The sequence below is a fragment of the Hyphococcus sp. genome (genome assembly GCF_041986965.1).
Lineage (GTDB): Bacteria > Pseudomonadota > Alphaproteobacteria > Caulobacterales > Parvularculaceae > Hyphococcus.
The window spans coordinates 173,015-227,933 of record NZ_JBHIXB010000003.1; the positions used below are offsets into that span (position 1 = coordinate 173,015).

59 protein-coding genes (2 of these 59 cut by a window edge) are annotated in these 54,919 nt (G+C 60.7%); 24 read left to right on the forward strand and 35 right to left on the reverse strand.

Going from position 1 to position 54,919, the window contains the following annotated elements; all coding sequences use genetic code 11:
- From ACFC5L_RS14485 to ACFC5L_RS14510, 6 genes are all read right to left on the reverse strand, one after another.
- Positions 1–1,187: the 5' portion of a sensor histidine kinase gene (locus ACFC5L_RS14485; protein WP_375203660.1), read on the reverse strand. The gene continues 238 nt to the left of window position 1, outside the view; the window shows 1,187 of its 1,425 coding nt (coding positions 1–1,187); it begins with the start codon at positions 1,185–1,187; its stop codon lies beyond the left edge, outside the window.
- A 7-nt stretch (positions 1,188–1,194) separates the two neighbouring features.
- A complete protein-coding gene (locus ACFC5L_RS14490; protein WP_375203659.1) occupies positions 1,195–1,878 on the reverse strand; it encodes a response regulator transcription factor in 684 nt (227 codons plus the stop codon).
- Positions 1,879–1,964: 86 nt separating this feature from the next.
- Positions 1,965–3,476 carry a Do family serine endopeptidase gene (locus tag ACFC5L_RS14495; RefSeq protein WP_375203658.1) on the reverse strand — a complete coding sequence of 504 codons (1,512 nt, stop codon included), beginning with the start codon at positions 3,474–3,476 and terminating at the stop codon, positions 1,965–1,967.
- Positions 3,477–3,591: 115 nt separating this feature from the next.
- Entirely contained in the window at positions 3,592–4,791 is a 1,200-nt protein-coding gene (locus ACFC5L_RS14500; RefSeq protein ID WP_375203657.1) for a bifunctional alpha/beta hydrolase/OsmC family protein, read from the reverse strand.
- 182 nt (positions 4,792–4,973) lie between these two features.
- Positions 4,974–6,392, reverse strand: a complete 1,419-nt coding sequence (locus tag ACFC5L_RS14505) for a hypothetical protein (RefSeq protein ID WP_375203656.1) — start codon at positions 6,390–6,392, stop codon at positions 4,974–4,976.
- Between the two features lie 75 nt (positions 6,393–6,467).
- Positions 6,468–7,406, reverse strand: coding sequence for a DnaJ C-terminal domain-containing protein (locus ACFC5L_RS14510; protein ID WP_375203655.1), 939 nt, complete (start codon positions 7,404–7,406; stop codon positions 6,468–6,470).
- Positions 7,407–7,652: 246 nt separating this feature from the next.
- On the opposite strand from ACFC5L_RS14510, the gene ACFC5L_RS14515 reads away from it, so the two are divergent.
- The 3 genes from ACFC5L_RS14515 to ACFC5L_RS14525 all read left to right on the forward strand — a co-directional run bounded on the left by ACFC5L_RS14515 (position 7,653) and on the right by ACFC5L_RS14525 (position 10,081).
- Positions 7,653–9,407 carry a DUF885 domain-containing protein gene (locus ACFC5L_RS14515; RefSeq protein WP_375203654.1) on the forward strand — a complete coding sequence of 585 codons (1,755 nt, stop codon included), beginning with the start codon at positions 7,653–7,655 and terminating at the stop codon, positions 9,405–9,407.
- Between the two features lie 118 nt (positions 9,408–9,525).
- A complete protein-coding gene (locus ACFC5L_RS14520) occupies positions 9,526–9,855 on the forward strand; it encodes a hypothetical protein (protein ID WP_375203780.1) in 330 nt (109 codons plus the stop codon).
- A gap of 10 nt (positions 9,856–9,865) precedes the next feature.
- Positions 9,866–10,081, forward strand: a complete 216-nt coding sequence (locus ACFC5L_RS14525; protein WP_375203653.1) for a hypothetical protein — start codon at positions 9,866–9,868, stop codon at positions 10,079–10,081.
- Between the two features lie 8 nt (positions 10,082–10,089).
- On the opposite strand, the gene ACFC5L_RS14530 is transcribed toward ACFC5L_RS14525, so the two are convergent.
- Genes ACFC5L_RS14530 through ACFC5L_RS14540 form a run of 3 tightly spaced genes read right to left on the reverse strand, consistent with a single transcriptional unit; the run spans position 10,090 to position 14,970 of the window.
- Complete coding sequence (locus tag ACFC5L_RS14530) at positions 10,090–10,623, reverse strand: hypothetical protein (RefSeq protein WP_375203652.1); 534 nt, start codon at positions 10,621–10,623, stop codon at positions 10,090–10,092.
- Between the two features lie 28 nt (positions 10,624–10,651).
- Positions 10,652–14,515, reverse strand: a complete 3,864-nt coding sequence (locus tag ACFC5L_RS14535) for a baseplate multidomain protein megatron (RefSeq protein ID WP_375203651.1) — start codon at positions 14,513–14,515, stop codon at positions 10,652–10,654.
- Entirely contained in the window at positions 14,515–14,970 is a 456-nt protein-coding gene (locus ACFC5L_RS14540; RefSeq protein ID WP_375203650.1) for an NlpC/P60 family protein, read from the reverse strand. Before ACFC5L_RS14540 ends, ACFC5L_RS14535 begins: the two co-directional genes overlap by 1 nt.
- Before the next feature lie 137 nt (positions 14,971–15,107).
- On the opposite strand from ACFC5L_RS14540, the gene ACFC5L_RS14545 reads away from it, so the two are divergent.
- Positions 15,108–15,428, forward strand: coding sequence for a hypothetical protein (locus ACFC5L_RS14545; RefSeq protein WP_375210771.1), 321 nt, complete (start codon positions 15,108–15,110; stop codon positions 15,426–15,428).
- A gap of 20 nt (positions 15,429–15,448) precedes the next feature.
- Here the strand turns inward: ACFC5L_RS14545 and ACFC5L_RS14550 are convergent, their stop codons facing one another.
- The 15 genes from ACFC5L_RS14550 to ACFC5L_RS14620 all read right to left on the reverse strand — a co-directional run bounded on the left by ACFC5L_RS14550 (position 15,449) and on the right by ACFC5L_RS14620 (position 25,009).
- On the reverse strand, positions 15,449–16,327 hold the full coding sequence (locus tag ACFC5L_RS14550; protein ID WP_375203648.1) for a DUF2163 domain-containing protein: 879 nt from the start codon (positions 16,325–16,327) through the stop codon (positions 15,449–15,451).
- On the reverse strand, positions 16,327–16,959 hold the full coding sequence (locus ACFC5L_RS14555; protein ID WP_375203647.1) for a phage distal tail protein, Rcc01695 family: 633 nt from the start codon (positions 16,957–16,959) through the stop codon (positions 16,327–16,329). Before ACFC5L_RS14555 ends, ACFC5L_RS14550 begins: the two co-directional genes overlap by 1 nt.
- Positions 16,960–16,987: 28 nt before the next feature.
- Positions 16,988–17,536: a phage tail tape measure C-terminal domain-containing protein gene (locus tag ACFC5L_RS14560; RefSeq protein WP_375203646.1), complete on the reverse strand. Its 549-nt coding sequence runs from the start codon at positions 17,534–17,536 to the stop codon at positions 16,988–16,990.
- Positions 17,529–17,696: a phage tail assembly chaperone gene (locus ACFC5L_RS14565; protein ID WP_375203776.1), complete on the reverse strand. Its 168-nt coding sequence runs from the start codon at positions 17,694–17,696 to the stop codon at positions 17,529–17,531. The genes ACFC5L_RS14560 and ACFC5L_RS14565 overlap by 8 nt, the downstream gene beginning before the upstream one ends.
- Complete coding sequence (locus ACFC5L_RS14570) at positions 17,696–18,037, reverse strand: gene transfer agent family protein (RefSeq protein WP_375203645.1); 342 nt, start codon at positions 18,035–18,037, stop codon at positions 17,696–17,698. The genes ACFC5L_RS14565 and ACFC5L_RS14570 overlap by 1 nt, the downstream gene beginning before the upstream one ends.
- A gap of 2 nt (positions 18,038–18,039) precedes the next feature.
- Positions 18,040–18,459 (reverse strand): phage major tail protein, TP901-1 family, encoded by a 420-nt coding sequence (locus tag ACFC5L_RS14575; RefSeq protein ID WP_375203775.1) that lies wholly within the window; start codon positions 18,457–18,459, stop codon positions 18,040–18,042.
- Positions 18,460–18,600: 141 nt separating this feature from the next.
- Entirely contained in the window at positions 18,601–19,008 is a 408-nt protein-coding gene (locus ACFC5L_RS14580) for a DUF3168 domain-containing protein (RefSeq protein WP_375203644.1), read from the reverse strand.
- On the reverse strand, positions 19,005–19,322 hold the full coding sequence (locus ACFC5L_RS14585) for a head-tail adaptor protein (protein ID WP_375203643.1): 318 nt from the start codon (positions 19,320–19,322) through the stop codon (positions 19,005–19,007). The genes ACFC5L_RS14580 and ACFC5L_RS14585 overlap by 4 nt, the downstream gene beginning before the upstream one ends.
- Positions 19,319–19,879: a head-tail connector protein gene (locus ACFC5L_RS14590; RefSeq protein WP_375203642.1), complete on the reverse strand. Its 561-nt coding sequence runs from the start codon at positions 19,877–19,879 to the stop codon at positions 19,319–19,321. Before ACFC5L_RS14590 ends, ACFC5L_RS14585 begins: the two co-directional genes overlap by 4 nt.
- Before the next feature lie 174 nt (positions 19,880–20,053).
- A complete protein-coding gene (locus ACFC5L_RS14595; RefSeq protein ID WP_375203641.1) occupies positions 20,054–21,301 on the reverse strand; it encodes a phage major capsid protein in 1,248 nt (415 codons plus the stop codon).
- Between the two features lie 14 nt (positions 21,302–21,315).
- Positions 21,316–21,918 carry an HK97 family phage prohead protease gene (locus tag ACFC5L_RS14600; RefSeq protein WP_375203640.1) on the reverse strand — a complete coding sequence of 201 codons (603 nt, stop codon included), beginning with the start codon at positions 21,916–21,918 and terminating at the stop codon, positions 21,316–21,318.
- Complete coding sequence (locus ACFC5L_RS14605; RefSeq protein WP_375203639.1) at positions 21,918–22,190, reverse strand: hypothetical protein; 273 nt, start codon at positions 22,188–22,190, stop codon at positions 21,918–21,920. Before ACFC5L_RS14605 ends, ACFC5L_RS14600 begins: the two co-directional genes overlap by 1 nt.
- Positions 22,183–23,361, reverse strand: coding sequence for a phage portal protein (locus ACFC5L_RS14610; RefSeq protein ID WP_375203638.1), 1,179 nt, complete (start codon positions 23,359–23,361; stop codon positions 22,183–22,185). Before ACFC5L_RS14610 ends, ACFC5L_RS14605 begins: the two co-directional genes overlap by 8 nt.
- 12 nt (positions 23,362–23,373) lie before the next feature.
- Entirely contained in the window at positions 23,374–24,618 is a 1,245-nt protein-coding gene (locus ACFC5L_RS14615; RefSeq protein ID WP_375203637.1) for a DNA-packaging protein, read from the reverse strand.
- Positions 24,560–25,009, reverse strand: coding sequence for a hypothetical protein (locus tag ACFC5L_RS14620; protein WP_375203636.1), 450 nt, complete (start codon positions 25,007–25,009; stop codon positions 24,560–24,562). Before ACFC5L_RS14620 ends, ACFC5L_RS14615 begins: the two co-directional genes overlap by 59 nt.
- Before the next feature lie 289 nt (positions 25,010–25,298).
- Here ACFC5L_RS14620 and ACFC5L_RS14625 point away from each other — a divergent pair, with 289 nt between their 5' ends.
- On the forward strand, positions 25,299–26,042 hold the full coding sequence (locus tag ACFC5L_RS14625) for a hypothetical protein (RefSeq protein ID WP_375203635.1): 744 nt from the start codon (positions 25,299–25,301) through the stop codon (positions 26,040–26,042).
- 54 nt (positions 26,043–26,096) lie between these two features.
- On the opposite strand, the gene ACFC5L_RS14630 is transcribed toward ACFC5L_RS14625, so the two are convergent.
- Together ACFC5L_RS14630 and ACFC5L_RS14635 are read right to left on the reverse strand one after the other, a co-directional pair.
- Entirely contained in the window at positions 26,097–27,095 is a 999-nt protein-coding gene (locus ACFC5L_RS14630) for an IS1595 family transposase (protein WP_375203634.1), read from the reverse strand.
- 304 nt (positions 27,096–27,399) lie between these two features.
- Positions 27,400–27,849, reverse strand: coding sequence for a YcgN family cysteine cluster protein (locus ACFC5L_RS14635; RefSeq protein ID WP_375203633.1), 450 nt, complete (start codon positions 27,847–27,849; stop codon positions 27,400–27,402).
- Positions 27,850–27,942: 93 nt separating this feature from the next.
- On the opposite strand from ACFC5L_RS14635, the gene ACFC5L_RS14640 reads away from it, so the two are divergent.
- On the forward strand, positions 27,943–28,428 hold the full coding sequence (locus tag ACFC5L_RS14640) for a DUF2165 family protein (protein WP_375203632.1): 486 nt from the start codon (positions 27,943–27,945) through the stop codon (positions 28,426–28,428).
- On the opposite strand, the gene ACFC5L_RS14645 is transcribed toward ACFC5L_RS14640, so the two are convergent.
- Positions 28,425–29,138, reverse strand: a complete 714-nt coding sequence (locus ACFC5L_RS14645) for a helix-turn-helix transcriptional regulator (protein WP_375203631.1) — start codon at positions 29,136–29,138, stop codon at positions 28,425–28,427. The genes ACFC5L_RS14640 and ACFC5L_RS14645 overlap by 4 nt on opposite strands.
- Before the next feature lie 82 nt (positions 29,139–29,220).
- Here ACFC5L_RS14645 and ACFC5L_RS14650 point away from each other — a divergent pair, with 82 nt between their 5' ends.
- From ACFC5L_RS14650 to ACFC5L_RS14675, 6 genes are all read left to right on the forward strand, one after another.
- Positions 29,221–29,673 carry a VOC family protein gene (locus ACFC5L_RS14650; RefSeq protein WP_375203630.1) on the forward strand — a complete coding sequence of 151 codons (453 nt, stop codon included), beginning with the start codon at positions 29,221–29,223 and terminating at the stop codon, positions 29,671–29,673.
- 86 nt (positions 29,674–29,759) lie between these two features.
- Positions 29,760–30,293, forward strand: a complete 534-nt coding sequence (locus ACFC5L_RS14655; RefSeq protein ID WP_375203629.1) for a flavodoxin family protein — start codon at positions 29,760–29,762, stop codon at positions 30,291–30,293.
- 279 nt (positions 30,294–30,572) lie between these two features.
- Positions 30,573–31,049 carry a hypothetical protein gene (locus tag ACFC5L_RS14660; protein WP_375203628.1) on the forward strand — a complete coding sequence of 159 codons (477 nt, stop codon included), beginning with the start codon at positions 30,573–30,575 and terminating at the stop codon, positions 31,047–31,049.
- A 34-nt stretch (positions 31,050–31,083) separates the two neighbouring features.
- Positions 31,084–31,506 carry a hypothetical protein gene (locus ACFC5L_RS14665; protein WP_375203627.1) on the forward strand — a complete coding sequence of 141 codons (423 nt, stop codon included), beginning with the start codon at positions 31,084–31,086 and terminating at the stop codon, positions 31,504–31,506.
- Positions 31,507–31,823: 317 nt separating this feature from the next.
- Complete coding sequence (locus ACFC5L_RS14670) at positions 31,824–33,917, forward strand: transglycosylase domain-containing protein (protein ID WP_375203626.1); 2,094 nt, start codon at positions 31,824–31,826, stop codon at positions 33,915–33,917.
- Positions 33,918–34,009: 92 nt separating this feature from the next.
- Positions 34,010–35,176, forward strand: coding sequence for an alpha-hydroxy acid oxidase (locus tag ACFC5L_RS14675; protein ID WP_375203625.1), 1,167 nt, complete (start codon positions 34,010–34,012; stop codon positions 35,174–35,176).
- Positions 35,177–35,200: 24 nt separating this feature from the next.
- Here the strand turns inward: ACFC5L_RS14675 and ACFC5L_RS14680 are convergent, their stop codons facing one another.
- The 3 genes from ACFC5L_RS14680 to ACFC5L_RS14690 are packed head-to-tail and all read right to left on the reverse strand — an operon-like array spanning position 35,201 to position 38,102.
- Positions 35,201–35,701 carry a hypothetical protein gene (locus tag ACFC5L_RS14680; protein ID WP_375203624.1) on the reverse strand — a complete coding sequence of 167 codons (501 nt, stop codon included), beginning with the start codon at positions 35,699–35,701 and terminating at the stop codon, positions 35,201–35,203.
- Positions 35,698–35,889, reverse strand: a complete 192-nt coding sequence (locus ACFC5L_RS14685) for a hypothetical protein (RefSeq protein WP_375203623.1) — start codon at positions 35,887–35,889, stop codon at positions 35,698–35,700. The genes ACFC5L_RS14680 and ACFC5L_RS14685 overlap by 4 nt, the downstream gene beginning before the upstream one ends.
- A gap of 29 nt (positions 35,890–35,918) precedes the next feature.
- On the reverse strand, positions 35,919–38,102 hold the full coding sequence (locus ACFC5L_RS14690; protein ID WP_375203622.1) for a TonB-dependent receptor domain-containing protein: 2,184 nt from the start codon (positions 38,100–38,102) through the stop codon (positions 35,919–35,921).
- Positions 38,103–38,347: 245 nt separating this feature from the next.
- On the opposite strand from ACFC5L_RS14690, the gene ACFC5L_RS14695 reads away from it, so the two are divergent.
- From ACFC5L_RS14695 to ACFC5L_RS14710, 4 genes are all read left to right on the forward strand, one after another.
- Positions 38,348–39,385, forward strand: a complete 1,038-nt coding sequence (locus ACFC5L_RS14695) for a DUF6607 family protein (RefSeq protein WP_375203621.1) — start codon at positions 38,348–38,350, stop codon at positions 39,383–39,385.
- A 182-nt stretch (positions 39,386–39,567) separates the two neighbouring features.
- The gene (locus ACFC5L_RS14700) at positions 39,568–40,494 is read left to right on the forward strand and encodes an AraC family transcriptional regulator (protein ID WP_375203620.1); all 927 of its coding nucleotides are present in this window, start codon (positions 39,568–39,570) and stop codon (positions 40,492–40,494) included.
- 169 nt (positions 40,495–40,663) lie between these two features.
- Positions 40,664–41,143: a YHS domain-containing (seleno)protein gene (locus ACFC5L_RS14705; protein WP_375203619.1), complete on the forward strand. Its 480-nt coding sequence runs from the start codon at positions 40,664–40,666 to the stop codon at positions 41,141–41,143.
- A gap of 65 nt (positions 41,144–41,208) precedes the next feature.
- Positions 41,209–41,598, forward strand: a complete 390-nt coding sequence (locus ACFC5L_RS14710) for a VOC family protein (protein ID WP_375203618.1) — start codon at positions 41,209–41,211, stop codon at positions 41,596–41,598.
- A gap of 301 nt (positions 41,599–41,899) precedes the next feature.
- Here ACFC5L_RS14710 and ACFC5L_RS14715 read toward each other — a convergent pair whose 3' ends face one another.
- On the reverse strand, positions 41,900–42,841 hold the full coding sequence (locus ACFC5L_RS14715; protein WP_375203617.1) for a hydrogen peroxide-inducible genes activator: 942 nt from the start codon (positions 42,839–42,841) through the stop codon (positions 41,900–41,902).
- 92 nt (positions 42,842–42,933) lie between these two features.
- On the opposite strand from ACFC5L_RS14715, the gene ACFC5L_RS14720 reads away from it, so the two are divergent.
- The 3 genes from ACFC5L_RS14720 to ACFC5L_RS14730 all read left to right on the forward strand — a co-directional run bounded on the left by ACFC5L_RS14720 (position 42,934) and on the right by ACFC5L_RS14730 (position 44,912).
- Positions 42,934–43,290, forward strand: a complete 357-nt coding sequence (locus ACFC5L_RS14720) for a hypothetical protein (protein WP_375203616.1) — start codon at positions 42,934–42,936, stop codon at positions 43,288–43,290.
- Positions 43,287–44,534, forward strand: a complete 1,248-nt coding sequence (gene nhaA / locus ACFC5L_RS14725) for a Na+/H+ antiporter NhaA (RefSeq protein ID WP_375203615.1) — start codon at positions 43,287–43,289, stop codon at positions 44,532–44,534. The genes ACFC5L_RS14720 and nhaA overlap by 4 nt, the downstream gene beginning before the upstream one ends.
- Positions 44,535–44,702: 168 nt before the next feature.
- A complete protein-coding gene (locus ACFC5L_RS14730) occupies positions 44,703–44,912 on the forward strand; it encodes a hypothetical protein (protein ID WP_375203614.1) in 210 nt (69 codons plus the stop codon).
- Here the strand turns inward: ACFC5L_RS14730 and ACFC5L_RS14735 are convergent.
- On the reverse strand, positions 44,909–45,652 hold the full coding sequence (locus tag ACFC5L_RS14735) for an SH3 domain-containing protein (RefSeq protein WP_375203613.1): 744 nt from the start codon (positions 45,650–45,652) through the stop codon (positions 44,909–44,911). The genes ACFC5L_RS14730 and ACFC5L_RS14735 overlap by 4 nt on opposite strands.
- A gap of 81 nt (positions 45,653–45,733) precedes the next feature.
- Between ACFC5L_RS14735 and ACFC5L_RS14740 the strand changes: the two genes are divergently transcribed.
- Positions 45,734–46,885 carry a DUF2336 domain-containing protein gene (locus ACFC5L_RS14740; RefSeq protein WP_375203612.1) on the forward strand — a complete coding sequence of 384 codons (1,152 nt, stop codon included), beginning with the start codon at positions 45,734–45,736 and terminating at the stop codon, positions 46,883–46,885.
- On the opposite strand, the gene ACFC5L_RS14745 is transcribed toward ACFC5L_RS14740, so the two are convergent.
- The 3 genes from ACFC5L_RS14745 to ACFC5L_RS14755 all read right to left on the reverse strand — a co-directional run bounded on the left by ACFC5L_RS14745 (position 46,886) and on the right by ACFC5L_RS14755 (position 50,420).
- Complete coding sequence (locus ACFC5L_RS14745; RefSeq protein WP_375203611.1) at positions 46,886–47,254, reverse strand: DUF1491 family protein; 369 nt, start codon at positions 47,252–47,254, stop codon at positions 46,886–46,888.
- A gap of 16 nt (positions 47,255–47,270) precedes the next feature.
- A complete protein-coding gene (locus tag ACFC5L_RS14750) occupies positions 47,271–49,019 on the reverse strand; it encodes an ATP-binding protein (RefSeq protein ID WP_375203610.1) in 1,749 nt (582 codons plus the stop codon).
- 147 nt (positions 49,020–49,166) lie between these two features.
- Positions 49,167–50,420, reverse strand: coding sequence for a sensor histidine kinase (locus ACFC5L_RS14755; RefSeq protein WP_375203609.1), 1,254 nt, complete (start codon positions 50,418–50,420; stop codon positions 49,167–49,169).
- Positions 50,421–50,708: 288 nt separating this feature from the next.
- On the opposite strand from ACFC5L_RS14755, the gene ACFC5L_RS14760 reads away from it, so the two are divergent.
- The 4 genes from ACFC5L_RS14760 to ACFC5L_RS14775 form a co-directional block, all read left to right on the forward strand.
- Positions 50,709–51,731, forward strand: coding sequence for a hypothetical protein (locus tag ACFC5L_RS14760; protein ID WP_375203608.1), 1,023 nt, complete (start codon positions 50,709–50,711; stop codon positions 51,729–51,731).
- Between the two features lie 226 nt (positions 51,732–51,957).
- A complete protein-coding gene (locus ACFC5L_RS14765; RefSeq protein WP_375203607.1) occupies positions 51,958–53,334 on the forward strand; it encodes an alpha,alpha-trehalose-phosphate synthase (UDP-forming) in 1,377 nt (458 codons plus the stop codon).
- A gap of 46 nt (positions 53,335–53,380) precedes the next feature.
- Entirely contained in the window at positions 53,381–54,103 is a 723-nt protein-coding gene (gene otsB, locus ACFC5L_RS14770; RefSeq protein ID WP_375203606.1) for a trehalose-phosphatase, read from the forward strand.
- Positions 54,100–54,919 carry the beginning of a glycoside hydrolase family 15 protein gene (locus ACFC5L_RS14775; protein WP_375203605.1) on the forward strand. The gene runs 974 nt beyond the window's last position, so only the first 820 of its 1,794 coding nucleotides appear in the window; it begins with the start codon at positions 54,100–54,102; its stop codon lies beyond the right edge, outside the window. The genes otsB and ACFC5L_RS14775 overlap by 4 nt, the downstream gene beginning before the upstream one ends.

Here is a 54,919-nt window from a genome sequence, read left to right on the forward strand (position 1 = left end):
ATCGCGCCGCCATTTCTGGCGGGCCCCACTTTTAGCTCGATGCGCGTGCCGCCTTCTGCATATTTCAGCGCATTGTCGAGGAAATTCGCGATCGCCTGACTGACAAGCTCGCGTGAGCCTTTCACCGGCGGCGTTGGCGCGGTGATAAAGATAAATTCAAAACCGGCGTCTTGCGCCGCCGGCTCATAAAGCTCCGCCATCTCTTCGGCAATGGCGACAATGTCGATCGGCATCATGGCGCCGGCGCCCTCGCCTGATTGAATGCGCGCAATGGAAAGGAGCGCATTGAAGGTCGCCAGCACTTTTTCCGAATCGTCGATAGTCGCGCGCAAGGCTTCGTCTTTCGCCGAATCGTCGCCCTCAAGAGCATCGTTCAAGCGGTTGCGAATGCGCGTCAAAGGAGAGCGCAGATCATGGGCGATATTGTCTGAAACTTCGCGCATACCGGCCATAAGCCGTTCGATCTGGTCGAGCATGGAATTGAGGTTCGATCCGAGATCGTCAAGCTCGTCTCCTGAACCCGTGGTCGGCACACGCTGGGCGAGATCGCCCCCGCGGATCGCCCGCGCGGTTTTGTTGACAACTTCGACGCGCCTCAAAAGCGAACGCGAAAAGACAAGGCCAATGACGACGCCGAGCGCAACGGTCACCATCGCCGCGCGGGTGACGACGCTTTGCGAGCGCTCACGCAGGAACTCGCGGCTGGCGACATCGCGCGCAACCACCACAAGATAGGATTGCTCCGCGTCGGCCGAGGCGCGAAAACGCATCATCTTGCCGCGCGCTTCGCGCTGCTGGATGCCAACCTCCCGGCCCGCTGCGTCGACGAGCGGCTTTTCAAATTTGAAATTGAAAAAGTCGCCCTCGGCGGTGAGTGCTTCGGGCGGCAGCGCCGTGAGGTTGCCCGCCAGCACGGCGCCAGAAGGCGCGCCGATAAGCATGTAGATCGCGTCGTCGGACCAGGCCGTACGCTGGCGAATGACGCGGGTGAGCATGCCCGATCCGCTGGTTGAAAAAAGATCGGCGAGAACACTGATCTCGCTGTCGATCACATTATCGGTTTGTTTGGCCGCCTCGCCGAAGGTGGCGCTGTAAAGATAGGCGCCAAGCAGCGCCACCGCGCCCGCAAAAAGCACGACATAGATCAGCGTAAAGCGAAACGATGTCGTGCGAAGAATGCGGAGCATGAAAGTCCTAGTCTGTATCCGACAATCTGTATCCCGCGCCGCGGATCGTCTTCAGGAGCGGTTTGTCGAAGTCCTTATCGATCTTCGCGCGCAAACGCGAGATATGAACGTCGATAACATTGGTCTGCGGATCGAAATGATACTCCCAGACATTTTCAAGCAGCATCGTGCGCGTCACGACCTGGCCTGCATGACGCATCAGATATTCCAGCAGGCGGAACTCGCGCGGCTGAAGGTCGATCTTGCGCTCGGCCCGACGCACCGTGCGGGTCAGGACGTCGAGTTCAAGGTCGCCGACCTTGAAGCGCGTCGTCACTTCCGAAGGGCCTGAGGTCCTCCGCCGACCGAGCGCCTCTATGCGCGCAAGCAGCTCTGAAAACGCATAAGGCTTCACCAGATAGTCGTCGCCGCCGGCCTTGAGGCCGGAGACGCGGTCATCGACCTCACCCAGCGCGGACAGAAACAGCGCCGGAGTTTCGTCGCCCTCGCCGCGCCGGTTGGACAGAAGCGAAAGCCCGTCCATTTTCGGCAGCATCCGATCGATCACATAGGCGTCGTAACCGCCAGAGGTCGCCATATTGAGACCGCTCTCGCCGTCAAGGGCGTGGTCGACCACATGCCCCGCTTCGCGCAGCCCCTTGGCGACATAGGCCGCCGCCTCCGCATCGTCTTCAACCAGTAGAATTCGCATGTGGCCACCTTAGCCTGATTTCACTTGATACAAAACGGCGGCGCCGCCGAACCGCGGAGCGCCGCCGGAACTTCATTGGCCCGCCACTAGTCGTCGAGCGAGAGCGCGCCGAACTGACGGTTGGTCCCGAGCTGCATACGCAAGAGCACCGCGTCCTTGCCGGCTTTCTTGGCGTTCGAAATCTTCGAGCGCAGATCGTCGCCGGAAGACACCGCCTGTCCGTCGAGCTGAAGGATGACGACGCCGGGCTGAAGCCCCGCCTCTTCCGCGGGGCTGCCAGGACGGACGGCCGTGACGACCACACCGTCCACATCGTCCGGCACGCGGAACTGCTGGCGCAGCACGTCATTCAGCTCGGCGATGCGCACACCGACATCCGCCGCTAGACTGTCATTGTCATTGGACGGAACGTCATTGGCGGCGACTTCGCTGTCAGCGTCGCGCTGGCCAAGCGTCACCTTGATATTGCGAATCTTGCCGTTGCGCTGGATTTTGAGATCGACTTTCTCACCCGGCGCATAGGAGGCCACGCGGCGCGAAAGCTCATTCGCGCTCGCCACATCGGCGTCGGCGATTCCAAGAATGACATCGCCGTCTTCCAAACCGGCTTTTTGCGCGGGCGTACCGTCAATGACATCGGCGACAAGCACGCCGCCTTTTTTGTCGAGGCCGATGGCGGCGGCGATCTCCGTCGTCACTTCCTGAAGCTGGATGCCGAGCCAGCCGCGCGTAACCGATCCATTGGCGATCAGCTGCGCCACGGTTTCCTTGGCGACACGCGCCGGGATCGCGAAGCCGATGCCGACGCTGCCGCCATTAGGCGAAAAGATCGCCGTATTGACGCCGACGACGCGGCCCTTGAGGTCAAAGGTCGGCCCGCCGGAATTCCCGCGATTGATCGGCGCGTCGATCTGAATGAAATCGAGATACTGGTTCTCGCGGTTCTGCCCGCCAATCGCGGAGACAATGCCGCTCGTGACTGTGCCGCCAAGACCGAAGGGATTGCCCACCGCGACGACCCAGTCGCCAACGCGCAGATTCACGTCGTCCGCAAATTCCACGTAAGCCTGGTTCGGCTGCGGTTTGATTTTAAGAACAGCGAGATCAGTGAGGGGATCGGCGCCGACGACTTCGGCATCCACCTCATCGCCATTGGCGAGACGCACCTGAACCTTGTCGGCGTCTTCAACCACATGGTTGTTGGTGACGATATGCCCGTCATTATCAATGAAAAAACCCGACCCTTGCGCTTCCATGCGGCGCACGCCGCCATCAAAATCCTCCGGCGCGCCATTATCGTCAGGCGTGCCGAAACGGAAATTGAAAAACTCTTCGAGGCCGCCGGGCACATTGCGGCGCATATCCACTTCACGCTCCACGAGAACGCTCACCACGGAAGGGCTCACCCGCTCCACAAGATCGGCGAAAGAGAGCGTTCCATCGGCTGCGAGCGGCGGCGCCATCAAACGCGGCGCCTGCGCGTCTGCAGTTGAAAAGCCGAGACTGGCGGCTGTCAGGGCTGTTGCGGCAACGCCGGCTGCGAGAACGCCAGCGCGGCGGAGTTTTGACTTTCGGAAATACTGTGTCGTCAACGTCATGATCCTTTTTGCCTTTTCAACGGAAGCGCACCCCGCTTCATTTGACCATAATGTAATTAATGATGGCGGGGGCGCGGTGAAAGCGCCCACGGGACATTAAAAATTGTTAAAAATATCAAGCGATTCGGGAGTTTACGGTCACCCCGTCGGTCAGCATCCGGTGAACCGGGCACTTATCCGCGATTTCCAGGAGCCGGGTCCGCTGGGCTTCGTCGAGATCGCCCTCAAGCCGGAGCTCCTTTTCGAGAACCTTCGGCGCATGAGAATCGCCGCTCTCGCCCCGGCGGATCCGGATCTCGACAGATTTGACATCCCATTTCTTGCGCCGGGCATACATCTTGATGGTCATAACCCCGCAGGCGGCGAGCGCGCCCTCAACCGTGCGCGTCGGATTGGGACCGAGATCGTGGCCGCCATCGGCGGCGCTGGCGTCAATTATCATGGGGTGGCCGTCAATGGAGAGCTCGACGGCGAGCGGCTCGCCCTCCACCGTCCGCGCGAGCGCGCCGCCGGTGAATTGAGGCGCAGAGGAACGCGCAAGATCATGGGGCGCGGCGCCGATATAGCGTCCGGCCCAGGCAGCCAGCACAGAGGCGGCGTAACGCGCATCCGCAGGATCCGACAACAGGTGATCGGCGCTGTCGAGACTGACGAAACTTTTCGGATGTTTCGCCGCCACGAAAATCTTTGTGGCGTTGTCGACCCCGACAGTCTGGTCAAAAGGCGCATGCATGATGAGAAGCGGTTTTTTCAGTTTCTCCGCGCAGGCGAGCACGTCCTGTTTTTCAAGATCGTCGAGAAACTGTTTCTTGATTGTGAAGGGCCGGCCGGCGAGCTGCACCGTGGCCATGCCTTTTTGTTCAATTTCATCACGGTGCTCAGCGATCTGCATCGCCACATGATCGGCCTCCGCCGGGGCGCCGATGGTGGCGACGCCCTTCACTTCGGGAATGCGTGTCGCCGCGACAATCGCCGCCGCGCCGCCAAGGGAATGACCGATCAGAATCGACGGCGCTTCATAGGTCTCGCGCAGGAAATCCGCCGCCGCCACAAGGTCGTCCACATTGGAGGAGAAATTGGTGTTGGCGAATTCGCCTTCGGATGCGCCAAGCCCGGTGAAGTCGAACCGCATCACGGCAAAGCCTTCGGCGCGCAATGCGCGTGCAATTTCGCGGGCCGCCTTGATATCTTTGGAGCAAGAAAAACAATGCGCAAACAACGCATAGGCCCGCGGCTTCGCGGGAAGGTCGAGCGCCGCCGCGAGCGCCTCGCCGCCTGCGCCCTTGAACTCTGTTTTCGTGGTTTCGCCGGTCATGTTGTTCTCTACTGCCTTTTCTTTCTCCTCCCCCGCAAAGCGGGGGAGGTGTCGGACCGGATTTCAATCCGGGACGACGGAGGGGGTGATTCAGGAAACATCTTATAGCCCCCTCCGTCCGCTTCGCGGACACCTCCCCCATAAATGGGGGAGGAAATGCAAACTCTCAATAAGAGGTAATCCTAAACCGTCACCGCTGCAGCGGCCGCGCGATCACGGATGAGACCCGCCTCATCACTTTTCAGCAAGGGTTCGACGATCGAGAGCGACTGTTCGAGCAGATGTTTCGCCGCGGCCCGGTCGGCGCCTTCCGCTGCGCGGATTTCCGCCACGAGATCATTGGCGTAGGTGCGGGCATGGACGGACGCGTCTTCCAGCACCTTCTCGCTCAACCCCGGATCGGACCCAAGACGGCGCGCATCTGCGGGCGCTTCCACAAGAAGCGCGACCGCGCTCTTCGCTTCGTCGATGACGCCGGGCGGGACCGGAACCGAATAATCGGGCCGCGGGGCCGCCAGCCGGCTCGATCCGCGTGTCGCGCGCACAGGCAAGGCGGCGCGCATGGCGCTAAGCGCCTGCTCCACAAAGCGCGCATGGGCCTCACCGGCGATATCACGACAGGCTTCAATGCGGTTGAGAACGACATTATCTCCCGCTTTTTGCGCGTGCCGCGCCAGACCTTCCGCATAGTCAATAAACCAGCCGAGCCGGGCCCTGGCGCTCTGTACTTCAAGCGCGCCCCCGCCCGCCTTTTCAAGCATGCGCGCAATGCCTTCGAGATCCTCAAACAGGCTCTCCGGCAGCGCCATCACAGTTTCGCGGGCCGGCGTCAGCCTTTCGTCAGCGCTTCTTGCAAGATGATAGTAAACACCAAGGGCGCGCCACGGCGCCTCCAGCCTGCCTTTTAACGCCAGCAGAAGATAGCTCGCAATCGACGGAGACTGTTCGTAGACGGAAAGAAAAAGCTGCCGGAGATCGTAAATCTGTTCTTCGCTTAAGGACGGCGAATGAGACGGCACGACAATGCGCAGGGTGCGCAGCGCTTCCGCCGCTTCCATCAATTGACGGATCTCTTCAAAATCGGCGAGCGCCGCCTCACCGCCAACAGCCTCCTCAAGGCTCGCCCGCGCCGCTTCGTTTTCCTTTAGCCGGGCGAAAAGCCGCGCCAGGCCGGCCTCCGCCGCGAGAAAGAAAGAGCGCTCCAGCGACTTCGTATCGCCGCCGGCCTGATAGGCGTCGTCCAGCGCAGCCGCGGCCATCGCCGCCTCGGTCAGCGCCTGATCGGTCATCATCACCCGCCAGATGGGATCGAGCGATGTGCGCGCAATTTGCGCCCGTCGTTTCTTGCCGCTCCTTACACTGACGAAAAAGTCTTCAAATGGCGTGAAAAAAGCACGCTTGGCGGTCTGGCGGCGCACCGGGGCCGCGCCGCGCTCGCGCAGTTTGCGCCGGAGGTCGTCGAGCAGCGTGTTATGCGGCAGCCCTTCGCCGCCTGTATCGCGGTCAAGTTCGAGCGCGGCGAAAAGCTTAATCGCCGCGGCGACGGGAAGCTCACCCAGAAATGCGCTAAGGCGCTCACGCTTTCGTTGTGACAGTCCCATGAAGCTCGCTTGCCCTGCCGGATATCGTCCTTACTCGTACGATTGAAAAGGAATGAGGTCAAACGCCTCAAAGGCTTATGCGCCAGCGAAGTCCCGCCGGGCTTTCTGGTCAGCGCCCTTCCACTTCTTGACGAATTCCTCAAGCTCTTTGTCGCCGCCTTCCGGCAGGACAATCTTGAGCTTCACATACTGATCACCGGCGCCGCCGGATTTTTTCGGCGCGCCCCGGCCTTTCAGACGCAGCACTGTGCCGGAACTCGAATTTTTCGGCACATTGACGGAAACATCGCCGGCGATGGTCGGCGCAGTGATCTTGCCGCCCAGCACCGCTTCTTTCAGCGTCACCGGGGTTTCAATATAAATGTCGTCGCCCTTGCGCTCAAAAAGCGGATGCGGCTTGACGCGCACTTCTACATAAACGTCGCCGGCGCCGCCGGGCGCTTTTTCGCCTTGCCCTTTGAGACGCAATGTCTGGCCGTCTTCAAAGCCCGCCGGGATCGTCAGGTCGAGCGTCTTGCCGTCAGGCATGGTGACGCGTTTTTTCGCGCCGTTCACGGCGTCGAGGAAATCGACTTCAAGGCGATAGCGCACATCGCGCCCGCGTCCCTGTTGGGCGCTGTGGGCCCGCGCCTGACGCGCGCCGAAAATATCGGAGAAGATGTCGGACAGATCCTCGAACGATGCGCCTGCGCCCGGCCCGCCGCCGGGCCCTTGTGAATAGCCGCGAGGACCGCCCCCCGCGCCGGCGCCTTCGCGCTGGGTCCATTGGTGGAACGGGTTCGGCCGCTCGCGCCCGTCATCGTCGATTTCGCCGCGGTCGTATTTTTTGCGACGTTCCGAATCGCCGAGAATATCAAAGGCGGCGGAGACTTCCTTGAACTTGTCTTCGGCCTTTTTGTCGTCAGGATTGCGGTCGGGGTGATATTTTTTGGCGAGCTGACGGAAGGCGGAGCGGATTTCCGCATCCGTCGCTTTCGGGGAGAGCCCGAGCACTATGTAAGGGTTCCGCGCCACTGCCGGTTAAATCCTTGTTAATCCTTGCTCTATGGGCGGAGTCCGCCCCTGCGCATAGAGATAGGTGATTTTCCCCCGAAATGAAGAGTTTAGCGTTAATTTTGGCAAGGGATTTGTCGCCACCGCGGCCGCCGGACGCCCATTTCGTGAAAAACGGCGCAGGCCGCAGCGGGGCGCCGCCGCCCCTTTTTCAGCGCGGACGGTTTGCGCTATGCCGGACGCTGATAGATCAGCAAGGGGTCCTCCGTGAAAAGACAGCTTTCTCTGGCGCTCGCCGGCGCAGCGTTTCTCTCCGGTTGTGACGGCGGCAAGGAGACCGCCGCTGCGCCTTCGCCCTCCGATGAGGTCAACGCTATCGCCGACGGCTATATGGCGGCGATCAGGGACGTTTCGCCTTTCGCGTTTTTGTATTCCGGCCTTGGCGCCGATATCGACATTGCCAATGACGCCTTCGACGATATTTCGCCCGACGCCAATGCGGCGTTTGAGGAAACTGAAGACGCGCTCCTCGCCCGGCTTGAAAAGATCGACCCCGCCGATCTGACCGACCGCGCCGACTGGGTCGTCTATCAGTCGGTGAAGGAGTTCATGATTGCCAATAGCGGCGTGCGCGTCTGTCGCCAGTCCTGGACGAGCCTCAACCACATGTTTGGCTGGCAGAACGGTCTGCCGGTGATTGCATCCATGCAGCCGATGGAAACCGAAGAAGAGCGTAACGACGCGCTCGCCCGCTGGGAAAAGCTGCCCGCCTATATCGCGCAGGACAAAGCCAATCTCGAACGCGGCCTCGCCGAAGGCTACACCGTGCCGAAGCGCGTCGCGAACCGCGTTCTCGCCCAGCTCGATTCGCTGCTCGCCGCCGCGCCGGAAGAATCTCCGTTCATCGCCTTCGCCGCGAAAGGCGACGATGAGTTCAAGGCCGCCGCTACGGCGCTCGTCGCCGACAAGATCAATCCGGCGATCGCCGATTACCGCGCGTTTTTGAACGATGTCTATATTCCCGCCGCGCGCGATGCGCTCGCCATCACCGCGAACCCCAACGGCGCGGAATGTTACGAGGCGCTTTTGCGCGATTATCACGGCGCGTCTATCGGCGCGAAGAAAACCTTTGAGCGCGGACAGGAAGCCGTCGCCGCAAACACGCAAGCCGTGATTGAACGCGGGCGCGACCTCTTCGGCGTCGAGGACTTCGCCGACATTCTCGAGCGCACGAAAACGGCGCCCGGCAACCGCTTTGAAAGCGAGCAGGACGTTATCGATTACACCCGCGCGCTCGTGCCGGTGACGAAAGAAAAGTCGGCGCCGTTCTTTTCGAAACTGCCCGGACAGGAGATGATCGTCGAGCCTTACGCCGATTACCTCAAAGGCACCGGGCAATCTTCGCGGTATGAAACCACGCCGCCGTCGGAAGGCCCCGCCACCTACCGCATCAACACCGACGAGTGGGCGACGCAGACCAGGGGCGAAGCGCAGATCGTCGCCGTCCATGAAGGCTGGCCCGGACACCATTTGCAGATCGCCACCGCCTACGCCGTTGAAGGCCTGCACCCCATCATGCAGCTGTTGAGGTCAACAGCCTATGTCGAGGGCTGGGCGCGCTATTCCGAAGCGCTCGCCGAAGAGGCCGGCATTTACGACACGCGCTACGGCGAAATCTCGCGCCGCGCCTGGCCGGCGCGCGGCATGGTGATGGACCCGGGATTGCACGCCTATGGATGGACCGCCAACCAGGTGAAAGACTTCGCCATCGAAAGCGGACGCTTTGACGAGACGAGCGCCGAAGTCCTGCTCGACCGCATCGCCGTCATCCCGGGGCAATTGACGGCCTATGACACCGGCGGTCTCGAAATCTTCGCGCTGCGCGAAGAAGCGGAAGCCCGCCTCGGCGACAAATTCGACATCCGCGAATTCCACGACCGCATTCTCGAAAACGGCGCCGTTCCCCTTGGCGCTATGCGGGAACATGTGGAGGAGTGGATTGCGGAAATGGAACAGCAATAGCCGAAGCTTTCAAACTCCCGCCCATATCCTGTCGCCAATAACACCGGACTTGGTTTGACTAGCAGTACTATTTAAGCGATCCTTTCTTTTCCACTATACTTGGATTTGGGGGCGAGCCTTGCACGATCAGGATGACGACAAACCCGGGGTCTTAAGTAGAGCGCTCACCGTCTTGTCCCTTGCTTCTTTCGGCTACGTGCTTTTTGAAGTCGCCACCGATTCCTCACGCCCTTCGCCCCTGCTGGATGCCGTGGTTCACATTATCGTCGCCATAGCCGGTGTCGCCTTCATCGCGGTTCTTATGAGTTTGCTGGCCCAAAAGGAAATTGACAATGATGCCATAGAAGACCCGAACTGGCAGATACGCGCGAAGTTTGCATTCGCCGTTCTCATCGGGATCGCTGCGATGTTTGGGGTTCTCTATGCCTATCGATTCTGGCTGACGTAAGAAGGCGCATATGACCCATCTCTTTTCGGCAATATTCGCCATAACCGCTGCAATCATTATATTCCTAGTTTTATTCCGAATGATGCCATCGGCGATCATCAGCCGACGCAAACAGGGCGGTATGGCGAATGGTGCTCTTTTCTGGAGCGTCATCGCGGCGTTAATTATTATCTCAGCCTGGGCCGGCGACGCCATACGGGATATCATCGCCAGTTTGTTTTTATAGAAAAGCCTCTAGCTCACGCCTATCCGTGTCGGCTCACAATCATCGGCCTCCTTCAAAAGCGTAAACAAGTCATCACGGACATTTTCAGCGCTGCGGATGAGGGAGTCTGCCTGACTGGCCAGAATCCGGGCGTCACGAAAATCATCTAACGCCTCTAATGCATCTTTAGCCGCTACGACTGCAGCGATCGCAGGAATAAGTTTCCGAACGTCACCAGCGCTAAGACTGCCTTTTGATAGTAGGGCTATCGCTCGAGCGACACGTCCCAATACGCCCAGCGGGCCAGAAAATGCTATCAGAGCTTCGACAACGGCGTCGCGAACCTTGTCGCGAGCTTCTCTTTCGAGCGCTTCCGAACGTTGTTTTAGTCGTTCAGCCTGGTCTGCAATGTCGCTCAACTTGTTTTTCTTGAGTTCAATTTCAATCTCAACCAACTCGCAGCTGCGTTTGGTTTCCAATACTGACTCCCGGCGATACGCCGCCGTTGCATTTCTCACCGCTTCGGCGAGGGTTGCGCCGCTGAAATGGTTTTGTTTTGCCATGGGTGTACTCCTTACTGATAGAACTGAATTAACGTGCAATCGCGGGCGACGCGGCGGCCTCGGCACCCTCCCCCACCGCGTCGGAAATCTGCGCCACGGCGAAGGTCAGCGTTTCGCCGGGGTCGCTTGAGCCGAAATCGGCGAGGATGTCCGCAGCGGCGTAAGGATAGTCGCTCGCGGTCGTCTCGACCGTGCGCACCGGGCTCTCGCCGTCATAGATGGTGACGCGATACCGCTCGTCATATTCGCTCAACGGGACTTCGCCCTCCCATGAGTCCCCGCCCTCGCGCGTGCGCCGGATCCATGACAGGCGAATGTCGCTTCCCTCCCACGCGGCCCGCAGATGCACCGGCGACAGGGGAAGAAGCCCGCGCGCACACATGGCGAGATTTTGTGTCGTAAAGGTTTCCGTATCGGGAAGGTCGTTTTCCGGTCCCGCCTGCCAGTCGTAACTTAAGCCGCGCGCATTCACGGAGAAGTCGATTTGCGTCACCGCCGTGTTGAGCAAGACGAAGCGCGCATTGACCGACGCGCCCGCGAGCGCTTGCGGCTCGCTGCCCGCCTGTCCGCGCAGCAGCCCTGTCAAGCGCCAATCGCCGCCGGGCTGAAGCTCTGCGTTTTCAAACTGACAGATTTCCCAGCCGCCATTGTCGGCTTTCACGGCAAAGGCGTTGGCGCCGGCGAACACATCTTCCTCCGGTTTTGACGACAGCGTTCCGAAGTGAAGCGTCACCTCGACGTCGCGCCAGATGCGCCGGCCCGACCCGGCGGAAGGCAGCGCGGTTTTGAGCCGCCCCATGACCGCGCGCGACGAGGCCAGCCCCACCAATGTCGGGGCGCCCTCGCCGGCGCTGCGGTAAAGCGCGGCGCCGCCGGGCCACGGGTCTGAAAACCCCGCAAAGTGAGGGCTCGCCGGATCGTCGCCGCTGCGAAACAGCGGCAAATCCATCAGCTCCCACAGGGGCGCCGCGTAAACGATAATGTCGCCCGACGCCGCATAAGACGCCGTCGAGACCGGCGAGTCGTAAACCGCCGGCGCCACACGGACGAGCGACACCTCGCGCGCAAATCCGTCTTCGATGTCGGTGACGCGATAAAGCCGCTCGGCGCCAAGGTCAGTCAGGATAATCGCATCGCCGGGCTCCAGCGCCGCAGCCGATGGCGGCAAGGAAAAAGACAGCCCGTCGCGCATCACCCAGGCGTCAGCAAGGATGGAGCGCGCCCGCGCCTCCGCCTCCGATGCGGGAATGACCGCCGCAATATCGGCGCCCGCCTCGCGTTGCGGTCTTGCGCCGGGATCGCGCGCTTCGGCGATGGCGGGCGCGAACCCATCCTGTTCGTCGAAAAACCCGAGCCGGAACGCGGCGGGCAAATCGGTTTCCTGTTTTAGCGACAAGGTGAAGGCGCCTTCTCGTCGCGCCGCCAGCGCAGAGGCGGCGAAGGTCATCGCCGGGCCGGCGACACGCGGCTGGAACCGTAAGACGTCACCGGACTCGATCACATCGAACTGATAGACATCGGCGAGCGGGTCTATCATCTCCCGCGCCGACATGGGCCGGTCAACCACATAGCCGGTGACGACGCCGTCGAGCCCCGCCGCCGACACATTGGTGAAATTCGCCTCTTTCGCCAGCGCGGCGACAAGGAGATCCAGCGGCGCCCGGCCGATGCGGCCATTGAGCCAGTGGCCTTTCTCCCAATTCGCGGTGTCGCCCCAGACGTCAGACCGCGCGGGAAAATCCGGGAAAGGCCGCGCATCCCACGCCCAGAGATAGCGCCGGCCGGCGTCCACCATTTTCCCTCCGTAAACAGAGGATGTCGGATTGTTGGACGCGGTCAGCCAGAAACTCGCCTGCGCCTCCAGAAAGCGCCGCTGCGCCATGTCATCGCGATGACCGGAAGAAAAATGCGGTACATCGCTTTCCGAACTCTTCGGATCGACGAACACATTGGGTTCGTTCGCGCCCTTGTCGACCGCAGGACATCCTGTTTCGGTAAAATAAAACGGCTTTGATTCCGGAACCCAGGCCGTGGGCGAGGCGTCGCGCACGCCGCCGGGGCGGTTATGATGTTGATTGCCCCACCAGCTCCAAAAATCCTTGTAACGATAGACCCAGGGCTCGCCATAGGCGCCGTCGCTGATCGGCGTGCGCGTCTGACTCGCGCGGTCGGCGTCCGAGGCATAATACCAGTCATAGCCTTCGCCGCCATTGATGTTCGATTTCAGATAATCGAGATCATACTGGCTCTTGGCGCCGGCGAGCGCGTCCAGATGCGCAAAGCCGTCGCGCCAGTCGGCCATCGGCATGTAATTGTCGACGCCGATAAAATCGATATTCCCGTTGGCCCAGAAAGAATCGAGATGAAAGAAAACATCGCCCGAACCGTCGCCCGGCTGATGGCCGAAATATTCCGACCAGTCGGCGGCGTATGAAATCTTTGTCGAGGGACCGAGGATCGCGCGCACTTCCGCCGCCAGTGAACCCATATGCGCGACGGCGGGATAATTATCGGCGTTGTCGCGCGTCGTCGTGATCCCGCGCAATTCCGACCCCAACAAGAACGCATCGACCCCGCCCGCCAGCGCGCAGAGTTTCGCGTAATGCAAAATGAACCGGCGGAACGACCATTCGGCGGGACCGGAATAGACGACCTCGCCATTGACGATGGAAAAATCCGAGGCGCTCGCCGTTCCGAAAAAACTCGCAATGGCGCCCGTTGCGCCCGCCGTCTTGTCCGACGCCCCGGCGTCAATGCGCCCGCGCCAGGGATAGCCCGCGGCGTCCATCAGCACGAACGGATGAAACATGATCTTGAGGTTTCGCGCCTGAAGGCCCCAGATGGTCTCAATGATGTTCCTGTCGGCGGGCGTGCCGCCAAAAGCCGCCCCGCCCTCATGGGTGGAAATGAGATGGGCGCCGGCGCGGGAAACGCCGCCCGCTTTCCAGTCGTACGGCGCCGTCGTCTTGTCCATGGTTTCAACGCCGGGCCGGATGTCGCAGCTTGCTGCGTTGAGGGAGTTTCCGAACCACGCCGCCACCAGCGACACATGGTCGAGATTCGGCGCCGCGTCGCGCAGCGCGTCGATCGACGCCTTGAAGTCAGTGACCCCTTGCGAATTATGAATGTTCTCGCTCTCGGTAACGCCTTCCGAGATGATGCGGTTGACGCCGTTGATCCCGTAAACGAACTCGCCTGAACCGGGAATCAGCGACACGGCGGTGAGACGGTTTTCCAGCGCATTGGCGTCAGTCGTTTTCAGGCTTTTCTCGATTTCGAAAGAAAGCTGCGGGATGCGGTTGCCAAAATCCTTCAGCGGCAAATCCTCAAACACGATATAGGCGAGCCCGCGAAAACCCGGCGCCGCGCCTGAACCCTGCGTCGCTAAAATCAGCGCGTCGGGGCTCTGGCCCTCGGTCCCGCGATAGATCCGCACATTATGTTTGGAGATGTCGAAGGGTTTGCCGTCGGCCCAGACCCGCCCCACCCGGTCGATGACGCCTTCGCACAGCCCGACGGCGAAAGAGATGGAATAGAGATATTCCGTATAGGTTGTTTGCGCGGCGGGGCGCCCGCCCTTGCCCCCGGAGCTTTCGGTTGTCTCCGACGCGGTTTCCTTGAAATTCGCCGCCCAGATGAGCTGGCCCGCCACACGGGCGCGGCCGTAAACGCGCAAGACGCTCGCACCTTCCTGGCTCGCCTGCACCTGAAAACTGTCAAGGCGCGGCCCTTCCACTTTGCGTTTGCGCGGCCCGAAAATCAGGCGGTCGGCGTAACCGGCGGCGAAGGACGCAGCGGTTGTCGCAACCGTGCGCGCGAGAAAGGCGCCGATGCCGCTTTTCGCGACGGCGCCCGCCGCGCCTTGCGCAGCGGTGAGAAGCAACTGGGCCATTATTCAACTCCAGGGAATTTGAAAACGCCGGCGATACGCTGGCGCCACCAGCGGTTCATCCAGCTTTCCACCACCGCACGCCCCGCATAGGCGTGGATGAAGGCGTTGGGCGATGTCGCAATGCCGCAATGTTTGGCGGGACCGTCCGCGACGACGCGAAAGATAACGACATCGCCCGGTTCAATCTCGCCCGACTGTTTTTCGATGAGATTGCGGCGCGCGGCGGAGAGCAGCGGCTCGTCTTTTTTTCTCTCATTCCAATCGGGCGTATAGGGCGGCGGCGATTCCGGCTCCGCCCCATAAAGATCGCGCCACACACCCCGGATAAGACCGAGGCAATCGCAGCCCGCACCCTTGGCGCTCGCCTGATGCACATAGGGCGTGCCAAGCCAGCTTGCAGTTGCAGCGAGGATGTCCGTGCGGTTGATCGCGGCGCTTTTGGGTGTTGCGCTCATGCTCGCCCTCGCTTTCCGAATTGCAGATGGTTGTCCTTCTGCTCGTTGGAAGAATGGTGGACGAACTTCATGTTGCCAGTGCTTTCGCGAACGTTTACTCTGTACGCATATTGAATGACGTAGCAGGTTGGCGCTCTATGAAAGCCAAACAAATGATAACCGTCGTCGCGCCATTCATCGTGGCGATAGGGCTGCTTTTTTACGCGGGCCCGGATTTGATCCGGACGGCGGCGGACGGTCCTATTTTCAATTCCTTCTCGCTGAATCTCGCTTATGAGATTGTATGTATGGCGACGATTATTGGAATATGGGCTTTTGCGTATTGGTCGCCCAGATTCGCTGGAACCAATATTACAATAAAGATTCTGTTCAGCTTCCTCTTTCTCGGAGGAACAGCAGTTTTGAAGGCATTGTGGTTCGATGACTTTATGAGGCAGATGGTCGGAACGGCAGGCTGATACCTTTACTTTATGCTGCATCATTTTAACTTCCCCCCCGTGTTCTTCTCGCCTTTCAGCGGATAGGAGACCGCGAAGTCGTTTCCCGGCATGAAGGGAAAGCCACGGAAGTTCGATGCGTTGGAAAATTTCGCGCGGCAGGTGTCGAAGCGCTTGTCGCAACCCGCCGTCGCCGTGAACGTGTCGCCGATGTCAATGTCCGCGCCTGCCGGCAGCCAAAGCGAAACGGCGCCGGTCGCTGTCTGGGATTTGATATGCGCGAAAAGCCCGGCATTGGCGCCCGTCACCCAGGTGAGCAATCCATGGGCGAACCAGGCGTCATCGAAACTCGAAAACCCGCTGGCGGTGAAACTCTGCGCATCGCGAAGCGCGGTAACGGCGCCCGACATGGTGAAGGCCGCCTGATCGAGATCGACGCCGCATTTGATCGACCCCACATTGACGTCGCAAAGCCGCTGATAAACGCGCCCCGTGGGCTGGTCGAGCTTGTGCGACAGTCCGCGCAGCTCGGCGCGAAACGCCTCGCCTTCGCGCGTCACTTCGCCGATGACGCCTTTTTTGAGTAAAAGGCGCTGGTCCGTATCCGCCCAGTTCACGCGAAAAACCTCAATTTCGGCGCCGTCATATTTTCCGGCCGCCAGGTCTTCACCCGACAAGGCCGACGCCGACAAGGCGCCTTCGATCTCTGCGTTATCCGCGGCAAGATCGGCCGAGGACGACAGGGCCGACCCGACGGCGCCGGTATCGGGCAGGAACGCCGTTCCGTCGAAGACAAGCGACCGGTCGTGATCGGTGAAGCCGAGCACGAAACCGTCTCGCCGCGTCACGCGCCAGCATGTCGCCAGCGTTGTCGCGCCGCTATCGAGATGCGCCTGTAAGCCTGAATCGATCGCACGCATTAAACCAAGACCTCAATGAGGGGGATCGACGGAATGTCGCCGGCCTGAAACGCCGCCAGATTGATGCGGAGTTCATCACTGTCGAAGCGCACCGGCGTGTCGAACAAAAACCCGGCGGTGACGCCCGCCGCAGCGGCCGGCGGCGATGCAAAGCTGACAACGCCCGTTGTTTCATCGAGGGTGAAGTCGGCGCCTTCACTTTGTTCGACGCTGTCAATCGCAACGCGCACCGACCCCGCGACCGGTTTCCTGACCGGCCGCGCATAAGAGGCGACGCCGGACGCATAGCGTTTGACAAGCTGGAAATCCGTTTCGCTTGCATCGCCGGTTCCGAGCAGTTGATCGTCCGGCGCGGGGCTTTCAGCAATCCGGCATGACTTGAAATCGAACGGATCGCGAAAGCGGAAACCGTAAAGACGGCCCCTGCGCGCCTCGAAAAAGGCGATGATATCTTCAATGTCGGCGATGGATTTGACGCCGTAGCCCGCATTGAATGACCGCCGAGACCCGGCCCAGGGTGAGTTGCGCTCCTCATGGCCGGAAACAAGCGCGACAATATCGGTTTTGCGCGTCGGTCCGCCCTCGGAATTCAGCGCAATGTCAACGGGAAACAGGATTTCGTGAAAGGACATGGGTTGTTACTCAACTGATAGGGGCGCGTTACAAATTCCGCTGGCCGCGCCCCACGGCGCGCGCCAAAGCCGCGGCCACTTGCGTTTCGGAGCGTTTGAAACTTTGAACATCCGTGACGCCCGGCAGCGAGATGTTCACGGTCATTCCCGCGCCGCCCAAGGGCCGCACCGTTCCCGCGCTTCCCGGCGTGAAAAGTTCCGGCCCGCCTTCGCCGACGAGATAGGAGGCGCCCGGCGCAACGGGACCACCCCCGGCCCTTCCTCCACCAAAATTGGCGCCTCCGAACGCATTGGTCAGAAGATTGGAGACAAGATTTTGCACCGGCTGGCGCACAAGATTGTTGATGGCGAAACGGCGCAGATCTTTCAGCAAGGCCTGCGTCAGTTTTTTCAGAGAAATCTCCCCGCGCTCGGCCGCCCGCGCCAGATTGGACTGGATCGAGTTCGCCGCCGTCGCGAAAGCCTCATCGATCAGGGCCGCGGCGGGCGCGATGCGTTCGCGGGCGATGGATTCGATTTCGCCCGCCGCTTCTTCGACGCGGGCTGTGTTGACCGTGACATTGATATGATCAGGCATTGGCTTTCCCGTGGGTGTTAATGAGCTGCATCAGCGCCTCGCGCGTCAGTGTTTCGCTTTGCGGCGCCGCCGCTTCGAGAAGCGCGCGCCATTCGACAACGGAAAGCGCCCAGAACGCATCCGGCGACAGGCCGAGGCGGAACACCGCATAGACAAACATCACGCGCCATTGGCCGGCTCCTCCCCCGATAAAAGCTTTCCCGGCGTTTCCTCCCCTCCCAAGGCTTCAAACGCCTGCGCGATCGCGCGCGTCGCTTCCGGCAAGTCGAGATCGCTCGCTTTCAACGCTTCGAGCGTCAACGTCGCGCCGCCGCCGATAAGCAACGCATGGAGGATGAAAATAATGTCGGCGACGCGGGGGTTTTTGAGCCGCGCCTGAAGCGCCGACAAATCACCGCCGCCAAGCTTGTCTTCGATATCAGCGAGCGCGCCGAGGGTGAGCCGCAGCGTCTTTTCCTCGCCATTGATGGTGATGGACACGTCGCCGCGCGGATGGGTCATACTCAACTCTCCGGCGTGAAGGTGAGCGCCCCGGCGCTCTCAAGCGCCAGCGCCATGGACGCTTCGCGGTCATGCTCCCCGGCGTAATCGAGATTGGCGATCACGAACGCGCCCTCGATGGTTCCGAAGCCCGGCACCACGATTTGCCAGTTGCGCGCCTCGCCCGCGAAGAAAACGCTGCGCACTTCTTCCGCCGCCGCATCATTGAGGAAAACGCCCGCGCCGGAAATGGACGCCTGACGAACGCCGGCGCCGGCGAGCAATTCGCGCCAGCCGCCGGTCGATTGCGAATGGGTGACGTCGATCGTCTGCGCATTCAATGACAAGGTCTTCGTGCGCAACCCGCCAATGACGGCGAAGCTTTCGGAGACTTCGCCGTCGCCGAGTTTGAGCAATAAATCTTTACCGCGTTGAGCTGGCATCATGAGAATCCTTTTTAAACAGACCGAACTCTCCGCCGCTCATCCCCGCGAAGGCGGGGATCCATGGAGTTAAATCGGTTACATTCTGGATTCCCGCTTGCGCGGGAATGATCGGAGATATGTTGAAAGCACCGCACATCTTCATTGCGCCATCGTCACCGCGCGAAAGCGCGCGACGCCCTGATAGGTTTCGCCGTCATTGCGCCGGAATGCGTCAGCGAAGACAAAACGGATATTGATGAGGTCGTGACCGGAAAGCGTCAGCGCCGCGTCATGGAGCGCGTCATAAACAGCGGAGAGAATGCGCTTCACTTCGCGCCGCCCGGCGTAACGGGAAAAAACATAAAGCCGAAGGTCATGTTCGAGCCCGCCTTCGACGCCTTTCCAGTCGCTTGCGCGCGCCTCTCCCAAAGTGAGATAGGGAAAGAGGGCTTCGGGCGGCGGGTCGTCGAAAATGCGTGCGGGATCGCCCACCTCGGCCTTTACGCCTGCGTCTGCGCGCAGCGTCAGATAAACCGCCTTTTGCAACTCCCACTGGGCGTCGGTCATGACAAAACCTCCTCACAGATGAGCGTCAGGCGCCGGTCACGCCCGTCATCGCTCTCGATACTGACGGTCTCAAAAGTCTCGCCTTCGAACGTAAGACGCTGGCCCAGCGCCACATCGGCGCTGTAGCGGATCATGACGGCGATGCGTTTAAGGCGGTTCTCCCGGTCGCCGGTGAAATCGCGCGTCGAGGAAAGCCGCTCCACCGACGCCCAGACTTCCGGTCCCGGCGCCCAGGAAAGGCTGGCGCCGCCCGCTTCGTCATCCGTGCGCGACACGTCGAGCAAAATAACCTTGTGACGAAGGGCGCCGATCACAGACGCACCTCCCGGAACGGCGCGATCAGCGCGTCCACCGTCTGCGGGAAAGAATAGACGCGGCGCTCGCCCGCCGCTTCGCGGGTTTCATAAAGATGCGCGGCGAGCAGCAGGACCGCCTGTTTCAATTGTTCGGGAACCGCGTCCGCATCCGCATAACCTGCGGTGAAATCGATCATGACGCCGCCCACCGCCGGCGCAGGCAACGGCCAGGGTCCGGCGGGGCGGATGCGCGGAGGCGTTCCCAACGCCGCGTCATAAAGAGACGCCGACACGGCCTGCGGATCGCCGGCGCCGTCAATCACCGCAACAGCGTCGAGCGACGCAATGGGCGACAAAGGCAGGAACAAGGTTTCAACCGGCGCCGCGTCCAGCGTCAGGCGCCATTGCTGCGGCATGCATGCGAGGCCGCCGCGCGCTTCCACCGCCCGCACAGCTGCGACCAAAACGCCGGTAATAAGCGCGTCTTCATCGCTATGCGTGACGCGCAAATGCGCTTTCAAATCGGCCAGCGCCACCGGCTCCGCCGCCGGCGGGGAAAGTAGTGTGAGGGACATATTTCCTCCAACTTTGCTCAGGCGTCATCCCGGACGCGCTGCTGCATGAAATGCTGCTGCGCAGATCCGGGATCTATGGCGATCATGGAAAATGCTTCGCTCTAGATCCCGTGTCTGCAGCGCATCGCTGCGCGCTGCACTGCGCACGGGATGACGGTCTTTTCACCTGTCCTCTTAAGACGCCGCAAATTTCAGGAATTTGATGGCGTCATAATCCTGAACGCCGCCGCCCACACGCTTGGTCGTGTAGAAGAGGACGTAAGGCTTCGACGAATAAGGATCACGCAACACGCGCACACCGACACGGTCGACAATGAGATAACCGCGGCGGAAATCGCCAAACGCAATCGAATGACTGTCCGACGCGATGTCCGGCATGTCTTCGGCTTCCGTCACCGGATAGCCCATGAGACGCGCAGGCTCACCCGGCTCGTTATTCGGCTGCCAGAGATAATTGCCTTCCGAATCCTTGAACTTCCGGAGCGCGCCGACGACGGAGCGGTTCATGAGGAACCGTCCATTCGCGCGATAGGCCTGTTTCGGCGCGTAGATGAGATCAAGAAGCGCATCCGACGGATTGGACGCAGCAAAAGCCCCGTCGGCGCCGGACGGAAGATAACCGAGTTGCGTCGCCGTTTTCGAGGCGTCTGCGGCGATGGTGTAAGTCAGGATGCCTTTGGGCGCCGTCGCGCCATTGCCGGAGATGAAGGCTGCCGATTCCTGCACGGCGAATTCCGTCTGCACTTCATCGGCGAGCCATTGATCGATATCGACAATGGCGTCGTCGAGCAGCGTCTGCGTCGCCGCCGGCATGGCGTAAAGCTCCATCGTGGGGAAGTCGATGGCGGTGAGCGTCGGGGCTGTTGTGGCCGTGTCGCGCGCAGTCGTTTCCGCGACCCAGCCCGCCGCGGCATCGCCGTTGGAGACGGGCTTTCTGAAGACATTGCCGCCGATTTCACGCACGCTCGCGATCTGGCGGATCGGCGAAATGTCTTTCACCGCCGCGGTGATGAGACGTTCGACTTCGGTCGGCGCGAGATAGCCGCCTTCTGACTCCGTCCCGGCGTTTACCGATTTCGCTTCCAGAGAGGCGACAGCGGTCGCATCGCCGACGCGCATATAGCGCGTGAAGGCGGCCTTGCGTTCGTCGGGCTCGATACGCGCGGCTGAACCGATTTGCGGGCCCAAATGCGGCCTTTGGGTTTTGAGCGCCAGGCGGTCGACGGCGGCTTTCTGCTCCGTCACGGCGTCATTGATGCGCTCAATTTTTTCGTTGAGAACAATGTCGTCCGCGCTTTTGGCTTCAAGCGCGTCCAGCCTTTCGTCATTGGCGTCCTTGAACGCCTCGAAGGCGGTCAGAAATTCGCGCATGGCGCCGCGGATTTCCGCGTTCGGCGCTTCCGCTTTGGTTTCGATGCTCATGATACTCTTTACTCCTATACTGTGAGCTTTTGCGCCGCGACTTTCACGACGTCGGCAAGGTGACGGGCGCCCGCCTCCGGAGAGGGGGACGGCGAAGCAGGCGCCCGTCTTTTGGCTCGCATTCCCATGGTCGTGGGGGAGGACGGAATGCGAACCGAGTCTTTGAAAAGTTTTGCGTAATCTTGCAGGCCATAGTCGGGCCGCGCCGGGCTGATGCGCGTCACCCGCGCGCCCGGCGCCATGGGAAAGGTCACAACGGAGACTTCCCAGAGATCGGCCTCCAGAATGCGCCTTCCGGTTTTGACACGCGCCGACCGCAGCGTCTGATAGCCGATGGAAAGCCCGTCAATGGCGCCGCCTTCAAGCAGCGCATGGACCTCGCGGGCGCGCGGGCTCGACAGGATCAACTCGCCCTTGACGAACAGTCCCCGCGCGTCCTCGCGAAATGAGAGCCAGCGCCCGATGGGCGCTTCGGCGGCATGTTGATAGAGCAGCGCCGGCTTTGGATTTTTCTTCAGCGATTTTGCAAAAGCGCCCGGCGCCACGATGTCGCCATTCAAGTCCGGAACATTGAAGACGGAGGCGTAACCTTCGATCTCAGCGATAAGAGCATCCATCACTCAGCCCCCCGCTTTGCGTCGATCTTGTCTTCAATACGGATGAGTGTCGTGGAAACGAACCGCACCTGTTCTTCGAGGCGCGCCGTGCGTTCGATGATCTGAGTGTTGTCATCGGCGCGGCGTTCAAGCTGCGCGAGGCGCTCCGACGCGGCGCCCGCCCAGATAAGCCCGAGCCCCGTCTGCACGATCACCGCGGCGCTGATGGCCATGGTGACGCGCAGCTCATAAGGCTTTTCGAGCGGCGCTTTCGGGAAGGAAACGCTATGCATCGCCGCCCTCCTCTCTTGCCGGAAGACCGAGGGCGTTGCGTTTTTCGTCTTCACTCAGGAAATCGGCGCGGGAAACGCGCATCCAGAGCGCGTCACGTTCAGCGGACAGCGCTTCGATTTCGCTGGTGTGACAGATGACTGTTGCATCAGGCCAGGCGGGCGCGACCCAGTTCGTGAGCGCCGCTGCAGTTTTCTTGACCAGCGGCAAGACAGTCTGTTTCCAGAAAGCGAGATTGGCTTCCTTGTAATTGGAATAGGTGTTGTCGCCGGGAATGCCGAGCAGCATGGGCGGCACGCCAAACGCCAGCGCGATTTCGCGCGCGGCGGCGTGTTTCGCCTCGATGAAGTCCATATCGGCGGGCGATAGCGACATCGACCGCCATTCAAGCCCGCCATCGAGCACCAGCGGACGGCCGGCGTTCGCCGAGCCCTGATAGGCGTCTTCAAGTTCGGACTTCAGCCGGTCGAACTGTTCGCCGGTTAAATTCTCCGCACCCTCGGGGCCTTTATAAACAAGCGCGCCGGAGGGCCGCGCGGCGTTATCAAGCAGCGACTTGTTCCAGGCCGACGCGGCATTGTGGAGATCGACCGACGCACTCGCGGCCTCAAGCGGTGACAGCCCGTAATGATCATTGGTCGGGTGAAAGAGTTTCAGATGCAGGATCGGAGAAAGGGATCCGTCATCCGGTTTTCTGAACGTCACCGAGCGGCCGCCGACGGAATAATCATAAGCCTCCGCCCAGCCGGATTTGCCGGGGCGCGCTTTCATCCGGTCGGGACGCAAGACGTAAAGCTCCCGCGGCGTCCCGTCGAGGGCGACGCCTTCGAGATAGGCGTTCCCCGCCGTTTGAAGAAACCCGTAAAAACTTTCGAAGAGTTCAGCGCCCGACTGTTCCGGATTGGGTTTGGCGAGCAGCGTTAACAGGGGATGGTCGGCCATCACGGCGCCCGCTTCCGCCACACGCAACGGCGCCGACGCCGCCGCTTCGGCCACCAGCCGCACGCAGCGATAGGCGATGACATTGCGCTCATAACCGGCGCGGGCGAGCGAGACATAATCCCGCGATGTCCAGACCGGCGCCCCGAGACGATGCAGCGCGATTAACGCTTTCGCGGCGGATGCTTTTCCTTCCAGCGCTTTGCGCGCGAAGATATTGGCAATGAAGGACATTAAGGATGTCTCCTAATTCAACTTCCGAACGCCGGGTTTGGGCGCCCGCGGCGAAAGAATGAGATCGGTGATGGCCCAGACGAGAGCATCGAGACGGTCAGGGCTCTTCCCCCCCTCCCCGGTAAAGGTCGTCATCTGGTCTTCGAGTTTCGGCAAGTCGCCGACGTGACGGACGCGTCCCTGTTCGTAGAGCGCGGCGACGGGTTCGGCCCTTAACCTTTTCCCGCGCGTGGCGTGAACGCCGCGCACCGGCGCCGAAGCGTCGACCTGCGCGATCACGGCTTTGGCCATGTCGCCGCCCTGATTAACCTCGACGACAATGCGGTCGGCGGAAAATTCATGATAGGCGGCGGCGGTTTTTTCCGCCCATTGCCGGGGGGAAAGCCCCGCCGCCGACCAGTCCGCGAGCACGAAGGCGGTCATGACCTCGCCGCAATAAGCAACGCCGGCGATGACAATGCCGCATTCGTCCGCGTTTTCGCCGCCCGTCGCTGGGGGGTCGACGGCGACGACGATGCGATCGAGCGCAGGCGCGGCGGAAATCCGCGCCGCTTCGATCAGGTTCCAGGTCCAGAGCGCGCCGGCCACATCATCGACAATCTCGCCCATGAGTTCCTGACGCCCGAGCGCCGTTCCTTCGTAAAGGGCGGCGATCTCCGTGAAGAACGCATCGGAAAGATGCGCGCGATTGTCATAGGTCGAGGCGCGAACCGTTTTTGTTATCGGCGAGGCGATCAATCGCTTCAACAGCGCCATGGGCCGCGGCGTCGTGGTCACCATCTGGCGCGGTTTCTCACCCAGCCGCAACGCAAGCTGCAGGTTAGACCAGGTTTCCTCCGCATACCGCCATTTGGCGAACTCATCGCTCCAGGCGGCCGTGAACTGATAGCCGCGAATGCCGTCGGGATCTTCGGCGGAAAAGGCGTAGGCGACAGCGCCGTCAGGCCAGACAAGGCGCCGGCGCGAGGCTTCATAATGCGGTGTCGCGCCGGGCGGTGAGACCGCGCGGATGCCGGAAGGTCCTTCGATCATGACTTCCCTCGCATCGGCGTAGGTTTCGGCGACCAGAGCGATGGCCGCTGGTCCGTTGTCATTGGCGATTTTGCGCACCCATTCAGCGCCGGCGCGGGTCTTGCCAGCGCCACGGCCGCCGAGAAGGAGCCATGTCGTCCAGTCGCCTGCCGGTTCTTTCTGGTGGTCATGCGCGTTCGCCTTCCAAAGCTTCTCCGCCTCCTGCCGCGCCACTTCCCGCAGCACTTCCGTCTTGATGAGTAGCGTCCTTGCTTCCTCCTCCAACGTCGTCTCGGGCAGCGTCTTCCCGCTGCAGCCGGTCGACGGTTTCCGAGACGCGCCGGTATGCGGCTTCGATGTCTTTTTCGGTGAAGTCGTGTCGCCCGGCGGCTTGGTCATCGGTCTCGCGTTCCTTTTCTTCTTCGCGCCGCATGCGGCTGGCGACTTCCGCCGCGCTCATCAGCGTGCGAAGGCTCCGCGCGCCGCGGTCAAAGGCGTCGTCATCGTGATCGGCCAGAAGCGAGCGTGAACGGCGATGGGCGAGCTTTTGAATGCGCGCGGAAAGCGCACACCAGTCTTCGCTTTCCGCGTCAGCGCCGTTCGTTTCCGGCGTGGTCTCGGGTTGGTGTTTCTTCATGAAGCGGAGGATAAGGCCGCTCCGGAGGTGGTGGATAACTATGGGCATAGTCCCTTTGACAAACCCATAGGCCACAACTTTAGCGCGAGATGAAAACGCGCTTTTATTTCGAGGCTTTTTTCTTTTTGGGTTTGGCGCTCTCAGGCGGCTTGGATTTCACGAGCCGCTTCAACTTTTTGTCGAAGGCGGATTCGTCTTCGACACACTCCGCTTCGCGGGCCAGCGCCTTAAACTTTTTGAGTTGGGCCTTATCGGTCATAAGGCGCAAATATAAGAGGATTTGAGACCCATGTCATCAACGCCGATTGGTCACGAATTCAATAAAGGCTTCCCTTACGTGGCGAACATCATTCGTCAACTTCACAAGCGTTGGGATCATGGGTTCGAAACGGAACATCTCAATATCGTCGAAGAATATATCAGGGGTCGCCTTGCTATCGTGATCCAGCTCCATGGAGATTCCTGGCCCAAAAGCGACGAAATGAACATATCCGTCTTTGCCGACATTGGAGCGGCAATCGGTCATCGTTCCGGCGACAGCGCCATCGGCGCGGACGAATCTAATCTTGTTGATGCTTGCGATAGTGGCAATCGGGGTGATCACAGTGTGTTTGTCGGCGTTATCGAGCAAATGGAGACCGTACAGGCGCTTTCCCTTCCCGTCCACATAGACTTCAAATCCTCGCATGAAGCTTTTGGTGTCGGATCTGGGTGTTATTATTCCGTTACACGCGGCTTCGAAATCAGTTCGCGACTCGCGACAGACAAATTGCAAGTGGCGATTCTGCGTTCCCCGATCCAAGCCGATGAGTTCCCACATCATATGATCAAGAGCGGCTCGAAGGTTGTGAATACAATCACCAGCAATAAGTCCAATCTCATCGGGCAATCGGTTTGCAAACCGGATTTTAAAGAGAGTCCTTCCGGTTTTTGGGTCGGATTGAGTGACAAAGGTGTGCGGGTTGCTGTCCACAAAGGCGCGGAAGGCGTCCCGCAAATCGCCGATGTGCTTTACGGCCCTGTCAATTTTTAGCTCTGCGTTCTCGAACATTTTTTGCGCCACCTAAGGAATTGCTTTGCTTTTTGCTTAAGCGTTTGCGGTTCCACAAGATATCCGATACGTCAGCCGCTTGCCTGAAATGCCAGACAATACGGCATCCGTCCGCTCCATGTCATCTACGCCTAGGGCGATGCGGTTGTTAAATCTGAAATCAAATTCAGCGAGATAGCGGTGCAAATGCTTTTCAGCGCAATGCTGGTAAGTGCCGCGCATACCGCGCTTGAAGACAGAAAAGTAATTTTCGACGCTGTTGCTGGTCACGTCGCCGCGAACGTATTCATCCGCGCTATGGCGCACGGTTTCATGGTCAGCAACTAAGCCCTTTTGCTTCGTCTTATTGTAAAGCTGGCTTTCGTCAGTGTGCAGACGCGACTCTTTATCGACGTTCTCGGCAACGATCTTTTCGACACCGGCGCGCGTCGCCTTCGGAACGTGAAACGAACGGACCTTGCCGCCGCGCTCGACAAGCGAGATCACGGCGCGCTTGTTCGACGGGCCGCGACCGAAACGGCTACCGCTAAACTCGCCGCCCATGACTTTGTGCGGCGTCGGCTTCTTGACGCGACCGAAATAGGTTTCGTCCATCTCGACAACTTTGCCAGCACCGCCGAACGGATCAAGCGCGCCGGAACGCATAGCTTCGCGAAGGCGATGTTCCATGAACCAAGCCGTTTTGTAAGTCACTTCCAAAGCGCGGTGCATTTGATGGGCGGAAACGCCCTTCTTGCTCGACGCCATGAGGTAAGCGGCTTGCAACCATTTGTGCAACTCGACATGGCTGGACTCGAAAACAGTGCCGACGCGCACTGTGAATTGCTTACGGCACTCGGCGCACTTTTTAAGACCGTGACGCTCGACGCCTTCCGGGTTTTTCTTGGAAGGTTTGGAGCGAACGCCTTTCAATTCGTAGACTTTGCCAGCGTTGCCACAGTGCGGACACGTCGGGCCTTCCGGCCAAACGATGCTTTCCAGCTTGGCGAAAGCGGCGGCTTCGTCATGGAAGTATTTGTTTGAAAGAACAGACATTTGCGGTCACTCCGAATCGTAGGAATAACTTAGCCATTCCTTATGGGTTTGTCAAGTATATAATGTCCATAACTATTCACCAAACCTCAAAAAACAGGCCTTTTTCATCACAAATGATGAATTTCGCGACCGGGCGTTCGCGTTATTGGGGTGGATTTTTAAGCATGCTTTTTGAGAAGAAGGGGTGTCATCCCTGACGGCCATTAGGCCGATCCGGGATCTCTTTTCTATCTTAGCAAATCACAGGAGATCCCGGCTCTTCGCTCCGCTTAGGCCGGGATGACAAAGGAGAAACTGCGCTCCCTCACCGCGCCCGGGTGATGCGCGATTCCAGCAGCTCGTCCGTGATCTCGAGATCATTTTCTGAGAGAAGATCAGGCGAAACGGCGATCTTCGCCTGCAAGACGGATGCGGGATCGCCGGTGCGCAAAGGGTGCCAGGTGGGCAGTTTCTTGCCTTCCGCGAGACGGCGATAGGCGCAGGTCGGCGGCATCCATTTTAAAGCGCCGACATTGTCGGGCGTTAACTGCACACAGTCCGCCACCTGCTTCATGCGGTTGGCGTAATCGGTGCAGCGGCGGCGCGCCACATCGAACAGCTTGCAGGCGATATCGGTCTCGAACACTTCATCCGTGTCCTCATTATGCAGAACATAGATGCAGCAGCGCCCGCAGCCGTCGCATAGCGACTCCCACTCTTCCGATGTCATCTCGGAGAGTTTCTTGGTTTTCCAGAAAGGTTTCGTCTTCGCCATAAAGGAGGGGTCTAGCCTATTGCGCCTGCGAAGGCCATCACTGTTCAGGTGCTCGCAAACCCTCTAGTCTGGCGGCAATCAAAGGGGGCTTCCATGATCCGTTATCTCAAAATTATTCTTGTCGTGTTTGTCGGGCTTCAGGGCCTGTCCTACTTCATCGCCAACACAATCAATTTCGACTATGCGCTGCTCGCCGTCGGCGAGGTCCTGTCGCAACGCGACAGTCCGGCCTATCAGAACATGATCCTGCCGCCGGTCACGGACCCGCTACTGCTCAAACTGGCGCTTGTCATCATCATGACCGGCGAACTGCTGGTCGGCGTGTTGTGTTTCATCGGCGCGTTCAACATGCTCGCCGCGGCCGGAAAACCGGCGGCCGTATTTGAAGCGTCGAAAAAATTCGCGATCCTCGGCTGCGGCATGGCCCTGATTGTCTGGTTCGGCGGCTTTACCGTGATCGGCGCGGCGCTGTTCCAGATGTGGCAGGGACAGATCGGCGTCGCCTCCTTCGAAGGCGCGCATATGTATTTGATGCCGAGCGGGATCATTTTGCTGTTCGTCGCGATGAAGGACGATTAGGCGGTCTTCACCCGATACGCACACCGCCTTGCGCCGGCGAGGATATGTTCTTCGCGCGTGACTTTCGCGCCTTTGCCCAGAACATCGGAAAAAACTTTCAGCTCGCCCGCACATAAACCGGTGCACGCCTTTGCGGCGGAACAGATGGGGCAATGGTTCTCGATGAGCAGCCAGTCGCGCCCGTCTTTTTTCGCTTCGGCCATATAGCCTTCGTCCGACCGCGCTTTTGCAAGACGTTTCACGCGCTCGCCGAGCGTTTTCGCGCCCGATAATTTTTCGCCATAGACACCGCGCTGCATGTCGCCGTGTTTCGCGATGAATTTCTGCAAGCCTTCGGCGCCGAACAGCTCCTCAACCGACTGGATCATCTCGACCGCGAGCGATTGATGCGCATCGGGAAAGACCCGCGACGACGCCTCGGTGAGCGACCAGTATTTCACCGGCCGACCCCGCCCCTTTGCTTCGGACCGCGATGCGACGAGGCCTTCTTCTTCCAGCGCATAAAGTTGCAGGCGCGCGGCCATGGGCGTCAGCCCAAGCGCCGGGCCGATGTCGGAGGCCGACAGCGCGCCTTCGCGCTTCAGCATGTCGAGCACGGCCGCGCGCGTGGCGCCAGCCTCCGTTCCCGACCCCGTCCCCGAAGCGCCTGCTTTGCCTTTTCTTTTAGGCTTATCGGTTTTGCCGATTTGGGTGTTCGATATTTTGCTCATCCTCTATTTATAAAAGTTCTTGCTTTCAAAAACAAGCCAGAATATTAAAAGCATATTCTTTCATAAATAAGGGAGACGAAAAATGACGAAAGAACTGGAAAAACCCCGCATAGAACATGTGAATCTGGTGGTGACCGCCATCGACCCGACCGTGAAGTTCCTCAAATCCGCCTTTCCCCATTGGGATGTTCGCGGCGAAGGCGGCGGCGAATGGGCGGGCATCCCGCGCCGCTGGGTGCATGTGGGCGATGACGGCAATTACATCACGCTCAATGAGTTCCTGTTGCCGGAAGCGGCGCGCGGGCGTCACCGCGAATTGCAAAGCTCCGAACCCGGCCTTGCCCATATCGGTTTTGAAGTCACCGACCTCGCCGCCGTCGTCGACCGGCTGAAAGAAGCCGGTTACGAACCCGATCATCTCGGAGAAACTCATCCGCATCGCCGTAATCTCTATTACGTCGACGCCGAGGGACTTGAATTCGAGTTCGTCGAATATTCAAGCGACATCCCCGCTGAGAAAAATCTCTATCAATAGGAGGCGGTGATGACGCACCTGAAAATCATGCATGACGGCGGCGACCTCGCCGAATCCTTACGCCGCGTGATGGAGCGCAAAAGAAAATGACCACGCTCGCCATTCTCGGCTCGAGCCGCGCCGACGGAGAAACGGCGCGGCTCCTTGACGCCGTCCTGTCTCACCTTCCCGATACGGAAACGGCTGATTTGAACGCGCTGCAAATCGGACCCTATTCCTATGAACACGCCAATGCGGATGACGATTTCCTGCCGCTTGCGCGGGCGATGCTGAAAGCAAGGGCGATCGTGCTCGCCAGCCCCGTCTACTGGTACGCCATGAGCGCGCAGATGAAGCTTTTCTTCGACCGCCTCACCGATCTTACCGATGCACCCTACAAGACCATCGGCAAACAGCTTGTGGGCAAAACGCTGTTCACCATCGCGACCGGCTCCAACCCGCAACCGCCGGAATGTTTCCTTCCTCCCTTTGAGGACACGGCGAGCTATTTCAACATGCAATGGGGCGGGATGCTCTATCGCCGCGGCGCGGAGCGCCTCACGGAACCGGACCTCGCAGAGGCAAAGGCGTTCGCCGGCAAGATCAAGGCCGCGCACACCGCCATTGGCGCGGTCGCCTAAAAAACTTTTTTCCGGCGCGAAAACGCCTCAATCTTCACCGACGCTCTCCCCCGGTTAAGGCGTTCACGCGCCTTTCATGGGGGAGATGAAGAAGATGGCCTTACGCCGTCCCGTTACCGCTGCGCCTTGCGCTTTCACGCGACTTTTGACGCCGCCTGACTTTCCATCCTCGCCCTGTGATCTGCGTCACGCCTCTGCGCCCGCGGGGCGGTCTAGTCTTCCTGTATCAGGCAAGGCCGGACGCAAGGTCAGACACAAGTACGGGCAAAGGGGCATCTTATGAAATGGCTTATTTCGCTTTCTGTCGCGCAGACGGCGCTGCTGGCCGCGCTCGGTCTTAAAGTTGTCGCTATCGACATGCGCACCGGTGAAATCGCTGAAGCCGCACAGGCGCAGACAGCGCCCATCGAGACCGCCGCCGATCCGTCTGCGCTGTCATGGGACAATGCGCGCGCCGCGTCCGTTACCGCCGAAGACGTTCGCCAGATCCTGCGCGAAGAAATCGCTGCGCTGGACACGCCGGTGCGCGCCGCAGCAGCGCCCGCGCGGCCGCAACAGACAGCCGAAGAAATCAAGACCGCGTCAACCGCCGTCGATCATGACATCAATTATTTCAGAAGCCGCGGCGCCATCAATGAACGGGAGATGGCGACCCTGCAGGCGAAGATCGCAAAATTACCTCTGGCCGAACGGCGCGCCGCGCTTTCGAGCCTCACCATCGCCATGAACAAGGGCGAGATCGACGGCTGGATGTAATGCACGAAGACCTTAACAGAGGGAGAGACTAAACATGAGACTGAACCGTAAATATCTGATCGGCGGCGTCGCCGCAGCCTTTACATCCACCGCCGCCATCGCCGGCATGGTGCAGCCTGCGCCGGTCGACGTGGACCTCGCCACCTTCTTCGCCGGGGGCGACATGTTGAGCGCACGCTACGCCCCGAACAAAAATGAGTTCATCGGTTGCGGCGTCCGTAAATTCGATGACGGCGTCGGGGGCGCCACCGCATTCGGCTTTTGCCAGGCCGAAGACGCCGAAGGCGAACGCGCCTTCTGCAACACCGACAATGAGGACCTCCTCGACGTGATCGAGGCGAGCGCCGATTATGGCTATGTGACCTTCACCTGGGATGAGAAAACCGGACAGTGCCTGCGCATCGGTTTTTCCAACCAGTCTTTCTATGTGCCGCCGAAAGTCGGCAGCAATCTTTAACCGTTCAGGAAGTTCAGTTGCGTTAGTTGCGTCATCATCGCGCCGGACGGATCTCAGCCCCCGTCCGGCGCGAAACGATTCGGGGACATCCGGCGCCGCCACATTGCCCAATTGTCACAAAGGCGGACACGCCGCCCCGGAAACTCCCGGCCTGCGCCCAGATTCCGCCCGCTTTTGCTGACATGGAACCCCATCATATGAAGTCGTTTGCAAGGGGCCGTCTGAGGCCAGTATAAGTCTTGCATCTTCAGGATTGGGTGAATGGCGCACCGTTAATGGACGGATCATGCGCCGGTAGCGTTGGCGGCGGAACAGGCATGGCGAAACGGCAACATGACAAAAGCGGACTTTCCGCCGTGGCCGCCGATTTATGGGCCGATCTGAAACGCGGCGCGGCGGCCTTTCACCGGGATTTCCTGAAACTCTTCGGATTTTCCGCAAAACCGCCCGCCAAAGAGCCCTATCCGGAACAATCGAAATATCCGAAAGCCCCCGGCGACGGCAAAGCCTGGTCGAACCTGTGGGGCTCGCTCGCGCTCTCGGTCATCTCTGTCGGCTTTCTGGGCGCGGCCTTCGCGCTTGGGCTCGCTTTCATCTATCTCGCGCCGCAGGTGACGGAAGATCAGGATTTGTGGAACGTCAACCGCCAGGCGGCGATCATCGTTCTTGACCGCAATGGCGAAGAGATCGCGGCGCGCGGCGCCCGCTATGGCGAACATGTCGATCCGGATGAACTGCCCGAGCATCTCATTAACGCGATCCTGTCGACCGAAGACCGCCGCTTTTACGATCACGGCGGCGTCGATCTGCGCGGCACAATGCGCGCGGCGGTCGCGAATATGAAAGCCGGGACCGTTGTCGAAGGCGGCTCGACCATTACCCAGCAGCTTGCGAAAAATCTTTTCCTGTCACCGCGCCAGACCTATGAACGAAAAGCGCGCGAGGCGTTGCTCGCACTCTGGATCGAAGGCCATTACACCAAGGATGAAATCCTTTCCCTTTATCTCAATCGCATCTATCTCGGCGCCGGCGCCTATGGCGTCGAATCCGCCGCGCAAACATATTTCGGCAAATCCTCGCGCGATGTAACGCTCGCCGAGGCGGCCATGCTCGCCGGCCTGCCGAAAGCGCCGTCGACCTATGCGCCGACCCAGAACCCGGCCGGCGCCCAGCGCCGCGCCAGCGACGTCCTCGACAATCTTCTTGAAATCGGCGCGGTCGATCCGTTCGCGGCGCGCGAGGCGCGGCTCAATCCGCCGGTGATCAGCAAACAGAATGTCGATTCCGGTCTTGGTTACTTCTTCGATTATGTGGCGTCCCAGGCGAAGGCCATGGCGCCCAACGCGACGGGCGACGTTATTGTCCGCACCACGATCGATCAAAAATTACAGCGCGACGCCGAAGCGGCCGTCAACGCCGCCTTGACCGTCGAAGCGCGATTGAAAGGCGCCGATCAGGCCGCGCTTGTCGCTTACGATCAATCGGGCGCCCTTCGCGCCATGGTGGGCGGACGCGACTACAAGGAAAGCCAGTTCAACCGCGCGGTGCAGGCGAAACGCCAGCCGGGCTCGGCCTTCAAACCCTTCGTTTATGTGGCGGCGATGGAATCGGGCCTCACCCCGGAATCGCGCTTCGTCGACCAGCCGATCGACATCGCCGGCTGGAAGCCGACCAATTACACGCCGGGCTTCGCCGGCCCCGTGCGCCTTACCGAAGCGGTCGCCAAATCGATCAACACGGTTGCGGTGCAGGTGACGGAGCGCATCGGCCGCGGCAAGGTCGCCGAAGCCGCCAAACGCCTCGGCATCAAATCCGATGTGCCGCCCCACCGCTCCATCGCGCTCGGCGCCGTTGACGTGACGCTTGAGGAACTGGTCGGCGCCTATATTCCTTTCGCACGCGGCGGGCTGTCGCCGACGCCTTACGCCATCTCCTCCATTGAGACCCGCGACGGCGTCATTCTTTACGATTATCCCGGCGACAATCCCGAGCGAGTGATGACCGCCGACGTCGCCAAGAAAATGAATCACCTGCTCTATCAGGTGATGCTGAATGGCACCGGCGGGCGCGCGCGCCTCGGCCGCCGCCCGGCGGCGGGCAAAACCGGCACCACCAATGACTGGCGCGACGCATGGTTCGTCGGCTACACGCCGCAGCTGATCGCCGGGGTCTGGGTCGGCAATGACGCCTACACGCCCATGGAGAAAGTCACCGGCGGCACGATCCCCGCAGCGATCTGGAGAGAGTTCATGCTGTCAGCGCATCAGGGCCTGCCCGTCCTGTCGCTTGACGGCGCGTACCCGGCCGTTTCCTACGCCGCCGAACCGGTGCTGCTGAATTTCTACCGCGATGTCTCCCGCGGCCTCACCCGCGTGCGCCGCGACGGCAATGAACGGCGCTATCGGCGCTAGCCGAAGACAACCTCCTTCCACCCTTTCCGACGCGCGCTTACGTCCAGTCGCAAGCCTGTGCGAAGCCTGTTATGAAAACGCAGGAATGAGGGATGCAAAACAACATGTTCAGAACGCTGAAATCCTGCGCCAATGTCGCCGACTATCGCGCATTGGCGAAACAGCGCCTGCCGGGGCCGATCTTTCACTATATTGACGGCGCAGCGGATGACGAAGTCACCTATCGCCGCAATACGCAAAGTTTCGAGCAATGCGATCTGGTGCCGAATGTCCTCGCCGGCGTCGAGGATGTGGACATGTCCGTCACCGTCATGGGCCAGAAGCTCGACATGCCGGTTTTCTGCTCCCCGACCGCGCTGCAGCGCCTCTTTCATCCTGACGGAGAGCGCGCCGTGGCGCTGGCGGCGCAGAAATTCGGCACCATGTTCGGCGTCTCCTCCCTCGGCACGGTGAGCTTGAAAGAAATCGGCGAGCTCATCTCAACGCCGAAAATGTTCCAGTTCTATTTTCATAAAGACCGCGGCCTGAACGACGCCATGGTGCAAAAAGCGCAAGCTGCAAACTTCGATACGCTGGCGCTCACTGTCGACACCATCACCGGCGGCAATCGCGAGCGCGACTTGCGCACCGGCTTTACCTCGCCGCCGCGCCTCACGCCGGGCAGTCTCGCCAGCTTCGCACTGCATCCATCCTGGGCGATCAATTATTTTCTGAGCGGCGGGTTCGAGCTGTCGGAACTTAAAGATTACATCAAGGAAGGCTCCAACGTGTCGATCTCCATCGGCGATTATTTCGCGACCATGCTCGATCAGTCCATGAACTGGAAAGACGCAGAAAGCTTGCGCGCGAAATGGGGCGGCCCGTTCTGTCTCAAAGGCGTCATGAGCGTTGATGATGCGCGCCGCGCCGTCGATATCGGCGCCGACGCGATCATGGTGTCGAACCATGGCGGGCGCCAGCTGGACGGGTCCCGCGCGCCCTTCGACCAGATCGCGGAACTCGCCGACGCGGTCGGCGACAAGATCGACATTATCTGCGATGGCGGCGTCCGCCGCGGCACCCATGTGTTGAAAGCCCTCGCCGCGGGCGCGAAAGCCTGTTCCGGGGGCCGCCTTTATCTTTACGCACTCGCAGCGGCCGGCCAGCCCGGCGTCGAACGCGCCCTTGGCAATCTCAGAACCGAAATCGAGCGCGACATGAAATTGGCCGGCGTGAAAAACATCGCTGCGCTCAACCGCTCCATGCTGCGCTGGCGGTAGCGCCGTCGCGATGCGAGGGACGGGTCAGCGCCTGTTCACTCTTCCCAGAACAAACAATCCTGCTTCCGCGCCAACCAGCCACGGAACGCCATGCGCAACAAAGACATGCGCCTGTTCCACCGCCGAATGGAGCGCCGGCGCCTTGCCCGTGGGCGACGGGATTGAAAACCAGTCGAAGACTTTCAATCCCGTTCCGTAAGTCCAGACCGTGATCGGCCCGGTGACAATTAGGAACAACACCGCCGCGGCGAGCGCGATCAGCACCGCGATATTGACCTTGTCGAGAAGGGTGGCGCGCGCAGATACGCCTGCGAATAACCGCCACCCGACATAGCCAAGAAGCCACGGCGCCGTAACAACGCCCCAGCCCACATGGCTCCAGATCGCGGCGATCATCGCTTCGCGGCCCTTTGCCGGGTCGATGGCGCCGCCGCCAAGATAAAGCCAGACCAGCAGGCCCAGTCCGCCGAAAAAAGTGACGAGCGCCAGCGGCGCCGAGAGAGAGATGCTTCGCGCGGTTTTCATGCGGCGCTCCTTTTTTCAATGCGCGCGATCTGTTGGGCGAGCCAGTCATGATGGCTTTCGAGTTCGGAAATGAAGCGCTCATCCGACGGCGCGGCGGCGAGCGCCTCCTCTATCCATAATCGCAAGACACGTTCCTGCATGATGAGCCAGGAGATAAGGCTTCGTTCTTCGGCGTGACTGCGGATCATGGTTTCCTCCCTCGATGTTGCGACCGCCCCTAAAAGCCCTGGCGCCAGCTGATCGCGGCCTTGAAATTGCGGCCCGGCTGGCTGACGCCCGCGGCGACCACCTCATAGTCGGCGTCCGTGACATTGTCGGCGCCGACGTCGATGCGAAGCCCTTTCATCGGGCCTGTCATCGGCTGCCACACCGCATAGACATCGCCGACCGTATAGCCGTCGCGCGCATTGGTCGGATCGTTCACCTTGTTGAAGTCCGACGCGATCGAAACGCGTGCGCCAAGACGGAAGTCGCCGCCAAAGAATTTCACGCCGCCGTCAAGAAAGATCATGTCCGCCGCCAGGACGCCTACATAATCGTCCGTGTCCACATCGCGGCCGTCGATGGTCGAAAAGTTGCCGCGCAGCCATGCAAATTTGCTGTCATATTGCGCCTCGACTTCAACGCCGTCGAGTTCCGCATTGGTCACGTTCACATTGCGCGAATAATTGCCGAACGCTTCGCCGGTGCCGCAGGGCGGCGCGCCGGGGAATAACTGATCGGGCGTCAGGAAACAGGTGAACGGAATGTTCACTTCCAGATCGATGAGATTGGTCACATCGGACTGGTAGTAAGAGCCCTTCGCCGTGAAACTGTCGCCGTCGAAGAGAACATTTTCAAAATCGACGCCGGCGCCGACCTCCCAGGTTTCCGATTCTTCCGGCACGAGATCAGGATTGGGAATGAAAAAGTTCGTCACAAAGGCCGGCGGCCCGAAGGGACCGAACGGGCCCGGAACGGAGAGATTGGGAATCTGGAAGTGAACATCATCGGCGTAGATTTCGTTGAAAGACGGCGCCCGGAACGCTTCCGACCAGTTGCCGAAGACTAAAAGCTCCGGAACCGGCTTCCATGTCGCGCCGACTTTCGGCGACACCGCTTCGTCCCTGGTCGACGGCGCCCCCGCCGCATCATTTTCAAACCGGTCCCATCTGACGCCCGGCGCCAGCGTGAAAACGCCGACAGGGCCTTCCACAGACAGCTCGGCCTGCGCAAACGCGCCATAGAATTTCGCCGTGGCGTCGGGCACGCCGCCGCGCGTCATGTCCGCCGTCATGTTGTCGCGGCCGACCTGGTCGTCACGGTAAAACTCGCCGCCATAGGTGAAGGTGAGCGCAGCCGGCCCCGCCTCGAAGCGCGAGCGGTTGTCGAAGGAAAGACCGAATGTCTCCACCTCGCGGCTCACAACCCGCGTTGTGTCTATCTCATCCTCAGTGACGGTGTTCCGGGTGAAATAGCCGACAAGATTGGCGTCGATGAGCGCCGTCGCCGGATTATAGTTCACCGTGCCCTGAAGCGTATTCGAATCAATGTCGCGGTCGACATTTTCATTGCCCGGCCCGGCAGGGTTGTTGCCTTGCGGGTTGTTGGGGTCGACGCTGTCGCCGCCATAGCGCATCCATGAGGCGGACAAGGTCCACTCATCCGTAGGCCGGAAGGTCGTCTTCAACAGCGAGGACAGGATTTCGTCGTCGGCCTCAAGCGTCAGGCCGCTGCCAAGCTCGATATCGCTGGAGTTGCGAAGCGTGAAATTGCCGACCACATCGACGCGATTATCTTCGCTGCGCCAGACGCCAGTCGCGCCAACGCGCCATTCGTCATTAACGCTCTGATAGCCGGAGGAGACTTTGACTCCGGCGCGCTCACCTTCGTCGAGAAAGTCTTCCGCGGTAATCGTCCGTACAGCGATTACCCCGCCAAGCGCGCCGGAGCCGTAAAGCGCGGATGTGGGCCCCCGCACCACCTCAACCGCGCGAACAAGTTCAGGGTCCACAAAAAACCGGCCGTCATGGCCGGAAAGATAACTCTGGCGGGCGCCGTCAAAAAGAATCAGCACCCCCTCGCCTGAAAGCCCGCGCACATCCGGCGTCATGCCCGACCGGCGGGGGCCGCCGCCGATCGCCGCGCCCGGCACCGCGTCAAAAATATCGGCGAGCGTCGACGGATTGAAATCCTCAATGATGTCCTTGGAGATGACCGAGACCTGACCGGCATAGTCAAAGGCCTGAATCGGATTGCGCGTCGCATAGACGGTGATCTCATCAAGATCGCCCGCCGCCATGTCCGCTGCAGCGCCGCTGGTCAGCCCCGCCATGGCGAGGGCCGCCGCCGCGGCGCCCCGCATTTTCTCGCTGCGCCAAACCGCCGCGCCCCGCCAATTTCTTACGTTTTTGCCCTTCATGATCCCCGTAACTCCTCACAATTTTGTTGCGAATGACTCTCAATTGCGGTTTTGTAGGCGACATCAAATGCGATTGCAACTTAGAATCATTCGCATTATGAAAAGAAATGGAGAGCCGACCCGGCGGACACGCCGGCGACGGGGGAAGGAAGAGCGGGTTCGTTCATCGCCGATGAGGCCGCCTTCCACCCGACGCCCTGACCGCCGGATCATCAGTCAGTCACGGACACAGGGAAGCAACCATCATGAAGATTAGAGCCATCGCCGCTATCGGCCTCGCCGCCGCCACCTTCGGCTTAGGGGTCGGCGGCTGCGCCACCTCCACGGCGCAGACTACAGGGCAGACCACAACCACAGCTGCAGCGGCAAGCCACCGCGCCGCCGATTTCGAAGCCGACCGAAAAGCGATCCTCGCCATGGCGGGGAATTATCACGTCACTTTCGACTTCATTGAAACCGTCGCTTTCGAAGACGGGTATGAGCTGAAAGACCGCAAACTGTCCGGCGGCAATGAGATTGTCCGCGTCATTGCCGATGACGGCGACTTCATCAGCCTGCAGCATATTCTTGTGGTTGGCGGCGACGAGAAGTTTCCGGTAAAGCACTGGCGCCAGGATTGGCGCTATGAGCCGGCGAGCGTGCTCGTCTTTGTCGGCGGCAATACATGGGAGACGCGCGATCTCGCCAGCGCTGACGTCAAAGGCAAGTGGTCTCAGGTTGTTTATCAGGTCGATGACGCGCCGCGTTACGGCGCGGTTGGAGCGTGGTCCCATGAAGACGGCGTATCCGCATGGACGCCGCCGCGCGAATGGCGCCCCCTGCCCCGCCGGGACGCGACAAAGCGCGACGACTATCAGGCTGTCGACGCCATCAACCGCCATGCAATCACGCCGGATGGCTGGGTGCATGAACAGGACAACACCAAGCTTGTCCTTAAAGGCGGCGAGCCCCATGCGCTGGTGCGTGAAATCGGCGTCAACACCTATAAAAAGTTCGACGATTTCGAGATCGCCATCGGTGACGATTACTGGGCGGCGACAGAAGCGTTCTGGGCCGCTGTGCGCGATGAATGGACACGGATCGAAACGGAAAACCCGAGCTTCGGCCTGACCGTTCAGGGTGAGCCCGAAGCCGTCTATATGCCGATCCTCGATCTCGCCGCAGCGGTGAAAGACGGCGAGAAGACGAGCGAAGACGCCGCCGACGAAGCCCGCGCGGTGATCGCCTCCTTCGTCACCACGAGCCCTGGCGCGCTTCAGACCCGGCTCGCTTCCGCCGACTAACCAAAATCCCAAAGACAGGCGCGGTGGTGTTCTTCCCGAAATGCCGCGCCGGCCATCGCCCGCACGGACCACACAGCGCAGTGTGTGAGGTCCGGCGGGCGATGGTTTTCGCCCATCACTTTTTCGCGTGCTGGCGCCCTCGTGATTGGCGCTCAAAAACCCACGATGGTTAGTCAGGCGCCATGGATGTGCTTGACGATATTCTGGCGACGCTCGCGCTGAAAGGCGCACTCTATTTCCGCACCAATCTCACGGCGCCGTGGGGCGTGACCGTTCCCGACCTGAAAGGCGCAGCGCGGTTCCACCTCGTCGTCGAGGGGCGTCTTTGCGTCACGGTAAAAGGCGGCCCCACGCTGACGCTCGGCGCCGGCGACCTCATTTTGATCCCGGCGGGGCGCAGTCACATCCTTTCCTGTGAGCCCGTCGGCAGCGCGCCGCCCCTTGAAACAGTGCTTGCGGACGCGGGCTATGATGGCGGCGGCGTGCTCATCGCAGGTGGCGGCGATGAAAACGCAACGACGCAAATGATCTGCGGTCATTTCACTTTTCGCGACGGCGCCGATCATCCCCTCTTGCGGGCGCTTCCGTCACATCTGCTTTTGTCAGCCGCCACCCGTGCTCGCGAGCCGTGGCTTGATGAAATCCTCCGGCTTCTGACGCGCCGCATCTTCGATGCGGGACCTGGCGCAGGCGCAGCGGTGACGCGCCTTTCCGAAGCGGCTTTCGTCGAAATGGTGCGCGCTGGCGCCGCCGCAGCGCCGGAAATGGCGCCCATCATGTCTGCCTTGTCCGATAAACAAGTCGGGCGCACGCTGACGCTGATGCATCAGCGTCCCGACGAGATCTGGACGGTGGAACGTCTTGCGACCGAAGCCGGCATGTCGCGCAGCCGCTATGCGGAACGGTTTCGCAGTCTTACCGGCATGAGCCCGCTCGCATATCTCAGCGAATGGCGTCTGCAAAAAGCGCTCGCACTTCTCGACAACGCCCAATGCAGCGTGCAGCAGGCGGCGGCGCAAACAGGCTACCTGTCTCCGGCTGCGTTCACCCGCGCCTTTACGGCGAAATTCGGCGCCTCCCCGTCGCAATATCGCCGCCAGCGCGCTTAAAGCCGTGCAAATTTTCTCTCGATCTTTGCAGATCGTCCCGAAGGCTTTGCGGAAAATCCCGATCTTCGCAGGCGTTCTTGATCCAAACACCTGCGCGCAGCAAATCGGTTTCGTTCAACAACGAAATGCGGACCGGCAACGATCCGCGCAATGATCAACGGAGAAGCCCATGAAAACGAAACTAATCCCGCTCCTGATGCTGGCCGCCGCCAACATTATTGCTCCTGCCTTTGCCGCCGATGAAAACAACACAGCGCCGGGCCTTACCGCCGCCGGTGCGCCGCTCGGCCTGCACGGCGTCGACCCCGTCGCCTTTATCGACATCGGCAATCGGGTCGAGGGAACGGCGGAATACACAGCAGTGCATGACGGCGTCGCCTATTATTTCGCCACCCGTCAGAATATGAACGCGTTCAAACGCGCACCCGCGAAATACCTGCCGCAAAATGGCGGTTTCTGCACCTTCGGCGTTTCGGTCGGCAAGAAGTTTGACGGCGACCCGCAATATGCCGACGTCCATAACGGCAAGCTCTATGTCTTTCTTAACGAAGACATCTTCCGCAACTACCAGAAAGACAAAACCGGCGTGATCGCCAAGGCGGAAAAAAACTGGACCCGCATCCAGCACGCCGCCGCCCGCGATCTTTAAGCCTTTCTTTCTGGCCGCGGCGCGCCCCACTCCCACGGGCGCGCCGCAACAATGGAGATTTAATCATGACCATCATCGATCACTTAAGCGTCGGCGTGCCGTCCGTCACGGACGCCGCTGAATTCTACGACGGCCTACTGGCGCTTCTTGGCGCAAAAAATCTCGTTCAGAACGAGGCTCTCGCCGCCTATGGCGTTGACGCCCCCTGTTTTCTGATCATGCGCCCTTATGATGGAAACACACCGTCGGCAGGCAACGGCGCCCATATCGGCTTTCGCGCCGATAGCCGCGAAACCGTCGACGCTTTCCACGCTTTCGCGATCAACAATGGCGGGAGCTGCGCCGGCGAGCCGGGCCCGAGAGCCGGCTATCCCAATCCGGATGTCTACACGGCCTATGTCCGTGACCCTTACGGCAACAAGCTGGAAGTGATCTTCAACGGTTTTTCCGCATAGCCGCCAGCAAACAAAAAGCGAAACAAAAAGCGGCTCCGCCAGGGGGGCTATGACGGAGCCGCAAGATGCGTTTCTCTGATGGGGAGGGCGAGCGCTTGGTTCAGAGAAACGCCGCGATAGCGCTAAAATAACCGGCCAGCAGAAGGGCGATGAGGCTCGCGGCGGTCGCGCGATACATTTTTGGGTCTCCTTTTCAAACAGTTTTGTCTCTTGCACGCGACATGTGCGAATGCGCGCCCGAAACAGCAAGCGATCAAAACCATTTTCGGTGATCGTATTTTCCTATCGAAACTGTCGGATGCTAGGAGACGGAGAGATCCTTGAAACGGCGCGAGGCGACGTCGCGGATGACATCGGCGATAGCGCGGTAAGACTCGCCGCGGCCGGCGCTTTTCCGCCAGACAAGGCCGATAGTGCGAGTAATTGTCCGGCCTTTCAGTTTTCTGACCACCACTTCGCTTCGCGCCGTCAGCTCCGAATGGACATAGAGCGCCGGCAGGAACGCCGCGCCCATGCCCATGCCAACCATTACGCGCAAAGCATCAAGGCTGGTGCCCTCGTAATCGCGCACCAGCTTGGCGCCAAAACTGTCGCAGAGTGACGCAATCTGATCATAGAGATGATAGCTCGGGCTGAGCGCAAGAATATCGAGATCGCGAAGCGCCGCCACCGAAACGGTTTCCTCTTTCACCAAGGGGTGATCGCGCGCCAGCGCAAGATAGAGCGGCTCGTCAAAAAGTTTCTCCGCTACAAATTCTCTGCTAGCGACGGGCAGCTGCGTCAGCACCATGTCGTGAACGCCGCGCCCAAGCTCGTCCTCCAGAAAACGCGGCTCGCTTTCACGCACATATAACCGGAGGTCTTTGTGAGAACGGTGTAGCGCCGCCACCACATGGGGCAACAGGTAGGGGCCAAGCGTTGGTTTAGACCCAAGACGCATGACGCCGGCAAGCCCCTGCTGGGCGCTCGCTGCAAAATCGGCGACGCCCTGAACCTCATTCATGATACGGCGCGCCCGCTGCGCCACCTCCCGCCCCGCAGGCGTCAAAACGACACCCGACCGGCTGCGCTCAGCAAGGCGCAGCTCAAGCTCCGTCTCGAGATTTTGCATCTGAACGCTCAAAGAAGGCTGCGTCATGCCGAGGCGCTCGGCGGCGCGGCGGAAATGCGCTGTCTCCTCAACCGCGAGAAGGCATTGCAGTTGCTTCAGGGTGATCATGACGGCGCCTCCAGTATTATCCATAGGGTATTTCTATCAAAATATGATTATTGATGGCCTTTTCAATAGACCGGCGCAGACCACATTCATCCCGCAGCCATCAGAGGATGACATCGATGCTAGATTACGCCGCCCCGCCGCCCGCAGGATCGTCCGCGAACCGGCGCATGGATCAAGACGAAAAACGCGTGCTCGACTTTCTCGCTTTGTGGAATGACGATTGCGCGACGCTGCGACGGGCCATTGAAGACCAGACCGACTGGGGGCCTTTCGAACTCGTTGAGATGACGCCTGCTTTTTACGACGTCTTCGGCGCGCGCCGTATTCTTTGCCGTTTCGTTTTTCATGGAGACGCCGAGACGCGCGAACCCTTTGAGCGCGATCTGCGACGTCGCCTTTCCGCCATTACGGACTGGAAAGATGCGCCGCAGGCAAAGCTGGTTGACACCCCCTGCTCGGAAAACACGTCATGAAAACCCGCAAACTCAATCAACTTCTAAAAGGCGACGCGCTTGTGGGGCTGCTTTTGATCGCCGCCGCTGCGCTCGCCATGCTGGCGAGCAATGGCGTCTGGAGCCGATTTTACGATATGTTCTTGTCGGTTCCGGCGGTGATACAGATCGGCGCGCTCTCAATCGAAAAACCGCTCCTGCTATGGATCAATGACGGGCTGATGGCCGTCTTCTTCTTTCTGGTCGGGCTAGAAGTAAAACGCGAAATCTTGCGCGGCGAACTGTCTTCTATGGACAAAGCCGCCTTGCCGATTTTCGCCGCGATTGGCGGCATGGTGGTCCCGGCGATGATTTACGTCGCCTTCAACTGGGCCGATCCCACAGCGCTCCGCGGCTGGGCCATTCCCGCCGCTACGGATATCGCTTTTGCGCTTGGTTTTCTGGCGCTGATCAGCATGGGCGCGCCGGCAAGTTTAAAAATATTCCTTCTCGCGGTCGCCATCATCGACGATCTTGGCGCAATCGCGATCATCGCTCTTTTCTATACGGCGGATCTTTCGGTTCAGATGCTCGCCTTTGCCGCCGCCGGCGTCGCCGTGCTCGCCCTCTTGAACCTGTCTGGCGTCAAACGCGCCTCGCCTTATATTCTGATCGGCGCCGTCATCTGGGCTTTTGTCTTGAAGTCCGGCGTTCACGCGACGCTTGCCGGCGTCATCACCGCCCTGATGATCCCTATGGATGGAAAGACTGCGCAGGCCCCCTCTCCGCTCAAGACCCTTGAGCATGGCCTTCACCCCTGGGTCATCTTTCTGGTGCTGCCGCTCTTCGCTTTCGCCAATGCGGGTCTTTCACTTGCAAATTTCACCACTTCCGCCCTGTTTTCGCCGATCACGCTCGGCGTCGCGCTGGGGCTTTTCATTGGCAAGCCTTTGGGCGTCCTTGCAGCCTCCTTCGCGGCCGTCAGGCTGGGGTGGGCAAAATTGCCTGACGGCGCCGACTGGCTGCACATGGCCGGACTCGCGGCCTTTACCGGCATCGGCTTCACCATGAGCCTTTTCGTCGGCGGCCTTGCTTTCTCAGATGCGGACGCCCTCAACAATGTACGCCTTGGCGTTCTTGTGGGCTCGCTTGCCTCTGGCCTTGCCGGATGTGCGCTGATCTTTGCCGCAAGAGGTCAGCGCACCACGCGCAACCATCGGTCACACCGGGCAGGCGCCCCCCGAGTTGTCGACCCTCTGTCGCGCTCTGCAGCCGAGGCTGCCTAGACGGGCCGCCCAAATGGTGCCGCGCCTGTGCGCTCCGTCACAGCGTTCCGTGCGGCCGTGCTTTATGAAGATAATGAAACTTGACGCCAGATTATGAACGCAATTTGAACCATCCGGCGCCATAAGGGTTCCCTATATGGGATGGGTAGAGACGGCAGGACAAACGCCATGGCCTCATATTCAAAAGCCATCATCAAGGACGCGATCCGGTTCGGGACTGCGCCATCAGGCGAAACCGCCCCTTGCGGCGAATATGACGTAACCTGCACTGACGGCTGCGTCGGCCTTTGCCACAGCAAGGACCAGCGCGCCTTCACCATCTCCCTCGACGCTTTTATTCAGCATCTTTACGAAGGGCGCATCGCGCTCGCCGCCTAGAACTCAAAGAGCTCTTCAGGCGCGTTTTCATCGGGCAGCGGATCGCGCGCCGGGCGCCAGCCCGTGCCGTCATTGCACGCCGCGCCCTCGCCTTCATAGCGGTCGGAATAGACATTGATCCGCTGCGTGAATTTGCGGCACAGGACCGGCTTTCTCATAGGCCCGCCCGCAAGCTCCAGCTCCGAGCCAGGGGCCTTGATCAGAAGGTCGCCGAACACATAGCCGCGCACGACGCCGTTCGCCGCGATCAGCATCCAGTTCTTGTCGCGCACACGTCCCACAACCTCGACGCCCGACCCTGACGGCAACACCTCAACCGCCTTGAAGCCGGTGCCCGGTCCGGTGCGGATATTGGAATTGCGCGTCAGCACATAAAGCCCGAGATCGGTTTCCACGATCTGCGCAAGGTCGAAATCGCCGCGCGCCGCATCGATGCGCATGGCGGGGTCGGCTTTCAGATTGGCGAGCGCGTAGACGCCCGGCGAAACGGCGCCGGTGGCGCGCCGGCCGCGCCAGTTTTGCGCCGCGCCCGTATCGACGGCGCGCAAAACGGCGCCCGAAAGCGCTTTCTGATCGGCATTGTTCAATTTGTCCGCAACGGGCGTGCCTTGCGCGAAATTAACGCTGTCGCCGGAAAAAGGATCAAGAGAGCCCATGCTTGAACACGCGCCGAGAAGCCCCGCGCCGATCGTCGTTAATGCAAACAATCGGAATGTTCGGAACCGTTCAAAGATCATCATTCGTCTCCTTTTCGCGCCGTTTCCAGCGACACATTCTTTACCTTTGTTGCACACTCTCCGCCGAATGTGGAGGGAGGAAACGTGGCGTCGGGAGCATCACGTCTGAACCAGCTTTTAGAGCTTGCGCGCGAGGGCTCGCCCGAAGCGCGCCGCGACCTGTTGCGGCAGGTGACGGACCTGTTCATGGCGCCGTCCGGCGCGCATTCCGTTGAAGCCCTCCAGCATTTCGAAGCCATCCTCGGTCAACTCGCCGGCAATGCAGATCAGGCGTTGCGGCGCGAAACCGCCGAGCGCCTCGCCGATGCGTCCAGCGCGCCGAGAGGGCTCATCACGCGGTTCGCGCATGACGACATCGCCGTCGCCGAGCCCGTTCTCAAACGCTCAACCGCGCTTGGCGAAGACGAGTTGATCGCCATCATTGCGCTGCAAAATCAGGGACACATCAACGCCATCGCCCGGCGCCGCGAGGTGCCGGCCAGCGTCGCCGACGCGATTGTCGAACATGGGCGCGAAACCGCACTGATGAGCCTCGCCAAAAATCAGGGCGCGCAGTTCAGCCCCGCCGCCATGCGCGCCATGGTGGCGAGAGCGCGCAAATCCCCCGACCTTCAGGCGCCGATGACCGGCCGCTATGACCTGCCGCCGCAGCTTTTGACGCAGCTTTATTTCTATGTCGCGTCCCCGTTGAAAAAAGAAATCCTTCATCGCTCCGACATGCTCGACCCGGCGCTTGTCGATGTCGCCGTCAAGGCGAACCGTCACCGGCTGATGGAGGAACTTTCCGGCGAGCCGGCGGAGACGCAGGAATTCATCAGCGACGCCGTGCAGATGAACGCCGTCCATGAAACCCTGTTGAAAAGACTGATTGTCGAAAAACGCCGCCGGGAGTTTCAATTCGCCTTCGCCCATTTTATCGGCGTTGACCTGTCGAGCGGACTGGCGATCCTCAGTGACGCGAGTTTCGAGGCGCTCGCCATCGCCTGCCGCACCGCCGGGGTCGAACGCCAGAATTTCGCGCGCATCGTTATGGCGTCCCGCAAAAAAGGCGAAGATGAAGCTAGGGCGCTGCGCATTCTCGATCTTTACGAAAAAGTCCCGGCGGATGCCGCGGAGCGCATCATGCGCTTCTGGCGCATGCGCACCGAAGCGGCGGCGGGCGCCGCGCGTCTCGCGCGCTTTATCGACGATGATGAAGATGACGGGCCGCTGACGCTGACCGACGGCAAGCGCTAACTAATCGAGAAACGTCCGCCCATCGCGATCCTCGATTTCGACGATCCAAAGATCGGGATCGATCGACGTTTCCTTTTCGAGCCAGCGGTCGATTTTCGCTTCAATGCCGTCGGACGCCTCGTCTTCAAACGGCTCGCGCCAGATCATCGCGCCGTCGAGATCGCGGCTTTGAATGAACAGCTTCACCGCGCCCGGTCCCTGATAGAGTTTCACGGCCACTGCCCCCGCGTCGGCGTCGCCGCGTCTGACGATCGTCGCGAAAGCGCCGGCGCTATGGGCGCGGCGGACTTGTGCGGACACACGGATTTCGGTTTTGACGCGCGGTTCGGTCATGGCGTCGAAACTCGCGCGCGGCGCCGGCGCCGTCAAGCGGCGTTGCCGAGCCTCACGCCGCCGCGCGGGTTTTGAGCGTTCTCAAAATCACCGCTTTCAAGGCTTCGGCGCGGAGCGGTTTGGTGATGAATTCGTTCATGCCGGCGGCGAGCATGGCTTCGCGTTCGCCGGGCATGGCGTCAGCGGTGACGGCGACAATCGGAATCTGCGCCATGGGTCCGTCCATCTTGCGGATCGCCTGCGCCGTCTCCATGCCGCTCATGCCGGGCATGTGCTTGTCCATGAGCACGATGTCATAATCGCGCGATGCGAGCCGTTCAAGGCAGGCCGGGCCGTCATGGGCGAAGTCCGCGTCCACGCCCCAGGCTTTGAGGAATTCGCTGACCACAAGCCGGTTCACTTCGTTGTCTTCGGCCACGAGAACACGCAAGCCCGTCAAATTGTCGGCGGCGTCATAGACGTCATCAACGGCTGCGTCATCGTCCTCCGCCTCATTGACCTTGAGCGATAACAGGAATGTCGAGCCCGCAGGCCCCGTGCGTTCAACGCCGATGGAGCCGCCCATCAACTGCGCCAGCATGCGGCAGATGGGAAGCCCGAGACCGGTGCCGCCGAATTGCCGCGACGTGCCGCGCTCGCCCTGTTCGAATTTGTCAAAAATCTGGGCGACCTGACCGTCAGGAATCCCCTTGCCCGTATCGGTGACGCGGAACTCCAGCGCATAGCGCCCGCCGCCGCGATTGACGCCGTGAAGATGCAGACTCACCTGACCTTCGGTCGTGAATTTCACGGCGTTGGACATGAGGTTTTGTAAAATCTGACGCAAACGCAGATCGTCAATCAGCGCCGAAACCGGGATTTCACCGGTGACATTCGCGCTCACCAGGAGGCCTTTCGCAGCGCCGTTTTCGCGCCAATTATCCGTGACGAAGCGCACAAGGTCGCGCAGATCCGTCGGCCGCGCTTCGATGGCGAGTTTGCCGGCCTCAATCTTGGAGAGGTCGAGAAGATCGTTGAGAATGAGGAGCAACGACTCGCCCGACTGCCGGATCGTATCGGTAATGCGGCGTTCATGGGCCGGCAGCGATCCGGCGAGAAGCGCATCGGTCAATCCGATGACGCCGTTTAGCGGCGTTCGAAGTTCGTGACTCATAGTGGCGAGGAATTCCGACTTCACCGCCTCGGCGCTTTTGGCGCGCCGGACATTCTCCCGCATCACCTCAAGCATGGCGTAAAGCCCTTCTGTGATGAGAACGGCGATGCCGGTTGAGATGAAGACGGCGAAAATACCTTGCGCAAATCGGTTGGTTTCGCGCGTGTAGTCATAAGGCGCCATGGCCGCCGGATGGCTGAGAGAAACCCAGTAGAGAAAGCAAAAGGTCATGACGGTCGCAGCGCAGGTCCATAAAGCGACGCGCCGGCCCGCCATATAACCGGTCATCACCGGGCCGAGCGCCAGAAACGGCACCACCGCGGAATTGATCCCGGCGTGATCCGGCACGGCTGAGGAAAGGACGGCGCCAATCATCAGCAAGGCGTAAAAAACCGCATAAAAAACTTCGTTCTTGTACCAGCGCACAAGCTGCATCGACGTGAGAACGGTCAGGATGGCGATGGATACGATCGTGTGGTCATAGGTCCAGCGGCCATAGCTAACCCACATGATGACCATGTTGCAGATCTGGGTGACAACGACCATCAGGCCGATAATCCAGACGGCGCGCATCCGCGCCGCAAGGACCTGACTGCCAATGTCCGGAATGCGCAAAAAGCGCTCGTAAGCGTCGACCCAACTCTTCATGCTCAGACTACGTCTCCCCGCCATGAATGGCGGTCTAAATTAGCCTGCGCAGTGTTAAAAAATGAATGAATGCCGCAATGCGCAACGCAAAAAGCAGTGCGCCTGTTAAGGCCCCAGAAAGGAAGTTTAAGCGGGCGTTAAAGTCCGTCAGGCGGCGCTGCGGCCGTTTTTCGGATTGGTGCGTTCTTTACGGAATTGCGCGACGCGATCGAGCTGGCTTTGGATGTCGCTGGAAACGGCAAGCCCCGCCCCCGCCATCTCGCCGAGACTTTTGGCCACCGGCAGTCTCAAGCTGGCGGTCGTGCCTTCACCCGGCGCGGAGGCAAGATCGAGTGCGCCGCCATGAAGCTTCGCCAGCGAAAAGGCGAGCGACAGGCCGAGCCCGGCGCCCGGCGTTCCGCGCACGCCGCTTTTGTGCAGTCCCGTGAACCGCTCGCCGCCAAGACGCGCCAGCGCCATCTGGCTCATCCCGACGCCGGTGTCGGAAACTTCAAACAGGATCGTCCGGTCTCTCTCCTTGACGCTGAGCGCAATCTCGCCTGCGGCGGTGAACTTCACGGCGTTGGTGAGAAGATTGATGAGGATCTGTTTGACAGCGCGGGCGTCAAGCATGGTTTCGGATAGGCCCGGCGCAATATCGACACGCAGGGCGAGCCCCGCCTTTTCCGCCTCGCCGCGCACCATCTCGGCGCACTCGCGGGCGAGTGCGCCTGGCTCGGCCAGCGCCGGCGTCAGCTTGTAGCGGCCGGCGTCAAGTTTCGCCCGGTCGAGGATCGAGGCGATGAGATCGGCGAGATGGCCGCCGGAAGATTTAATGTGCCCCACATATTCGCGGTATTTGTCATGGCCGAGCGGCCCGAAGGATTCCTCCTTCATGGCGTCGGCGAAACCGAGAATCGCGTTGAGGGGCGTTTTCAGCTCATGGCCGAGATCGGCGAGCAGCTCCGGCGAGACCCCCGCCTCTGATTTCGCCTCTGATTCCTCTCCGGCGGCAGGCGCCGATGCGGCGAGCCCGCCGCGCACAGCGGCAAGCTCAGGCCCGCGCTCGCGGATCAGGATATTGATTCGCTCATGGTCGCGGACGAGATGCAGCTCCACAAACTGCGCCGGCCCGCCGGGGCGGGTGAAGCGCATGGAGACGCGTCCGGCAGCGGCCCCCTTCGGCGCTGCAGCGGCCTTGCCAAGGGCGTCTTTCAGGGCCGCCCGGTCTTCACGGGCGACAAAATCAACGAGCGAGCGGCCGTCAAGGCCGCCTTCCGCGGCGATCAGGTCTTCCGCCCCGTCCGTGGCGGCGAGGATTTCCCCATCCCAGGCCACGGCCAGCACAGGATCGCCCGGGCCCGAACGCCATTGAGGGGGCCGGCGGGTGGATCCGAACAGGGCTGACAGGCTGAACGCCATGGGCTTCCCGGGTTGATAGACGCCGCAAGACCGCGGCGGCGATTCGTTAACGCCCCTTCACCATGCGTCAGGCAGCGTTAACAAATGATAAATCGGAAAAGTAGCGAAACTATTAGGGTTCCGGGCCGAAACAGCCCTTTTTCCCGTCCGAGGATTAAAATTTAAGTTAAGGCGCGAAGACCGGTCGAATTTGATAATAATTCAGCTAGGATGATGAGCGCTGTCTTAAATTTTGGGGCGATACGGTGACGGCCGCGTGTAAAGACCGTCATTTGGGAGAACTACTCTATGTCGCGTAAACGTAACGGGATGCGAAAAAACAACCGCGCCCGGCGTGGGGGATTACGTCCTCATCTGGCCCTTGCGGGCCTCGCCGCCGGGCTCGCCGTCACCACGGTGTCGGCCGATACGCTGGCTCAGCCGAAAGACAACGCTCTTGAGCGTCAGGCCGCCAGCTATATTCAATTTCGCGAGGATGTCGCCGCGCTCGAAGCGATGCCCTTCAATAATGCGGAAGTGACCCGCGAGGCGCATCGCCGCCTCGCCGCGCATGATTCCGAATCGCTCGCTGCGGGCTGGGTCGCTTATGCGGCGCTGGTCGCGGCGGACCAGCCCGGCTTCGTCGAGGCGGTCGAAAAAGAGATCAAGAAAAAACCGAACCGGCGCAAAGGCGAACTTGGCGGCGCCGACGGGCTCTTGTCCCATGTGGCGCAGGACCCCGCCTATTTGCGCAAACTGTCCGGCGCCGATGAGGCCGTGAAGGCGATTCTCGCCATGACCGTACAGGACGGCGCCCGCATCACCGAGCTTGGCGAAGCGTTCAAGGCGCAAGCCTACGCCATGCAGAAAACAAGCTGGGGCAAGCAGAAAATCGGCCCGAGCCAGAAGCGCCTCGATGAAGCGGCAAGCTATGGCCGCAGACGCGGCGCGCCGGCGGCGCCCGTGCTCGCCCGCGCTGAAAACAATGGCGTTGTCGCCCCGTCGCTGGCGAGCGCCCGCGAAGAATGGGCCGCCGACTGGGGCGCTGGCGCAGACCAGGGCAAGATGACCGAGAAAAACGCGGAAGTCGTGATCGACCGCATCCTCAATCTCGCTGCGCGTTATTCCACCGACAAGCTGAACCCGAAAATCGTCGAGGTTTATGCGCAAAACACAAAATCAGAGCGTTGCCTTTCCATGGCCAAGCTGACGCTCGACCAGTGCATCGCCGCAACTCGGACGCCCTATGAAGAAGCGTTCTGCCTGGGCGAACACGGGCTGAAAGACATCGCCACCTGCACCGGCTGGGTCGCCGGCGCCGGAGCGAGCTAATCGCAAGTTGGTCCGTAAACGGAGCTTGCATCGCTGAACCTGAAAAGGCCGCCCTCCGGGGCGGCCTTTTTTAAAGCCGAAAATTCAGCCGCCATTCCCCATACGAGCCAGCAATTTCCCCATTTTTGATCTCTCCGGCCGAATAGGCTATTGTGCAGCGCACACAGGCGAACTTTCGCCTCAGTGAGGCGTTTTTCGAACGCCGCACGCCACCTTGGAAAGAACAATGGGCCGCCTCATCGCCATCTCGAACCGGACCGCCGTTGATCCGAAAGCGCGGGCCGGCGGGCTTGCCGTCGCCGTCTGGGAATCGCTGAAAGCCACCGGCGGGGTGTGGTTCGGCTGGAGCGGCGAGATCACCGAGAGCGAGCATCGCGTGCTTCACGCCCATCATGATGACGGCGTTGAATTCCTGCTCACAGACCTGACCCGCGAAGAACATGACGGCTATTATCTCAATTACGCAAACCGCGTGATCTGGCCGGTGTTTCATTACCGCATCGACCTCGCCTCTTTTGACCGTGACGCTTTCACCATTTACGCCGCCGTCAATCAGCGCATCGCGCGCCAGATTGCGCCGCGTCTTCACGCTGACGATGTCGTGTGGGTGCATGATTATCATTTCATGCTCATGGCCGATTCCCTGCGTCATACGGGCTGGGAAGGGCCGACCGGTTTCTTCCTGCATATTCCGTTTCCGGCGCCGGAAGTGTTTCGCGCCCTGCCCGAACACCACTGGATTGCGCGCGCGCTTTGCGCTTATGACGTGATCGGCTTTCAGGCGGAACGCGACCGTTACAACTTCGTGCAATATCTGATTGACGATTGCGGCGGCGAAGATCTTGGCGATGGCCGCGTCAAAGCCTTCGACCAGACCATTATCGTCAAGGCCTATCCCATCGGCATCGACGCGGAAGGCTTTCGCGAGGCGAGCCGCAGCGAACTCGCCGACGAAGCGGCCGAACGCATTGGCCGTTTTCTCGGCGGCGACCGCGAGCTTGTGATCGGCGTTGACCGCATGGATTACTCAAAAGGCCTTCCTGAACGTTTCGAAGCGGTGGGCCGCCTGTTCGACAACTTCCCGGACACCCGGGGAAAAGTGTCCGTGACACAGATCACACCGCCATCGCGTTCGAAGGTGGAAGAATATCAGGAGCTCAGGATCGAGCTGGATGGGCTCGCCGGCCGCATCAATGGCGATTATGGCGATCTCGACTGGATTCCCCTGCGCTATCTCGCCCGTTCTTATCAGCGCGAGGAGCTTGCGGGGCTTTTCCGCATCGCCCGCGTCGGTCTTGTCACGCCGTTGCGCGACGGCATGAACCTTGTCTGCAAGGAGTTCGTCATGGCGCAGGACGAGGACGATCCCGGCGTTCTCATTCTGTCAGAATTCGCCGGCGCCGCCGAACAATTGCAATCCGCCCTGATCGTCAATCCTCACGATACGGACAATGTGGCCGAAGCGATCCATACGGCGCTCACCATGCCGCTGGAAGAACGCCAGAGCCGCTGGCGGCGATTGCGCGATACAACCATGGAGCAGGATATCAGCTGGTGGCGTGAAAAGTTTCTGAGCGATCTGTCGCCGGATGGGCTGAATTAAGCCGCTGTTGGTCTTTTCCTTACATTTTGATGGTCTCCTGCCTTACATGATTTTGCCTCCGCCGCCCTCGCCCTTACCCGGCGCCGCATTGTTTCTCGACTTCGACGGCACCCTGGCGCCGCTACAGGCCGATCCCGACGCCGTCATCCTGCCCGAAGGCGGCGCTGAAACCTTGCGCGCGCTGGCGGCGAAACTCGGCGGCGCTCTGGCGGTGCTGAGCGGGCGCGACATCCGCGATCTGGCCAGGCGCATTCCGGACGATCTGTGGCGCGCCGGCGGGCACGGGCTTGAAATCTGCGCACCTGACCAAAGGCCGGAGGAACACCCCAATGCGGCGCCGCCGGCGCTCATGGACGCCATGACCCTTCTCGCCGCCGGCGTCCAAGGCGCGCGTTTGGAAGCGAAGGGCGAAGTGCTGGCGCTGCATTATCGCGCCGCGCCGGAGTCCGGCGATGTTCTTGAAACCGCCATGAAAAAAATTATCGCCGGCGTTGACGGCTATATCCTGCAACCGGGCAAAATGGTGCTGGAAGCAAAACCCGCCCACGCCAATAAAGGCCTCACGCTGATGCGCTTTCTCGAAAGGCGGCCTTTTGAGGGACTGTCGCCGGTCATGGTCGGCGACGACGCAACCGATGAAGACGCCATGGCGGAGGCGATCGCGGCGGGCGGATATGGCGTGAAAGTTGGCCCGGGAGAGACTCACGCCGCCTACGGGCTTAAAAGCCCGGCGGATGTATGGCGATGGCTGGAGGCGGCGGCGCAATGACGGAAGAAAATGCGATCGAAAAACCCGATCTCGATCTCGGCATTGTCGGCAACGGCACCATTGCGGCGCTGATCGACAAGGAAGGCAGCGTCGTGTGGATGTGCCTGCCGCGCCTTGACGGCGAACCCGTGCTCAACAAGCTGGTGGGCGGCGACGGCGCGTTCGACATCAAAATCTCGGGCCAGTGCAAGACGCGCCAGCGCTATCTGAAAAACACCGCCGTCATCGAAACCATTCTTGAAGCCGACGACGGCTCGGCGATTGCGATCACCGATTTTGCGCCGCGCTTTTTCGACAAGGGCCGCACCTTCCGGCCCGCCTCCATCGTCCGGCGCATCCGCCCTCTCGCCGGTATGCCGAAAATCTCCGTCGCGCTGCATGCGCAAACGGATCGCGGCGCCACGGAGATCGCGCCGGTGCGCGGCGTTTCCCATATCCGCTACAAGAACGATCATGCCGGCTTTCGCGTCACGACAGACGCACCCGTCTCCTACGTCATCGCCGAACGTGAATTCGTCCTCGACCGCGAGATCAATTTCATTCTGGGGCCGGACGAATCCCTTTCCGACAATCCGGCGGTGATCGCCGCCGAATGGGAGAAGCGCACGGTCGAAGGCTGGCGCGCATGGTCGCGCCGCCTCGCCGCCCCACCGGTCTGGCAGGAGGCGGTGATCCGCGCGGCGATCACGCTGAAGCTTTGCGTTTATGAAGAAACCGGCGGCATCGTCGCGGCGCTGACAACGTCGATCCCGGAACATGGCGGCTCGGAACGCAACTGGGACTATCGTTTCTGCTGGCTGCGCGACGCCTATTTCA

Bases quoted from the DNA above. Each gene is read 5' to 3' on its own strand.
- ACFC5L_RS14600 (WP_375203640.1), bottom strand. From the start codon at position 21,918: ATGGATGCTCTTATCGCTGAGATCGAAGGTTACGCCTCCGTCTTCAAT.
- ACFC5L_RS14540 (WP_375203650.1), bottom strand. From the start codon at position 14,970: ATGAGCGCAACACCCAAAAGCGCCGCGATCAACCGCACGGACATCCTC.
- ACFC5L_RS14535 (WP_375203651.1), bottom strand. From the start codon at position 14,515: ATGGCCCAGTTGCTTCTCACCGCTGCGCAAGGCGCGGCGGGCGCCGTC.
- ACFC5L_RS14590 (WP_375203642.1), bottom strand. From the start codon at position 19,879: ATGTCCCTCACACTACTTTCCCCGCCGGCGGCGGAGCCGGTGGCGCTG.
- ACFC5L_RS14730 (WP_375203614.1), top strand. From the start codon at position 44,703: ATGGCCTCATATTCAAAAGCCATCATCAAGGACGCGATCCGGTTCGGG.
- ACFC5L_RS14660 (WP_375203628.1), top strand. From the start codon at position 30,573: ATGAAATGGCTTATTTCGCTTTCTGTCGCGCAGACGGCGCTGCTGGCC.
- ACFC5L_RS14500 (WP_375203657.1), bottom strand. From the start codon at position 4,791: ATGACCGGCGAAACCACGAAAACAGAGTTCAAGGGCGCAGGCGGCGAG.
- ACFC5L_RS14670 (WP_375203626.1), top strand. From the start codon at position 31,824: ATGGCGAAACGGCAACATGACAAAAGCGGACTTTCCGCCGTGGCCGCC.
- ACFC5L_RS14560 (WP_375203646.1), bottom strand. From the start codon at position 17,536: ATGCCTGATCATATCAATGTCACGGTCAACACAGCCCGCGTCGAAGAA.
- ACFC5L_RS14620 (WP_375203636.1), bottom strand. From the start codon at position 25,009: ATGAAGAAACACCAACCCGAGACCACGCCGGAAACGAACGGCGCTGAC.
- ACFC5L_RS14550 (WP_375203648.1), bottom strand. From the start codon at position 16,327: ATGCGTGCGATCGATTCAGGCTTACAGGCGCATCTCGATAGCGGCGCG.
- ACFC5L_RS14700 (WP_375203620.1), top strand. From the start codon at position 39,568: ATGGATGTGCTTGACGATATTCTGGCGACGCTCGCGCTGAAAGGCGCA.
- ACFC5L_RS14505 (WP_375203656.1), bottom strand. From the start codon at position 6,392: ATGGGACTGTCACAACGAAAGCGTGAGCGCCTTAGCGCATTTCTGGGT.
- ACFC5L_RS14705 (WP_375203619.1), top strand. From the start codon at position 40,664: ATGAAAACGAAACTAATCCCGCTCCTGATGCTGGCCGCCGCCAACATT.
- ACFC5L_RS14565 (WP_375203776.1), bottom strand. From the start codon at position 17,696: ATGTTTGTCTATGCGGTGTTCCGCCTCGGCCTGTCGCCGGATGCGTTC.
- ACFC5L_RS14650 (WP_375203630.1), top strand. From the start codon at position 29,221: ATGACGAAAGAACTGGAAAAACCCCGCATAGAACATGTGAATCTGGTG.
- ACFC5L_RS14655 (WP_375203629.1), top strand. From the start codon at position 29,760: ATGACCACGCTCGCCATTCTCGGCTCGAGCCGCGCCGACGGAGAAACG.
- ACFC5L_RS14525 (WP_375203653.1), top strand. From the start codon at position 9,866: ATGACCCATCTCTTTTCGGCAATATTCGCCATAACCGCTGCAATCATT.
- ACFC5L_RS14675 (WP_375203625.1), top strand. From the start codon at position 34,010: ATGCAAAACAACATGTTCAGAACGCTGAAATCCTGCGCCAATGTCGCC.
- ACFC5L_RS14695 (WP_375203621.1), top strand. From the start codon at position 38,348: ATGAAGATTAGAGCCATCGCCGCTATCGGCCTCGCCGCCGCCACCTTC.
- ACFC5L_RS14490 (WP_375203659.1), bottom strand. From the start codon at position 1,878: ATGCGAATTCTACTGGTTGAAGACGATGCGGAGGCGGCGGCCTATGTC.
- ACFC5L_RS14685 (WP_375203623.1), bottom strand. From the start codon at position 35,889: ATGATCCGCAGTCACGCCGAAGAACGAAGCCTTATCTCCTGGCTCATC.
- nhaA (WP_375203615.1), top strand. From the start codon at position 43,287: ATGAAAACCCGCAAACTCAATCAACTTCTAAAAGGCGACGCGCTTGTG.
- ACFC5L_RS14720 (WP_375203616.1), top strand. From the start codon at position 42,934: ATGCTAGATTACGCCGCCCCGCCGCCCGCAGGATCGTCCGCGAACCGG.
- ACFC5L_RS14625 (WP_375203635.1), top strand. From the start codon at position 25,299: ATGTCATCAACGCCGATTGGTCACGAATTCAATAAAGGCTTCCCTTAC.
- ACFC5L_RS14690 (WP_375203622.1), bottom strand. From the start codon at position 38,102: ATGAAGGGCAAAAACGTAAGAAATTGGCGGGGCGCGGCGGTTTGGCGC.
- ACFC5L_RS14715 (WP_375203617.1), bottom strand. From the start codon at position 42,841: ATGGATAATACTGGAGGCGCCGTCATGATCACCCTGAAGCAACTGCAA.
- ACFC5L_RS14575 (WP_375203775.1), bottom strand. From the start codon at position 18,459: ATGCCAGCTCAACGCGGTAAAGATTTATTGCTCAAACTCGGCGACGGC.
- ACFC5L_RS14545 (WP_375210771.1), top strand. From the start codon at position 15,108: ATGAAAGCCAAACAAATGATAACCGTCGTCGCGCCATTCATCGTGGCG.
- ACFC5L_RS14530 (WP_375203652.1), bottom strand. From the start codon at position 10,623: ATGGCAAAACAAAACCATTTCAGCGGCGCAACCCTCGCCGAAGCGGTG.
- ACFC5L_RS14630 (WP_375203634.1), bottom strand. From the start codon at position 27,095: ATGTCTGTTCTTTCAAACAAATACTTCCATGACGAAGCCGCCGCTTTC.
- ACFC5L_RS14640 (WP_375203632.1), top strand. From the start codon at position 27,943: ATGATCCGTTATCTCAAAATTATTCTTGTCGTGTTTGTCGGGCTTCAG.
- ACFC5L_RS14495 (WP_375203658.1), bottom strand. From the start codon at position 3,476: ATGACGTTGACGACACAGTATTTCCGAAAGTCAAAACTCCGCCGCGCT.
- ACFC5L_RS14665 (WP_375203627.1), top strand. From the start codon at position 31,084: ATGAGACTGAACCGTAAATATCTGATCGGCGGCGTCGCCGCAGCCTTT.
- ACFC5L_RS14555 (WP_375203647.1), bottom strand. From the start codon at position 16,959: ATGTCCTTTCACGAAATCCTGTTTCCCGTTGACATTGCGCTGAATTCC.
- ACFC5L_RS14635 (WP_375203633.1), bottom strand. From the start codon at position 27,849: ATGGCGAAGACGAAACCTTTCTGGAAAACCAAGAAACTCTCCGAGATG.
- ACFC5L_RS14645 (WP_375203631.1), bottom strand. From the start codon at position 29,138: ATGAGCAAAATATCGAACACCCAAATCGGCAAAACCGATAAGCCTAAA.
- ACFC5L_RS14595 (WP_375203641.1), bottom strand. From the start codon at position 21,301: ATGAGCATCGAAACCAAAGCGGAAGCGCCGAACGCGGAAATCCGCGGC.
- ACFC5L_RS14610 (WP_375203638.1), bottom strand. From the start codon at position 23,361: ATGTCCTTCATTGCCAATATCTTCGCGCGCAAAGCGCTGGAAGGAAAA.
- ACFC5L_RS14570 (WP_375203645.1), bottom strand. From the start codon at position 18,037: ATGACCCATCCGCGCGGCGACGTGTCCATCACCATCAATGGCGAGGAA.
- ACFC5L_RS14750 (WP_375203610.1), bottom strand. From the start codon at position 49,019: ATGAAGAGTTGGGTCGACGCTTACGAGCGCTTTTTGCGCATTCCGGAC.
- ACFC5L_RS14605 (WP_375203639.1), bottom strand. From the start codon at position 22,190: ATGCATAGCGTTTCCTTCCCGAAAGCGCCGCTCGAAAAGCCTTATGAG.
- ACFC5L_RS14755 (WP_375203609.1), bottom strand. From the start codon at position 50,420: ATGGCGTTCAGCCTGTCAGCCCTGTTCGGATCCACCCGCCGGCCCCCT.
- ACFC5L_RS14680 (WP_375203624.1), bottom strand. From the start codon at position 35,701: ATGAAAACCGCGCGAAGCATCTCTCTCTCGGCGCCGCTGGCGCTCGTC.
- ACFC5L_RS14735 (WP_375203613.1), bottom strand. From the start codon at position 45,652: ATGATGATCTTTGAACGGTTCCGAACATTCCGATTGTTTGCATTAACG.
- ACFC5L_RS14580 (WP_375203644.1), bottom strand. From the start codon at position 19,008: ATGACCGACGCCCAGTGGGAGTTGCAAAAGGCGGTTTATCTGACGCTG.
- ACFC5L_RS14760 (WP_375203608.1), top strand. From the start codon at position 50,709: ATGTCGCGTAAACGTAACGGGATGCGAAAAAACAACCGCGCCCGGCGT.
- ACFC5L_RS14710 (WP_375203618.1), top strand. From the start codon at position 41,209: ATGACCATCATCGATCACTTAAGCGTCGGCGTGCCGTCCGTCACGGAC.
- ACFC5L_RS14765 (WP_375203607.1), top strand. From the start codon at position 51,958: ATGGGCCGCCTCATCGCCATCTCGAACCGGACCGCCGTTGATCCGAAA.
- otsB (WP_375203606.1), top strand. From the start codon at position 53,381: ATGATTTTGCCTCCGCCGCCCTCGCCCTTACCCGGCGCCGCATTGTTT.